This window comes from Gluconobacter kondonii (genome assembly GCF_002723995.1).
Classification (GTDB): Bacteria; Pseudomonadota; Alphaproteobacteria; order Acetobacterales; family Acetobacteraceae; genus Gluconobacter; species Gluconobacter kondonii.
Genome location: NZ_BEWP01000005.1, coordinates 57,672 through 114,823, shown reverse-complemented (window position 1 = coordinate 114,823; position 57,152 = coordinate 57,672). Strand labels below are relative to the sequence as shown.

The window sequence follows — 57,152 nt, the reverse complement described above, 5'->3', positions numbered from 1 at the left end:
AAAGATTCCTGAATCCAGAACGTGTGTCCATGCCGGATTTCGATATTGATTTCTGTCAGGACCGTCGCGATGAGGTGATCCGTTATGTGCGCGAGGAATACGGCGGAAGCCGGGTGGCGCAGATCATCACCTTCGGAAAACTCCAAGCCAAGGCAGCGGTGCGGGACGTGGGCCGTGTGTTGGGGCTGCCTTATGGCATGGTCAATCGTGTTGCCGAACTGATCCCGAACAACCCCGCCAAGCCTGTATCGCTTTCGGACGCGATTGATGGAGAACCCCGGCTTCAGGAAATGCGCGACAGTGATGAGTCGCTCAAACGCCTGATGGAAATCGCGTTGCAGCTCGAAGGGTTGTACCGTCATGCCTCCACCCATGCCGCGGGTGTGGTGATTGGTGATCGGGAACTGGTGGAGCTTGTCCCCCTGTACCGCGATCCGAAGAGCGACATGCTCGTGACGCAGTACAATATGAAGTACGTCGAGCAGGCCGGTCTGGTGAAGTTCGACTTCCTTGGCCTGACCACGCTTACGATCCTCAAGCGCGGTCTGGATTTCCTTAAAGAACAGGGCATTACAGTCGATCTCTCACGGATTCCTCTGGATGATGTCAAAACCTTCGAAATGCTGGCCAAGGGCGATACCGCCGGTGTGTTCCAGTTTGAAGGCGCCGGCATGCGGGACATGCTCAAGCAGATGGCGGCCAGCAGGCTCGAAGATCTGATTGCGGGCGTGTCGTTGTATCGTCCGGGACCAATGGCCAATATTCCAGATTACTGCCGGCGCAAACACGGCGAGCACTGGGAGCCTCCGCACGAGGAAATTCGCGATATTCTTGAAGAGACCTATGGGATCATGGTCTATCAGGAACAGGTCATGCAGATCGCCCAGAAGATGGCGGGCTACAGTCTGGGCGGCGCTGACCTGCTGCGGCGCGCGATGGGCAAAAAGATTGCCTCTGAAATGGAAAAGCAGCGCGCGATTTTCACTGAAGGTGCCACAGCCCGCGGTATTCCGCAGGATAAAGCAGTCGAAGTCTTTGATCTTATGGCTCGTTTTGCCGATTACGGCTTCAACAAGTCGCACGCCGCAGCCTATGCGCTGGTGTCCTATCAGACGGCCTGGATGAAAGCGAACCATCCTGTGGCGTTCCTTGCTGGCTGCATGTCTCTGGCTCGGGAAAAAACGGACAAGTTGGCAGCCTTGTGTCAGGAAGCGCGCCGGATGAAGATTCCCGTGTTACCCGTTGATATCAATAAATCTATGGCAGATTTTTCTATCGAGATGATGGAGGATGGGCAGCAGGGTATTCGCTATGCGCTTTCCGCGATCAAGCGTGTGGGAGCCGTGGCGATGGAAAGTGTCGTTGCTTCGCGCGGGGATCGTCCGTTTCAGGATCTGACGGATTTTTCAGAGCGCTGTGATCCGAAAAGCCTGAACAAGATTCAGATCGAAAGTCTTGCAAAGGCAGGGGCTTTCGACAGTCTTCTTAAAGAGAGGCACATTGTTTTTGCCAGCGCTGACATTCTCCTGCGACGGGCTCAGGCGCGGGCTCAGGAAGAAAAAGTAGGTCAGACGGGTCTGTTTGGTGGCGCTGGGCAGGAACGTGAAATCCTGCGCCTGAACGAGGGGCGCCCGTGGCCGGATTTCGAGCGTCTTTCGCTCGAAGCATCGGCTATCGGCTTTCACATGAGTGCCCATCCGCTCGATGCCTATCGCAGCGTGTTGCGCAGGCTTGGGGTTACACCATCGAACGCTCTGGAAAATGCTGCAAAAACAGGTACTACGCGCGTCAAGATCGCAGGCTGCGTCGTCGATCGTAAAGAGCGTCCGACCCGGACCGGCAAGAAAATGGCATGGGTCAATCTGTCCGATAGCGGCGGAGGATGCGAGGTTACGCTCTTCTCGGAAACGCTGATTTCCTGCCGAGATCTGCTGGTGGCCGGCCAGGCCATTCTGGTGAATGCCGAACTCAAGATTGACGGGGATGCGCTGCGGATTACGGCTCAGAGCGTCATTGATCTTGAGGCGGCGGCGGCGGCAGAGCGGTCGGAAATTCGGGTCTGGCTAAAGCAGGAAAGCGCCCTGTCCGAACTCACGGCTCTTCTCGAAGAAGTTCAGGGCGGCTTTGGTCGGGTGAAACTCCTGCCGTCCGTCGAGGAAACGCAGGACGTGGAAATCTCCATTCCGGGACTGTATCGCGTGACCCCCCGTCTGGCGGAGCGGCTGCGGACGATCCGCGGCGTGGAAAAGGCGCAGCAGGTCTGATCTTGCGTGTGGATATTGTGTGAAATCCTGCGGACAGACCTTGCGTCCGCAGGGATTTTCCGCCATATCGCGACCGTTCTTTGTCGGGATCTGTCCTGACGGGAGCAATCCGCACGCATGGCTCTCGGGTTTTCTGGTGTCCTCTAAAGGGACGTTGCCATGCGGAGGTTCAACCAGACGCAAGGAATTCTGAATCATGGCAATGCCTGATTTCACCATGCGCCAGCTGCTCGAAGCCGGCGTTCATTTCGGTCACCACACCCGTCGCTGGAACCCGGCCATGGCGCCGTACCTGTTCGGTGTGCGCAACCAGGTTCACATCATCGACCTGCAGCAGACGGTTCCGATGCTGGACCGCGCCCTGAAGGTTGTCCGTGACACCGTTGCCAACGGTGGCCGTGTTCTGTTCGTTGGCACCAAGCGTGCTGCGGCTGACCATGTTGCTGAAGCTGCACAGCGTTGCGGCCAGTACTACGTCAACCACCGCTGGCTCGGCGGCATGCTGACCAACTGGAAGACCATCACGGGCTCCATCAAGCGTCTGCGCCAGATCGACGAAATGCTGGCTGGCGGCACAGCCGGTCTGACGAAGAAGGAAGTTCTCGACATCACGCGCGACCGCGAGAAGCTCGAGCGTTCCCTCGGCGGTATCAAGGAAATGGGTGGCCTGCCCGACCTGCTGTTCGTGATCGACACGAACAAGGAAAAGCTGGCGATTGAAGAAGCCACGAAGCTTGGCATTCCGGTCATCGGCGTTCTGGACAGCAACTCCAACCCTGCTGGCGTGACCTACCCGATCCCGGGCAACGATGACGCCATCCGCGCCATCACCCTGTATTGCGATTTGGTTTCCGGTGCGGTTCTCGACGGTATTTCCGCCGAGCTGGCTGCTTCGGGTCAGGACATCGGTGCTGCCGAAGAACTGCCGGCTGAGACGGCTGTTCTGGAAGCCGCTGCTGCTGAAGGCGCAGAAGCTCCCGCTTCCGCAGGCTGAACAGACTGCCGGGGTCCGGTCATGGAAAACGGCAACTGAAACATGGCATGCGGCCGGGCGAGTTCGTCCGGCCGCATGATCTTTTTTGAGGGATGAGATAAATGGCAGAAATCACAGCAGCCCTGGTTCGCGAACTGCGCGAAGCCACTGGCGCAGGCATGATGGATTGCAAGAAGGCCCTGACGGAAGCTGCAGGCGACATGGACGCCGCCATCGACTGGCTGCGCACGAAGGGTCTGTCCCAGGCTGCGAAGAAGTCCGGCCGTACGACGGCTGAAGGTCTGGTCGGCGTTGTGTCCGGCAAGAACCGCGCTGCTATGGTCGAAGTCAACGCCGAGACGGACTTCGTGGGCCGTAACGAAGCCTTCCAGGCGTTCGTCGAACAGGTTGCTCATGTTGCTCTCGAAGTCGGTGACGATCTGGACACCATCAAGGCTGCCAAGGTTCCGTCCGGCCGTACGGTTGCTGACGAACTGACGCATCTGATCGCAACGATCGGCGAGAACATGGCCATCCGTCGCGCCAAGGTCCTGTCGGTCGAGTCCGGCGTTGTTGCCAGCTACGTTCACAGCGCCCTGCGTCCGGGTATCGGCAAGATCGGCGTTCTCGCCGCTCTCGAGGCTCCGTCCGAGTCCGACGCGCTGCTGACGCTGGGTCGCCAGATTGGCATGCATGTTGCAGCAACCCGTCCGGCTGCGCTGGATGTTGCCAGTGTCGATCCGGAGTCCCTGGAGCGTGAGCGCGCTGTTCTGATCGAGCAGGCTCGTGAGTCCGGCAAGCCGGAAGCCATTATTGAGAAGATGGTCGAAGGCCGTATCCGCAAGTTCTATGAAGAAGTCGTTCTTCTGGAGCAGGTGTGGGTTCTGGACGGCGAAAGCCGCGTCTCCAAGGTTGTCGAGAAGGCTGGCGCAAAGCTGGCTGGTTTCGAGCGCTTCCAGCTCGGTGAAGGCATTGAGAAGGAAGAGAGCGATTTCGCTGCTGAAGTCGCCGCTGCCGCTGGCACCAAGTAAGGTTTTTCCGTTTCCGATCTGAGCCGGATCTGTCTGGTTCAGATCGGACGTGAAAGTCTGTAAAAAGGCCCCTGTGCGCTCTGGCGCGCGGGGGCTTTTTTGTTTTTGGCCAGTGCGGAGGGATCAGGGATGGAATGGGAAGCGGCAGCACTGGTTCTGTCGGTCCGGCCTTATGGCGAGGGCAGTGCGCTGGTCCATCTGTTCAGCGAGGAACACGGCGTTTCGCACGGAATGGTGCGGGGCGGGACGTCACGTCGGCAGGCCTCCCTGTGGCAGACTGGCAATCTGGTTATGGCGCGCTGGAGGGCGCGGCTGGCGGACCAGCTTGGCACACTGACAGCCGAGCCCGTGCAGTGCGTAGCGGGGCGTATTCTGGATGCACCGCTCCAGCTTGAGATGGTGAGCAGTGCGTGCGCTCTGGTGGACGGAGCACTGCCGCAGGGTGAGGCGCATCCAGAATTGTTTATGCGGCTGGTGCGACTTCTGACGCTGATCAGTGTGGCCCCGGCTCCGGCCCCGATGGGCGCCTATCTGCGCTGGGAAAGCCAGCTTCTCGCCGGGCTCGGCTATGGGCTTGATCTTTCGGACTGCGCTGTGACGGGTGCGCGGGAAGATCTGGTGTATGTATCTCCCCGTTCCGGCCATGCCGTGAGTCAGAATGGCGCGGGAGAGTGGCGGGACCGGCTATTGCCCTTGCCCGCGTTGATGATGAATGAGGCGGAGGATGGGACGCCTGAGGACTGGAAAAACGGCCTTGCGCTGACAGGACATTTCCTGTCGCGCTGGGTCTTTGGTGTGCGACATCAGCCTTTGCCAGCAGCGCGGGAGAGGCTGGTCGATTATGTGCAGCGGCTGCAGGCCGCTCTCCCGGATAAGGCAGTGGATCCTACTCAGTAGAAAACGTGGCTGGGGCCGGGACGCAGGCCGCTGACGACATCCACGTCGGCCGTACTCGCCCAGACGGACCAGTCCCAGCCGGGATGCTGATTGATTTCGGCAGTCATGCGCTGTTCCTGCGCAAGATCGACCGGATGGCTGGCTTTGTAGGCGGCGTAGGCATTCTTGTCGCCCATATAGACGCAGCCACATGCGATGGGATCAGCGTAAAGCAGGATCGGTTGCCCGTTCTGCATGCGGTAGGCCAATGTGTCGGGGGGCAGGAGGTTCATCATGGCCCAGCGTGCCGTTGTGTCGGCCGGGTGTGCTGTAAAGCCTGCTAGCGCGAGAGACATCTCGGCTTTCTGGATCGGACGGTATGGTGAACAGGCGGCCGTGCCGACAAGGAGGACGCTGGACAGAAGGGCACGCCAGTGTCTAAGTCCTGCTCGAAAAAGGGGAGCGCTATGGGAACGGATCTGGCTGGTCATATCGAGGATACCAAGCTCGCTGAGGCTCTGAGCGAGCGATATATTGCGTATGCGATGTCGACAATCATGTCGCGTTCCCTTCCGGACGTGCGTGATGGCCTGAAGCCGGTCCACCGCCGCCTCCTTTATGCGATGCAGCAGTTACGCCTTGATCCCACATCAGGGTTTAAAAAGTGTGCACGTGTCGTCGGTGACGTGATCGGTAAATTCCATCCGCATGGCGACGCGTCCGTTTATGAGGCGCTGGTGCGTCTGGCGCAGGATTTTGCGGTCCGTTATCCGCTGGTCGAGGGGCAGGGCAATTTCGGCTCTATCGACGGCGATGGCGCGGCAGCCATGCGATATACCGAAAGCCGCCTGACGGAAGTGGCGCAGGCACTTTTGGACGGTATTCAGGACGATGCGGTCGATTTCCGCGCGACGTACGATAATGAAGATCATGAACCGATCGTACTTCCGGGAATGTTCCCGAACCTGCTGGCCAATGGCGCGGCAGGTATTGCCGTGGGTATGGCAACGAGCATTCCGCCCCATAATGCCGCTGAAATCTGCCGAGCCGCAAAACTTTTGATCGAAAACCCGGATGTGACGATCGCCGAACTGGTGGATCTGATGCCGGGGCCGGATTTCCCCACGGGCGGTATTCTGGTGGAGGAACGCGATTCCATCATTCGTTCTTACGAAACAGGACGCGGGAGTTTCCGGACCCGTGCGCGCTGGGAAGTCGAACAAGGTCGTTTCGGCACTTGGATGATTATCGTCACCGAGATTCCGTATCAGGTGCAGAAATCGCGCCTGATCGAGCAGATCGCGGACCTGATGGAGCAGCGCAAACTGCCGCTTCTTGGCGATGTGCGCGACGAGAGCACGACTGATATCCGCCTTGTACTGGAACCCAAGACCAAGGGCGTCGAGCCCGAAGTCCTGATGGAGACGCTGTTTCGCAATACGGCGCTTGAGAACCGTTTCAGTCTGAACATGAATGTTCTGGGCGGTGATCGCGTTCCGGGTGTGTTGTCTCTGAAAGAGGTTCTGCGGGCATGGCTGGACCATGTGCACGAAGTGCTGGTGCGGCGGTCGAATCATCGTCTGGCAGCGGTGCTGCGACGGCTGGAGATCCTTGAAGGTTTCCTCGCGGTTTATCTGAACCTCGACGAGGTCATCCGCATTATCCGCGAGGAAGACGAACCCAAAGCCAGCCTGATGGAGACGTTCAGCCTGACGGATATTCAGGCTGAAGCCGTGCTGAACATGCGCCTGCGCTCTCTGCGTCGGCTGGAGGAAATGGAAATCCGGCGCGAGCGGGACAAGCTTGCTGACGAGCAGAAGGCGCTTGAAACGCTGCTGGGTTCGGAGCGTCGGCGTTGGACGCGGATCTGTAAGGATCTGGATGGCACCATCAAGAAGTTCGGCTCCGGCCCGCTTGGGGACCGGCGGACGCTGATTGCGGCGGCACCGGAACCCATTGATATTTCCGCAGCATTGGAAATCGACCGTGAACCGCTCACGGTTCTGCTGTCTCGCGAAGGGTGGATCCGGGCGATGAAGGGCCATGGGCTTGATCCGCAGGGACATCGCTTCAAGGAAGGCGATGAAGGCTGGCTGTCGGTGGAATGCCAGAGCACGGACCGGCTGTGCCTGATCTCCAGCAGTGGCAAGGCCTATACCATCAAGGCGGCTGACCTGCCGCGCGGGCGCGGGTTCGGCCAGCCGTTCCGGACTGTGGTGGAGGTGCCGCAGGAAGACCGGGTTGTGACCCTTTTCCCGGTTTCAGACGAGGGACGTCGCCTGATCGCCTCTGCATCGGGGCGTGGGATGATCGTGTCCGAAGCCGGGCTTGTGGCGGAAAAGCGGACGGGCAAGCAGGTTTTCAACGTCAAGGACGGGGATGAGGTGTTTGCCTGTATTTCGGTGAGCGGCACGCATGTCCTGACGCTGGGGCAGAACAAGCGGGCACTGATTTTCCCGCTGGAACAGGTGCCGGAAATGACCCGTGGAGGTGGTGTCGCATTCCAGAAGCTCGGGGACAGCACATTGCGTGACATGCGGACCCTGACCCTGTCCGAGGGGCTGTTGTGGCAGGAAGGGCAGCGTGTTCGTGCAACAGCCGATCTGACCCCACTGGAAGGTCGCCGGGGAGCCGTGGGCCGCGCGGCCCCGCAATGGATGCTGCGTAAGGGCTAAGGGCAGTTAGGCCGGGAGTGTCCCGGCCAGCAGGCTCCAGTGCCCATCCCGAAAAACTTGGGCGGGCCCGAAGGCGGCTTTATACGCCATCTTTGGGCTTCCGGGGACGTAATAGCCCAGATATAGGTGCTCCAGCCCCATCCGGGCAGTCTGTTCGATCAGCCATAGGATCGAAAACGTCCCCCAAGATGCCGTCAAATCGTTGACATCATAGAACGTATAGACGGCGGACAGCCCATCCGATAGACGGTCAATCAGGCTGACGCAGACAAGCGGTCCATCGGGGCGACGGAATTCGGCCAGAAACGTCTCGACCGGCGTGTTGGCGATGAGTTCCACATAATCGCGCCAGCACATATGGGCCATGTCGCCATCGGGATGGCGGACAGCCTGATATATTTCAAACAAGCGGAACTGTTCGTCCGTGGGAACCGGAGGCACCATGTTGACGATAAGATCAGTATGGCGACTGCTGATTTTTTTCTGGGTCCGGGTCGGGGCGAACGTGGCAGCCGGAATGCGCATGGGCGTGCAGGCGCGGCAACCTACACAGACGGGCGCATAGGCGATGGCATGGCTGCGGCGGAACCCGGCCTGTGACAAGCGGTTATGTAAGGCAACGGCATCGGGGCCAGCCAGTTCGGTCAGAACCTTGCGCTCTGTCCGGTCGGGCAGGTAGGGGCACGGAGCCGGCGCCGTCGTGTAGAAGAGCTGTGGGCGGTGCTGCATGGGACGCTCTCCTTTTCAGATGACGGGCTGAAAGATGATCCTATCGCAAGGAGAGGGGATGGCGCATCCACGATCTTTGCGAAAGGATGGCGAAAGATGATCCGCGCGGATCGTCCATAACAGGGAAATTTATGCTGCACTGGACCATTTTCCATATTCTCGTGCAGATCCTGCGCTGGGTTCTTCCTCTTTTCGTGACGGTTCATGCCCTCGTTCACAAGCGGAACACGGCGTCCTGCACGGGATGGATCGGTATCTGCTGGATTGCGCCGTTTTTGGGTACGGTTCTGTATTTGATGTTCGGCATCAATCGCGTCCGGCGCCGGGCGCAGAAAATGGTGGACCGTCATTTGTGGGAGGGGCGCGATCCGCTGGCGCAGTACCGGCAGACCGTGGACGGGACTCTGGCGCCGCTTTCAAAAATGCTCGGCCGTCTGACGGAACGCCCCCTGATGCGCGGCAACTCCATCACCTGTCTGCATGACGGGGACAATGCCTATCCCGTGATGCTGGAGGCGATCGGGCAGGCAAAAACGTCGATCATCCTGTGCTCCTATATTTTCCGTGACGACAAGGTCGGCCAGCGTTTCGCAGAGGCGCTGGTGGCGGCCAAACAGCGGGGTGTAGAGGTCCGTGTTCTGGTGGACGGGATTGGGAGTGGTTATTTCCGCTGCGGTATCGAACGTCGCCTGCGACGTGAGGGTGTGGCCTGCGCGCGCTTTATGCACTCGGTCTGGCCGTGGCGCATGCCGTTCATCAACCTGCGCAACCATCGCAAGATTCTCGTAGTGGACGGCACTATTGGCTTCATGGGCGGCCTGAACATCGGCGAGGAGAACATGCTCCGCCTGCGGACGAAACTGCCGGTGGCGGATACGCATTTCCGTCTGCAAGGGCCGATCGTGCATCAGCTTGCAGTCGCGTTCGCGTGGGACTGGTCGTTCACGACGGGCGAAGAACTTCAGGGCGAGCGTTATCTGCCTGAGCCGCAGCCGGTGGGTGATGTGCCGATGCGGATCGTCACGTCAGGACCGGATACGGATCTGGAAAAGATCGAATATGGGATGTTGCAGGCTTTCTCACTGGCGCGGACCCATATCTGGGTGATGACGCCCTATTTCCTGACGGATGACCGCTTCTCGACAGAACTTGTTCTCGCGGCCCTTCGGGGGGTGGTGATTGACATTGTCGTGCCCAAAAGCAGCAATCACGCCCTGATAGATCATGCGCGGGACGCCAATCTGCGGCAGTTTCTGGATGCGGGCTGCCGCATCTGGATGGCGGACCCGCCGTTCAATCATTCCAAACTGATGGTCGTGGATGATGAATGGAGCTTTGTCGGGAGTGCGAATATCGATATGCGCTCTCTGCGACTGAATTTCGAGATCAATCTGGAAATCTATGATCGGGACGTGGCGAAAGAACTGGCCACATTCATGGAAACGCATCGCCGCAACCGGCTGACCCATCATGATCTTGACAGCAAGCCGTTCCTGATCCGGATGCGCAATAATGCTGTCAGGCTTTTACTGCCGTATCTCTGAGAGGTGTCAGGCGCCCAGCCTCAGGGTAACGCAGATGGGGCGATGATCTGAGCCGAAACGTGGCAGAGCGCGGGCTTCCATGCGCGCCAGTCCGCGCACGAGGCAGCGGTCCAACCGTAGGGGAAGATGGTTCAGCATCCGATGGGTCTTTTCCTGCGGACCGACATCGAGAAATCCGGGAAGCAGGACAGGGCCGACCAGATTGAAATCGCCCATGATGACGGCGCGGTGGCGCATATTGGTGCTGATGCTGCGAAGTTGCCGCCGGTTCAGCAACTGACCGTGAGACAGATGGACGTTGGCGAGCGAAAAGCTGCCGAAATCAATAAGCTGTGCTGTACGTTTGACCAGCAGACCTCGCGGCAGGCGGCAGAATGACGGCGGACGGGTGAAGGGCAGGCGGCTCCAGCAGGCCGTGCCATGCGGACGGCCGGGAAGCGGAATCCGGTCGTAATAGCCACCAAGGATTTCGGGGAGTTCGTCTACGGCCTCCTGTGCTTCCTGCATCACGACGATGTCCGGATTTTCCGCGCGGATGACGGTCAGAACGTCCTCAAGCGAGGCACCTTCCCAGCGATAGAGGTTCCAGCTCAGGATCTTGAAAGAGGCTCCGGATTGAGGAAATGCCGTCATTTCGGAGGCTCCGACAGATAGAGAGGGTTACGCCCGCGGTGATGGGGACCGGCGGCGAATTCGCTGGTCAGGGTATAGCCGACCGCCAGCAGGACGGGACCGAGGAAGATGCCGACGCCGCCGAAAGTCACGATGCCCCCCAGAACGCCGAGGACGGTCAGAAGATAGGGAAGCTGGGCGCCCCGGGCGATGAAGGCGGGACGGATGATGTGATCGGCACCGGAGATGATGAGAACGCCATAAGTCGCAAGAAACAGCCCATGCCCGACATGATGCGTCATGCCCAGCCAGATGGCGGCTGGCACCCAGACCAAAGGCGCACCGATCGGGAACACCGCGACGAAAGCGGTGATGCCCGCCAGCAGAACCGGCGACGGCACACCTGCTAGCATCAGGCCAATTCCTGTCAGCACGCCCTGGATCAGTGCCGTACCGAGGATGCCATAGACCGTTCCGCGCACGGTGCGGCCAATGATATTGATGAGCCGTGGCGTGGTCTGCGGGCCAGCGATACGGTCGATCAGGGCCGCAATGGTATTGCCCAGCGTATCGCCGTTCAGCCATAGAAAGAATGCGACGAACAACGCCATGACGAGTTCAGCGAGGCCGCTTGCGAGCCGCAGCAGAACTGTCAGGGTGAGATGCGCGATCTGCCCCGCATAAGGACGCAGAACTTCCGTCGCAAAAGCACCGACATCATGGCTGAAATGATGCCACGCATTCACGAGATGCGGGCCTGCCATGGGGATGCGGTTGATCCATTCGGGGGGCGGGTTCGCGCTGGTGACATGCAGGATCAGGGTGTCGATTTCCGAGATCGTGCCGGGAATGTCGTTGATGCCCGCGCTTGTCAGTACTGTCATCGGGACCAGAATGAACAATGCGCTCAGGGCCATCATGGCAAGGGCTGCCAGAACGGGGCGGACATGGCGGCGCATACGCCGATAGATCGGCCATGTCGTAAAGGCGAGAATTGCGGCCCACAGAATGGCCGAGAGAAACGGCCACAGGATAATGCCGCATCCATAGGCGATTCCCGCCAGTACCAAACCAAGGATAATCCGTTCGGTCGTCATGCGAGGATGCGCTCCTGTCTAAAAAGAGACGAACGACATGGATGGCATGACGGTGTGGGCTGCGTGCTCATTGAACGACACATTGGCACGCTCTGGCGCCGGGCGCATCCCTCGACCTATGGTGTGGTCATGACGATCTCGCCACTTGTTGATGCCGCGACCCTGATCTCCGAGGTCGGCCGGTTCATTCCCCTTGATGCCAGCGTGCTTTTGCCGGGGCAGAAGGGCGATCCCGATTCCGCATTTGTCGCGCAGCACCTTCCGGGTGCGCGACGATTCGATATCGACGTCTTTGCCGATCCGGAAAGTCCGCTCCCTCATACGGTGCCCGGCGCGGCCCAGTTCGCCCGGCTGATGGGTGCACTGGGCGTGAGCGAAGAGACGCCGGTCGTGTTCTATGACGGCCGCGGAAGCGTGGGCGCCTGTCGTGGACGGTGGCTTGCACGGCTCTTTGGGCATCGGAATGCGCGGATTCTGGATGGTGGTCTTGAGGAATGGCTGAAGGTGGGCGGTCCGGTTGAAATCGTTGCACCACCCGCAATCGAGCCGGCAATTTTTCGCTCCCGTCCTCGTTACGAGCTTCTGGCTGGCACGGGCGATGTGCGTCAGGCGCTGAAACGGCCCGATGCGCTGGTGTTGGACGCAAGAAGTTCGGGCCGCTTCGCCGCGACGGTACCAGAGCCCCGTCCGGGTGTAAGAGGCGGTCACATGCCGGGCGCGCAGAGCATGGACTGGACGCGCCTTGTGGACGGAAAAGGCCGTTTTCTGCCGCCGTCTGAACTTAAAGAGATTCTGGCGGCTGCCGACGGGCGCTCAGTCATTGCAAGCTGTGGGTCCGGCCTCACGGCTGCGACGATCGTCGCAGCACTGGCAATCGCAGGTTATGACGACGCGGCTTTGTATGATGGGTCCTGGGCGGAATGGGGGAGCGATCCCGACGCGCCGGTTGTGACGGGAGAGGCATGAGCATGAGTGATCTGGAACAGCAGGTGAGTGCGGGATGGAGCCGGATGGCGTCCATGCTGGTGCGGGAGGGACGCTCGCATGAGCTTCCCGAAACGGGGGAGTTCGTAAACGCGCCGGTCAGTCGGGGCTCGACGGTCCTGTTTCCGACGCTGGAGGCCATGAACAGGACGGACGGACGCAGCCACGCGCATAAGGCGGTGTATGGGGCGATGGGATCGCCGATCCAGCACCAGCTTGAAGAAATGCTCAGCCTGATCGAAGGCGGGACGCATACGCAGGTCGTCAATTCAGGTCTGGCGGCGTGTACGATGCCGCTTCTGGCGTTTCTCGGCTGTGGCGACCACCTGCTTCTGCCCGATTCGGTCTACGGTCCCACGCGACGTTTTGCAGAGACGATGCTTCAGCGGCTGGGCGTGGTGACGACCTATTATCCGCCCATGGCTTCACGCGCCGAAATCAAGGCGCTCATCCGCCCCGAGACGAAGGTTCTGTTTGCCGAAAGCCCGGGCAGTCATACGTTCGAGGTGCAGGACGTGCCGATGCTGGCCGAAGTGGCGCATGAGGCAGGGGCGTTGCTCATGCTGGACAACACCTGGGGAATCGGCGTGTTTCAGCCCTTCCTTCATGGTGTTGACGTCTCGGTTCAGGCTCTGACGAAATATCCCGCCGGGCATTCGGACGTCATCATGGGGTCGGTTACGGTCAATGACGAAGCACACTGGAAAACACTGCGGGATGCGGCAATCCAGATCGGCCAGTGTGCGGGTCCGGATGACTGCTGGCTGACGCTGCGCGGCTTGCGAACGATGGGCGTGCGGCTGGCGCATCAGGCGCGCTCGGCTCTGGACATCGCGCAATGGCTCAAAACGCGCCCAGAAGTCGCGCGGGTTTTGCATCCGGCGCTTGAAGACTGCCCGGGGCATGAGTTCTGGAAACGCGACTTTACGGGTGCCTGCGGGTTGTTCGGGGTGGAGCTTCAGCCGGGCATTTCCGTCGAGGCGACCGAACGGATGATCGATGGGCTGAGCCTGTTCGGGATCGGGGCGTCGTGGGGCGGTTATGAAAGCCTCGTCCTGCCGACGACCGGGCATATCCGGCGCGTCACGGGTGAGGGCGGCCCGACATCGGCAACGTTCCGCCTCCATATCGGGCTTGAAGACGTTGAGGACCTGAAAACCGATCTGGCGCGTGGACTAGATGGCCTTCAGTTCTGAACCTTAGCGGCGGCGGAACGTCAGGGCTTCAGCGACATGATGGCGCTGGATGCTCTGCGTTCCTTCCAGATCGGCAATGGTGCGCGACACGCGGATCAGGCGCGTGATGCCACGATTGGACAGGCGCAGCTTTTCGGCAGCCTGTTCGGCGAGAGAGCGGGCGTCATCGTCCATCTCCAGATCGTTCGGGGACGCCTGTGAGTTCGGAACGCCCTGACGGTCGATCTGACGTTTACGGGCGGTCTCAACCCGGGCGCGAACCGTGGCGCTGTTCTCGCCTTTCGGGGCTCGGCTGATCTCGATCGGAGAGAGCGGCTCGATCTGGACGCAGAGATCCATACGGTCGAGCATTGGGCCAGAAATCTTGGCCGTGTAATCCTCGCCACAACGCGGGGCCTTACGGCAGCTTCGCTCCAGATCGCCCAGATAGCCGCAGCGACAAGGGTTCATCGCAGCGATGAACTGGAAGCGCGCGGGATAAGTTGTGTGATGGGCCGCGCGGGCGATGGAAATGCTGCCAGTTTCGATGGGCTGACGCAGGGACTCCAGACAGGAGCGTGAAAACTCCGGAAGCTCGTCGAGAAACAGGACGCCGTTATTGGCAAGACTGACTTCGCCGGGCCGGGCTTTCGCGCCGCCTCCGACGATGGCGGGAAGACTCGCGCTGTGGTGCGGCGCACGATAGGGCGGTCGGACGATCAGTCTCCCATTCTGTAGGATGCCGGAGACACTGTGAATCCGGCTGGTTTCAAGCGCTTCTTCGCGTGTCAGATTGGGAAGAATACCGGGCAGACGGCTGGCGAGCATGGACTTTCCGGCACCGGGCGGTCCGCTCATGAGCATGGAATGCGCGCCTGCGGCGGCGATTTCCAGAGCACGCCGTCCAAGCGCCATCCCTTTGACGTCCGCCAGATCCGGCCCGTATTCGACCACCTGTACGGTGGGCAGCGGTGCCGGGGACAGGATCTGTTGTCCCTGAAAATGGGAGACGAGAGCGGCGAGCGTCGGTGCCCCGAGAACATCCGTACTACCATTCCCCCAGCGTGCTTCCAGAGCCTGCGCAGCCGGGCAGATCAGACCAAGTTCTTCCGCCACGGCACCAATTGCTGCCGAGAGAACACCTGCAACGGGGTTGATCCGCCCATCCAGCGAGAGTTCGCCAACGGCGGCATATGCCGAGACCGCCTCAAAAGACAGAACGCCCATAGCGCAAAGCAACCCAAGTGCGATGGGCAGATCGAAATGTGCGCCTTCCTTAAGAAGATCGGCGGGCACGAGATTGACGAGAATGCGTTTGGGCGGGAGCGCCAGTCCCATGGCTGTTAATGCAGCACGGACACGTTCGCGGGCTTCCCCGACAGATTTGTCCGCCAGTCCTACGACGAGAAACGCCGGAAGTCCGCTGGACACCTGAACCTCGACCTTAACCGGAACGGCTTCGATGCCCGAGAAGGCAAAGCTCTGAATACGGGCGAGGGCAGGTGTATGCGGGCTAGGACTCGTCATGCGCTAAATCCTAGCCCGAAATTATTTCCCGTTGGTTAACAGAAAATCTCAGGCGCGCTGGTACAGCAGACGGGCACGAAGTGTGCCATCCAGTGCCTTAAGGCCGTCCAGCAGCGTCGTGTCCATGTCAGAGCCTTCTGACTCGGCTTCGACGACGACATATCCCACTTCGCCATCCGTCTGGAGGTATTGGGCGGTCACGTTGCAGTTGTGTGCGGCGAACAGATCGTTGATCTGGCGCATGATGCCTGGTCGGTTGGCGTGGACATGCATGAAGCGCGTGCCGCGCGGGCGTTCGGGAAGCTGGACGCTGGGGAAGTTGACCGACCCGATCGTGGAGCCCACGTCGGAATAGTCGACCAGCTTACGCGCCACTTCAACGCCAATGCGCTCCTGCGCTTCCATGGTGGAACCGCCGATATGCGGCGTGAGAATGACATTCTCCAGACCCTGAAGGGGGGATTTGAACTCTTCGCCGGCCTTCTTGGGCTCGACGGGGAACACATCCACACCCGCGCCCATGAGATGGCCGTCCTTGAGGGCCGCGGCGAGGGCGTCGAGGTCCACGACATTTCCGCGCGCGTTGTTGAGCAGGATGGAATTGGGCTTCATGGCCCGGATTTCCGTCTCTCCGATCAGCAGATCGGTCTCCGGCGTCTGCGGGACGTGGAGGCTGACGATGTCGGACTCGGCCAGCAGGTCATGCAGGGTCGGAACGGCGATGGCATTGCCGTGCGGCAGACGGGGCATCACGTCGAAATACAGAACGCGCATCCCGAAAGCCTCGGCAAGGACGGAAAGCTGCGATCCGATGGAGCCGTAGCCGACGATACCGAGCGTCTTGCCGCGGACTTCCCAGGCATTGGTGGCGGATTTGTCCCAGCCGCCCTTGTGGCAGGCTTCCGAGCGCGACGGGATGCGGCGCAGCAGCATGACGATCTCGCCCATGACCAGTTCGGCCACGGAACGGGTGTTGCTGAAAGGCGCGTTGAAGACGGGAATACCGAGCATGCGGGCAGCATTCAGATCGACCTGATTGGTGCCGATGCAGAAGCAGCCGATGGCCATGAGGCGGTCTGCGGCTTCAAGGACGTCCTGTGTGAGCTGCGTCCGGCTGCGGATGCCGACCATATGCACGCCCTGAAGGGCCTCTTTCAGCGCATCGCCTTCAAGCGCGCCCTTGACCCGCGTGACCTCTGCGTAGCCCTCTGCGGCGAAATGGGAAGCGGCGCTTTCGTGAATGCCTTCCAGAAGAAGAATGCGGATCTTGTTCTTGGGGAGAGAGAACTGCGTTTCCATAAATCCGTCCCGGTCATGAACCGGAAGGCTCCGGTTTCAATTCAAACTGGTTCACCAGATCTGGCCGTGACCAGACCGGCCCCGGCTGCTGTCTGCCGCCACGTTCGCCGGGGCCCCCTCCCTAGCCGATCAGCAGGTTTCAGGAAAGATGGTGCACGAGTTCGGGAAGCAGGGTTGCGTCTCCGCAGGCGAGGACGGTGCCGTCACTTTCGAGCGTCAGCCTCCCGCCCTGCCAGTCCGTAATGCGGCCTCCAGCACCTTCCACAACCGGAACGAGCGCACCCCAGTCCCATGGATTCATGGTGCATTCCGCAATGACGTCGATCTGACCAAGCGCAAGGAGGCCGTAAGCGTAGCAGTCTCCGCCCCAGGACGTGCGGCGGGTGTGTTTCTGCAGGTTGGCAAAACGTGGCGCATGACTGGCGGTCATGATTTCCGGAGCGGTGCAGGACAGCTCTGCTTCGGCGGCTTTGGGGCAAGGACGGGTGCCGATCGTGCCAGGCAGGCGATCGGACAGAAACTGCGTAGGTCGTCCCGACACACCAATCCAGCGTTCCCCGGTTACGGGCTGGTCGATCAGCCCGAGCACAGGACGACCTTTATGGAAAAGGGAAATGAGCGTGCCGAAAGTAGGACGACCGGTTAGGAAGGCACGGGTGCCGTCAATGGGATCAAGAACCCAGAGCCAGTCGCCATTCGTGCCACTCATGCCGCTTTCTTCCCCGAGAATGGCATGTTCCGGCAGACGCTCTGTGAGAATGTCGCGCATGGCCTGTTCCGCCTGACGATCCGCGATGGTGACGGGGCTGTCATCGGATTTCGCATCGGCACGCAGAGACGTCCGGAAATAGGGCAGAACGGTCTTGCGGGCGATATCCGCGCAGGCCGTTGCGGCATCAATGGCACTTTGCAGCACGTTTTCAGTCATGATTTGTGTCTATTCCTGTCCTGTAAGCGCTGCATGCGATTGACGCCCGTGGTGGCGGGCGGCATCAGAGGAGCCATGCATCCGATCATCGTCATTCCCTCCAGACTTGCTTCCACCCGTCTGCCGCGCAAGCCCCTCGCTGACATTGGTGGCGTTCCCATGATCGTCCGGGTCGCCCGTCAGGCTCTGGCCGCACAGATCGGCCCTGTAGTTGTGGCGGCGGGAGACGAAGAAATTCTGGAGGCCGTCAAAGGGATAGCCGGCGTAAGGGGCGTGCTGACCGACTCGGATCTGGCAAGTGGGTCCGACCGTGTTCATGCCGCTTTGGCGGACGTGGACCCTGATGGCGTTCATGATGTGGTTATCAACCTTCAGGGCGATCTGCCTCTGATTGCGCCTTCCAGCCTGACCGCCGTTCTGAAACCGCTTGAAGATCCGGCGATCGATATCGGAACACTGGCCGCTCCTGTGACGAGCGATGCCGAGCGCGATGCTGCGCAGGTCGTCAAGATTGCGTGTGATTTTGACGGGGCGGATGTGACGCGGGCACTGTATTTTTCGCGTCTGCCCATTCCATGGGGTGACGGGCAGTATTGGCATCATGTGGGCGTCTATGCCTGGCGACGGGCCGCGCTGAGGCGCTTTGTGGCTCTTGCGCCCTCTACTCTGGAGCGTCGGGAAAGTCTTGAACAGCTTCGTGCGCTACAGGCTGGCATGACGATCGGCTGTGCAAGGATTGACCATGCCCCCCAAGGGGTGGATACGCCTGCTGATCTTGAGCATGTGAGAGGGTTGGTCTGATGCCGGTCATTGCATTTCAGGGCCGTCCGGGCGCCTATTCCGATCTGGCCTGCCGTCAGGCGCGCCCGGGCTGGACAACGCTGCCCTGTCCGACCTTCGCCGACGCGATTGACGCCGTGCATGATGGCCGTGCTGATGAGGCGCTATTGGCCTGCGAAAACACGCTCGCCGGGCGCGTGCCGGACATTCATTCGCTGCTGCCTGACGCCGGGCTTCATATTGTCGGGGAATATTTCCAGCGCGTGGAGCATTGCCTTCTCGGTGTGCCGGGAGCGACGATCGAAGATATCCGGCGCATTCACACGCATCCAGTCGCTCTGGGGCAGGTTCGCAAGTTGGTCAGCGAGCTTGGCGTAGAGCCAGTGGTGCAGTTCGACACGGCGGGCGCGGCTGAAATGGTCGCTCAGTGGGGACGGAAAGAAGACGCGGCCATTGCTTCTTCTCTCGCAGCAGATCTTAACGGACTGACGGTGCTGCGGAGCAATGTGGAAGATGCCCCTCACAACACGACGCGCTTTTATCGTGTCTCCCGCAAGCCTTGCATTCCTTCACCCGAACGCACAGATGTTCTGACGACGCTCCTGATGCGGGTCGGAAACTGTCCGGGGGCGCTCTATGCGGCGTTGGGTGGATTCTCCCGGCATGGTATCAACATGACGCGGATCGAAAGTTACATGCTGGACGGCTCGTTCACGGCCACGCAGTTCCTGATGGATGTCGAGGGGCATCCCGAGCAGGCGGCACTGGCCAGTGCGCTCGCAGAACTGGAGCAGGTCAGTGATGATCTCAGAATTCTGGGTGTTTACCCAAGCAGCCTCTCACGGCACGCCGCGTGACGGCAGGACAGGAACCCATGACAGAAGACGGAACAATGGCTGACACGAGCATGTATCAGGGATCGCTGACGGCTCTGGTGACCCCGATGCATACGGACGGGCGGATTGATTTCGACGTCTCGGCCAAGCTGATCGAGCGTCAGATCGACGCTGGTACAACGGCACTGATCCCCGCCGGAACGACGGGTGAAAGCCCCACACTTTCGCACGAAGAACATAGCCGTGTTGTCGCGCACTGTGTCGAGACGGCGAATGGTCGGGTCCGCGTCATGGCGGGCGCTGGCTCCAACAGCACGTCTGAAGCCGTCCTGATGGCGAAACATGCTCATTCCGTCGGCGCGGACAGTCTGCTGGTCGTGGTGCCGTATTATAACAAGCCGTCGCAGGAAGGGCTGTATCGCCACTTCATGACGATTGCGGATGCAACGCCCCTGCCGATTTTCCTGTATTGCATTCCTGGTCGATCGGTTGTCGACATTTCGGTGGCGACCATGGCGCGTCTGGGAGAACATCCCAATATCGTTGGAACAAAGGACGCCACGGCCAATATGGCCCGACCGATTGCTGTGCGCCGGGCGGTGGACAAGCCCTTCAACCAGCTTTCTGGTGACGACAATACCGTTCTATCGTTCCTCGCTGCGGGGGGCGACGGATGTATCGGCGTGACGTCGAATGTCGTGCCGCATCTGTGCGCGGACATGCACTTGGCTTGGCAGGAAGGGCGGATCGAAGATGCGATCGCCATTCAGGACCATCTGACCCCGCTCCATGACGCGATGTTCATGGAAAGCAATCCTGGGCCGGTCAAGTACGCGATGTCACGGCTTGGTCTGTGCGGTGCAACCCTGCGCTTGCCGCTGGTCGAGCCTCAGGAAGCGACTCGTCTGGCTATTGATGAAGCCTTGCGCGCTCTCGAACTTTTGGACTGAGCGCAGGTATGGCGGGAAAGAAAACCAAGAGCGGCATGATTTCTCACGGCATTGCCGCACAGAATCGCAAAGGTCGATTTGACTATACGATTCTGGAGACGACCGAAGCCGGGATTGTTTTAAAGGGGCCGGAAGTTAAAAGCCTTCGTCTTGGACGCGCGACGATCACGGAGGCTTATGCGGCTGAGCGTGACGGCGAGATCTGGCTCTTCAATTCCTATATTCCTGAATATCAGGGCGGTGTGCTCTCGCGTTTCGAGCCGCGAGCACCACGCAAACTCCTGATGCACCGCAAACAGATCGTGCATTTTCTGGATTCGGTTAGTCGTGCGGGTGCCAGTCTTGTCCCGTTAGATATTCACTTTAATGATCGTGGAATGGCGAAAGTGACCCTTGGTCTGGGTCAGGGACGTCGCAAGGAAGACAAACGGCACGCCATTGCCGAGCGGGACTGGAAGCGGGATAAAGCTAGGCTGGTCCGCAGTAGTGGTAAGGATTACGGGTAAGAACCTCGAAAAGGCCGGATCAGATCCGGCTTTTTTTATGGCCTGAGACAGCGCTCGTAATTCTGGGCACAAAAAAAACCGCTGCAGCAGAAGCTGGCAGCGGTTTTTTTTACTCAGACCGAAGTCCGGGTCATTCAGTCAGCGCTGATTTCAGCCGCTTCCGGACCCTTCTGGCCCTGAACAACCTTGACGTTGATCGTCTGGCCTTCGTCAAGCGTCGGCAGGCCGGAGCGCTCGAGAGCGGAAGCATGGACGAAAATGTCCTTGCCACCGGATTCCGGCGTGATGAAGCCGAAGCCCTTCGTGGCGTTGTACCACTTGACCGTGCCACGCATGTCTTCAGCGCGGGACAGGTCGGGAGCCGGACGGCCCGGACGAGCAGATGCGCCACCGAAGCGGGGCTGATCGCCGAAAGCAGCGCGCGGACGCGGTGCTTCTGCCGTGCTCTCGTCAACGGAGAGAACTTCAGCGACCTGACGACCCTTCGGGCCCTGACCGATGCGGACCACGACGGTCGCGCCCGGGTTCACGGCGCTGACACCAGCATTGGTGAGAGCGTTGGCGTGCAGGAAGATGTCGCCCGAGCCATCGGAGAGTTCAACGAAACCGAAACCCTTTTCGGTGTTGAACCACTTCACGCGGGAGCTGATTTCCGGGCCGGAAGCTGCGACGAAGCTGTTGCTGCGACGAGGTGCGCCGTAGCCGCCGCCACCATTTCCACCACCAAAGCCTCCACGGTCGCCATAGGACGGCTGGGACGAGTATGTGTCGTCAAACCCGCCGCGGCGAGGTGAGTTGAAGCTGCTGCGGTCGGTTCTGTTGTTTCTCAACGGTCTAATCCCGAGACTGGGGTGCCATGATAGGGCGGACCCTGTCGTGACGTAATTTCAAAAATTTGGAAAAAAACGATGCTGCTTTTCTCCTGAAATAAGCTGTAGCACGGTTTTTTCCTTCTCTGCCACAGGGAATATCAGGCTGAAACAGAACTCGCGCGAATTTTAAGATTGTGATGTGTCCTGCCGACACTTTGATTTCGGTCTTGGAAATGACATACACACGTTCTCCAGTACTTGGTGGTCCCGGATCCCGCGCGTAACAGAGGTGCCCATGCGAAGCAGACTGACTTTTTCTATTGGAGCCACTGCCGTGTTGGCGTTGTCGTCATCCGCTATGGCAACGCCGTTGCAGGATCCTTATGGAACCTGGACCGTTCAGGGTGAGAATGATGCGATTTCTACTCTGAAAGGCACGTCGGATCAGTACTATACGTCTGGTCTGCGCATCAACTGGACGTCCGGAACCGATAATCTGCCGCGCCCGATTGCAAAGCTGAACCGTATCCTGATGGGAGAGGGCGTTCAGCGCATCAGCATCGGTTTACAGCAGATCATTGATACGCCGCGCGATACGCAGGCTGACAACCCGCCGCAGGGTGACCGTCCTTATGCGGGCCTGCTGCTGGGAACGGTCAATCTCATCAACGACACTGATCTTTCCCGGACTGTTATGGGAATTCAGTTTGGTATGCTCGGCCCGGCAGGACTCGGGCGTCAGGTCCAGAACGGGTTTCACAAGGCCATCAGCGACACCCCGAGCACGGGCTGGGGACATCAGCTTGCGAATCAGCCGATCTTTCAGGTTCAGGCCGGGCGGATCTGGCGTCTGCCGGTTCTGGATGTCTATGGTATTCATGCAGACGTGCTGCCCGCGATCTCGGGCGCTGCGGGTGATTACCGGACCTATGCCGATGTGGCGACCACGTTCCGTATCGGTCAGGGGCTCGACAGCGATTTCGGCAATGCGACAATTGGACCGGGACTGGATGGAACGGATGCGTTCCGTGCGACTCGACCTTTTGCCTGGTATTTCTACGGTGGCGTGGAAGGTCAGGCCGTGGGATATGACGTGACCCTTCAGGGCAGTACGGTTCGTCCCAATGCGCCGCATGTGAACAAGATCTGGGATGTGGGCGAGGTTCATGCCGGTATTGCAGTGATGTGGCACGGTGTGCGCCTGTCTTACAGCCAGAATTGGCAGACAGCGCAGTTCCAAACTCAAAAAGCAGGTTTGTTCAACTATGGATCGCTCAAACTTTCTGTGAAATTCTAAGCTGCTGCGACACACGATCCAAAAAGGCCGCCTTCCAGAGAGAAGGCGGCTTTTTTTATGTCATGGCAGGGTGTGGAACGTGGCTATCGCGGATTGGTGCACCCAGAAGATAGCCCTGGACTTCCTCACAACCATTGGCATCCAGCAGGGCCATCTGGTGTTCGGTTTCCACGCCCTTTGCGCAACAGGTGATGTTCAATGATCGTGCCAGAGACAGGATAGCGTACATCACTTCGTCAGCGCGCATGTCTTCACCCAGATACTGGACAAAGCCGCGATCGAGCTTGATCTGATCCAATGGATAAATCCGCAGGCGCTCTAGGGAAGAATATCCAGCTCCAAAATCATCTATGGCAAGGCGCACGCCGAGCGCGCGAACTCGGGAAAGTTCACGAAAAGCGATATCGGACGGCCCGAATGGCCGGCATTCAGAAAGTTCGATCTGTAGTCGGCCAGGAGGAAGACCTGTCTCTGTCAGAACAGTATCGACAAGAAGAGCGAGCCGTTCGTTGACTAGCCAGACGGGTGAAACATTCACACAAACCCGCAATGGCGTAGGCCAGCGCAGAGCAGCCAGACAGGCATTGCGCAGACTCCAGCTATCGAGTGCTTCGATGATGCCGGCTTCTTCCGCATAGCGGATGAACAGGTTCGGGGCGACTTCGCCATGTCCGGGGCGGATCCAGCGCAATAACGCTTCATGACCAACGATTTTTTGGGATTCCGTATCAACGATAGGCATCCATTTGAGGAAAAGCGCACCGTCCTCGACGGCTTTGAGAAGATCCTGCTCGAGATTGGATGAGATGGCGTAGGTATTGGTGAGTTCTGCATTCGCGCGCCGCTCATGCCCGCCCCCGGTGCGGTTGGCTTCAGTCAGAGCAGCGCGTGCGGCGAGAATGAGCTGGTTTGCATCTTCGGCATCCTGCGGATAGACGCTCCAGCCTGCAGAGATTGAGAAGGCAACTGCCCCCATTTCCAGAGAGACGGGTGTACTGGAAATCTGCAGAATCGCATGGACCAGAGAGCGGGTGGTAACAGCCGTTGTCCCTGGTGGGGTAAGAACCATGAAGTGGCCGCCCCCGATCGAACTCAGGAAAGCGCCGTCCGGCAGGACGGACTTCAAGCGGCGGATCATTTCCGCAAGAATAAGGTCAGCCGTGTCCCACCCGTAACGCTCGTTGATCAATGAGAGATGATCGAGATTAAGGTGGATGAGGCTGAAAACCGCACGACGGGAAAGTTTTCCAGTTTTTTCGATAAACTGGTTCAGAATCAGAAGGCTTTCTTCGCGGTCGGGAAGGGACGATCTTCCTGCCTGTTCCAGAGCTTCACTGGAAAACTGGCTGGCAACGCCTTGCAGGGCGCTTTCAGCTGCAGATGAAAAATTATTGCCTTCCAGACGGAGGGCTATGAGAAACTGTTTGGGGCCATTGTCATGTGCCTGATTCGCAATGGGTATTCCGATAAGCGACCAGTCTTTAAAAAACGGGCACGCAAAAACGGTTTTGCCGTCCCATCTGCGTTCTGCGTCAAGGATGATATTGCCTGCGTCCACCTTGTGCAGAGCGACAGGGAGGCTTCCTGCGGACTGGAGAACGACTGGTGTCCCATTTGCAGAAATGTCGAGCAATGCGACTGCTGAGCCGCCCGTTGCGGGCAGAAGCAGGCGAAAGAGCAGGGATCGACGTTCTGAAGAGGCGCCAGAGTATTCGTGCTTTGTCTTCTCCTGAGCGTCTCTGGCAGGACTGCTCCCCATTCGTGGACTCCATGAAATTCGGTTGAACGCATTACTGATAAATTCACAGTATTATATCGGCACGAATTTTTCTGTCTAACCGGAAATCAGAAGTCTGTCGGGGTCGTTGCGGTCGAATATTTCGAGCAGAATTTTGAGTGCATGGCCTCGCGCACCAGTGAGTTGCGGGTTGCGGACGATTTCGCGTTCGCTGTCCTGCTGCATGGCCGTCAGCAGCAGCGCAAGACGGGCGCCCTGTGCCAGACGGAAACCGGGAAGACCGGACTGGCGGTCTCCCGCAATGTCTCCACCACCCCTGATCCGGTAGTCTTCGTCAGCGATCAGAAAACCGTCATTGGTGTCGCGTAGAAGGCTCAGACGCCTTACAGCAGTGGGCGTAGCAGTCCGGTCATGGAGCAAGAGGCAGAAAGACTGTTTCGAACCGCGCCCAACGCGACCGCGAAGCTGATGAAGCTGGGCAAGGCCGAAGCGTTCGGCCTGTTCGATCACCATGACGGACGCATTGGGGATGTCCACGCCGACTTCGATGACGGTTGTGGCGACAAGAAGCCGCGTTTTTCCGAGACGGAACGTATCTAGGGCTTCCTGACGAACGGTAATGTCCTGTTTGCCGTGTGCGAGACCCACAAGCCCCTCAAACCGTTGCTCCAGCGAAGCCCAGCGCTCCTCTGCAGCCGCCGCGGCCTGTGTTTCGCTGTTTTCGATGAGCGGGCAGACCCAGAAAACCTGCACGCCATCACGCAAAGCCCTGCTGATGCCTGCAAGGACGCTGTCGAGCGAGTCCATGCTGTGCAGAGTCGTGCGGATCGGCTGGCGGCCGGGGGGTTTTGAGTCCAGACGGCTGACGCTCATCTCGCCCCATTCCATGAGCTGGAGCGTGCGGGGGATGGGCGTTGCAGTCATGATAAGAATGTCCGTCGCGTCCCCCTTGGCGCTCAGGTTCATGCGCTGACGGACGCCGAATCGGTGTTGTTCGTCAATGACGGCGAGGCCGAGATCGTGGAAGGTCACGCCGTCCTGAAACAGGGCGTGCGTCCCGACGACGATCCTTGCCGTGCCATCCGCGATGGCCGCGAGTACCTTGCGCCGGGCTGCGCCTTTGATCGTACCGCTCAGATAGGTGCATTCCGTCGGGCAGAGGCGGGAGAGTGTTTCGAAATGCTGGCGGGCGAGGATTTCGGTCGGCGCCATGAGTGCAGCCTGAGCGCCGGATTCCACGACCTGAAGCATCGCGTTCATCGCGACGAAAGTCTTGCCCGCGCCGACATCGCCCTGAAGCAGACGCATCATGGGCGTCGACGCCGAGAGATCGGCGGCGATTTCGGCAATCGCCATCGTCTGGGCATGGGTGGGTTTGTGCCCAAAGCGCCGGAGCATTTCATCCTGAAGCGCGCCGGTGCCACGAAAGCTGCGCCCATGTCGTTCGCGGGCTTTGAGACGCGCGAGCCCGAAGCAGAGCTGATCGGCCAGCAGTTCGTCGGCGGCAAGGCGGGACAGCGCACGGTTGCGGACCGGCTCCCACGCAACGTCCGGCGGGATGATCTCCGGCGATTGCATCAAACGCAGAGCCTGCGTGAAGGACGGCCATTTCCGCTGGGTAACGAGGGCCGGGTCCAGCCATTCCGGCAGGTCGGGCAGGAGACCCAGCGCAGCGCGCATCGCCTTGCGGACCGTATAGGGGAAAAGCCCGGCGGTCAGCGGCCAGACGGGTTCGAGCGAGGGGAAGCTGTCGCGTTTGGCCCAGTTCACGACATGATCGGGCTGCGGCATCGTCAGCTCGCCCTGAAAGCTGCCGGTTTTGCCAGACACCAGTAGTTCGGCGCCCACGGTCAGGCTGGGCATGTTCCGCGTCTGGAAGAAGACCAGATCTAGTGCTCCGGTATCGTCTTCGGTACGGATAATGGAGGGCTGTCCCGGACGTCCGGCTTTGCGCAGGGCAACGACACGGACATGCGCCGTCAGGATTTCGCCGGGGGCGAGATTGTGTCCGTCCGCAACTGTGCGCAGAATGCGTCGGTCAACCACCCGTTCGGGCAGGGTGAAAAGCAGGTCCAGCACCTTTCGGCCGCCCGCGATCTTTTCCAGCAGGCTGGCATGCCTTGGCCCAATTCCGGGCAGGCTCGTCAGCGGCGCAAAAAGTGGAGCGAGCGCATGCTCTGTTTCGGAGCTGGGATCGGCAGGGGACGGGAACTGGTCGGACGGCATCGTGACAACGGGTGCTTCCCGTGCTCCTCGGGCTGACAGGCGATGGAACGGAAGGTATAGGGCATGAGCAGGATGGAACAAAACGAAACCATGACCCGTGAAATGTCCACAACGTCCTTCGACAGGTCTTTCGGACCGACTGTCTGGGGCGTGCCCGATGGCAGCGTGGCCTTTCTTCTTCGTCAGCGCCTTGCCGAGCATGACGGACCACTGCTTCACGTCGCGCGCGATGACGCCGCCGTGGCCGCGCTGGCGGATATGCTGGCGTGGCTCATGCCCGAAGTTGAAGTTCTGCGGCTGCCGGCCTGGGACTGTCTGCCCTATGACCGCGTTTCGCCCAATCCGGTTCTGATCGCCGAACGAGCCGGGACGCTGTGCCGGCTGCTGGAGCCCACGAAGGCGCAGCGCATTGTCCTGACGACCGTGCACAGCCTGATCCAGCGCGTTCCTCCGCGTTCGGCGTTCCGGGGACAGTCCATCAGCGTGAAGACGGGCGAGAGCCTCGATCAGGCCATGCTGATCGAACTGCTGGTGGCCAATGGTTACACCCGGACCGATACGGTCATGGAAGCGGGCGAGTTTGCGACACGGGGTGGCATTTTCGATCTGTTCCCGGCGGGTGAAAGTGATCCGATCCGGCTCGATCTGTTCGGAGACGAGGTCGAGAATATCCGCGCGTTCGACGTCGGAACGCAGCGCTCCACCGAAACGCTGAAACGCTTTGAACTGCGACCGGTGTCCGAGTTCTCGCTGGGCCCCGACAGCATCAGCCGCTTCCGTACTGGCTGGCGCGATTCGTTCGGCCCTGCGGCGACGTCCGATACGATTTACGAGAATGTTTCGGACGGTCGACGGTATCCGGGGCTGGAGCACTATCTACCGCTGTTCCATGACGGCGACGGCCATCAGATGGAGACGCTGCTGGATTATCTGCCGGGTGGTGCAGTCAGTTTTGACCAGCACGCACCGGAAATCCTCAAAGCGCGGCTGGATATGATCGCCGATCATTATCAGGCCCGGCGTGTTCCGACGCGCGAAGGCGAAATCCCGTACCGTCCGTTGCCGCCACATCGGCTCTACCTGGATACACACGGCTGGGAATCGATGCTGGCGGATGTGCCGTCCGTCATTCTCAATGCGTTCGCCATGCCGGATGCGGCACAGGGCGTGGATGCGGGATACCGGCCTGGCCCGTTGTTTGCGCGCGCAAAGGACGGAACCCGGGCAGGGATGTTTGAGGCTTTCGGACAGCAGGTGAAAAGCTGGGCCGAAGCCGGGCGGCGGACCTATGTTACGGCCTGGAGCCGGGGCTCGCGGGAGCGGATTTCGCATCTTCTGGCGGAGCATGGCGTCACCGTCACGTCCTATGACGACTGGCCGGATGCGGCGGGAATGCCGAAAGGCACGACCGGCCTGCTGACGCTGGGGCTGGAACGCGGGTTCGTTTCGGACCGTCTGTGCTTCGTCTCCGAGCAGGATCTGCTGGGCGAGCGGATTTCGCGTCCGCCGCGCCGCCGCAAGCGCGGAGAGCAGTTCATCTCGCAGGTTGGCGAGATTGCGGAAGGCGATCTGGTCGTTCATTCCGATTACGGGATCGGGCGGTATGTCGGGCTTGAAACGGTCGTCGAAGGCCGGGTCGCGCATGACTATCTGTCGATCCTGTACGACGGGGAGCAGCGGCTTCTTCTGCCCGTCGAGAATATCGAACTCCTCAGCCGTTTTGGTTCCGAGCAGGCGGGCGTTCAGCTCGACAAGCTGAGCGGAACGGCGTGGCAGGCCCGCAAGGCCAAGATGAAGTCCCGCATCCGCGTCATGGCGGGCGAGCTGATCAAGACGGCAGCGGCACGCGCCATGAAAGATGCGCCAACGCTCGCACCCGCCGAAGGGTTGTGGGACGAGTTCTGCGCCCGTTTCCCGTTTATTGAAACGGAAGATCAATCCCGCGCGATTGCGGATGTGCTCGAAGACATGAGCGCCGGGCGCCCGATGGATCGGCTGGTCTGCGGCGATGTGGGTTTCGGCAAGACGGAAGTCGCCCTGCGGGCCGCGTTTGTCGCCGCGCTTTCAGGGATGCAGGTCGCGGTCGTGGTGCCGACAACGCTGCTCGCCCGTCAGCATTTCCGCAGCTTCACGGCACGTTTCGAGGGCTTTCCGGTCAATGTGGTGCAGCTTTCGCGTCTCGTTACGCCTAAGGAGGCTACGAAGGTCCGCGAGGGCATGGCGAACGGCACGGTGGATATCGTCGTTGGCACCCATGCGCTGCTGGCCAAGACCGTGGCATTCGAGCGTCTGGGCCTGCTGATCATCGACGAAGAACAGCATTTCGGTGTCTCTCACAAGGAACGCCTCAAAGCGCTGCGCGAGGATGTGCATGTCCTGACGCTCTCCGCCACGCCGCTGCCCAGAACGCTTCAGCTTTCGCTGTCCGGTGTGCGCGAAATGAGCCTGATTGCGACGCCGCCGACGGACCGTCTGGCGGTCCGCACGTTCATTACGCCCTTCGACAGCGTCATGATCCGTGAAGCCATCCAGCGTGAGCGCTTCCGCGGTGGTCAGATTTTCTGTGTCGTGCCGCGTCTGGCAGATATGGACAGGATGGCCGAGCGTCTGGCCGAAATCGTACCGGACGCCAAAACCGTACAGGCGCATGGTCGCCTGACACCGACCGAACTCGAACGTGTCATGACGGAGTTCGCAGACGGGAAATACGATATCCTGCTCTCCACCAATATCGTGGAAAGCGGGCTGGACATGCCCAGCGTGAATACGATCATCATTCACCGTGCGGACATGTTTGGTCTGGGGCAGCTCTACCAGCTTCGCGGGCGCGTGGGGCGTGGCAAGCAGCGCGGTTATGCGTATCTGACCTGGCCGCAGACGCGCCCGCTCTCGGCATCCTCGGAAAAGCGGCTTGAGATCATGCAGACGCTGGATTCGCTCGGGGCCGGGTTCACGCTGGCGTCCCACGATCTGGATCTGCGAGGTGCTGGCAACCTTTTGGGGGACGAACAGTCCGGGCATATCAAGGAAGTCGGGATCGAACTCTATCAGCAGATGCTGGAAGATGCCGTGGTCGACATGCGTCGTGAGCGTGGCAAGCGTCTGGAGGAAGAGGATAGCTGGACCCCGACCATCATTCTGGGCCTGCCTGTCCTGATCCCAGAAACCTATGTGCCGGACCTGCCGGTGCGTCTGGGGCTGTATCGCCGGATTGCGTCTCTGACGAACGAGGCCGAAGTCGAGGCGATGCGCGCGGAACTGGTGGATCGCTTTGGGTCACTTCCGCCCGAAGTCGGCAATCTGTTGGATGTGGTTCTGATCAAGCGTCTGTGTCGCGAGGCTGGGGTAGAACGTCTGGAAACCGGGCCGAAGGGCATGGTGATCCAGTTCCGCCGCAACCGGTTCGGCAACCCTGCTGCGCTGATTGACTGGGTAACGCGCAAAAAGGAATCGGGCGTAAAAATCCGGCCCGATCACAAGCTTGCGGTCATCCGCGAAATGACGAACGCGACCCGCATTGGCTATGCCAAGAAGGTCACGACCGTTTTGTGCAAAATGATCCGCAAGCTTGAGGTCGAGACATCAGGGGACTGAGAACGGCAGCGGGATGCGGTTGACGGTTACGACGCCGCCGCTCAGCCCAACGTCCCACAGGGTCGTATCGCCGTTTTGACGACCCATCAGTCGGGCAATTGTGAGTGCGGCTACGACCTTCTTGGGGGCCGTATCACGGATCTCGCCAATGAGGGTATCGACGTTCGTCACGCCGATATGCAGGTCCGCCGCTGACGTGGATGCAGTGGGGCCGGGGTCGATGGTGCCCTTGCCGTCGATGGCGCTGCTACCCGTAACGGCATGTAGGGAGTTGATCGTGATCTGCTGGCGGGCTGTGTCGAGGCCCTGAACCGTCAGATCCGCCGAAAGCTGCGTGGGCATGAGTGGCTGCTTGGTGTCGTGGATGCCGCTGCCCTCAACCTTCAGGCGCAGATCCGGCGTCGTCTGGACCGCCTGGATCGACGCCTTGCGGATCGTCATGTCGTGACCGGGGCGAGCGAGCGTCACGTTCGCCCATGTGGCTTGCGGAGTGCCGTCACGGATGTCGCTGCTATTGATCATCAGGCTCTGGTCCTTGCAGGCAGGACTGATGCCGCCGCGAAAAGCGCTGAGTGCGGCATAGGCGGCAACTTCATTGAAACGCTCCAGAGTTGCGGTCTCGACATGGCCGGAAGGGTCGGAGAGCGTCACGCCATGAATGTCGAGCGTGATATCCGTTCCGGTCAGCGCGGCATGCAGGGTCTTTGCCGTCAGTCCATGTGCAGTGTTCTGGGTGCCGCCCAGTTCATAGGTCATACATGAGGCGGGAATGCTGGCGGGTGTGGACGCTCTGGCCATGATGGGGGTCAGGAGTGCGGCCGTCGCGGCGAGCAGGGTAAGACGCAGGGACATGAGGGGGTTCCGGACTGTGGAGAGAGAAAAGAAGCGTTAAGACCGTATTAGGGAATGAAGGGGTAAAATAATGGCACCTCCTCCTCTTTCGGAGAAATGCGCGTGTCGTTTTCCATTTCTGCCATGCCCGCCATTCCGCAGTATGTCTCCATCATCAAGGATGAAGAGTCTTCAGCGAACAAGTGGGAAAAAACAAGCGTTTCCACCCAGCAGGCGGTTACAGCGTTCCAGAACGATGCGTCTTCAATCAAGACCCCGCAGCAGCTTCTGAAAAACTACAAGGCCCTCAAGGTCGTGCTGGGCGCTTATGGCATGTCTTCGGCAATCGGCGAGACGGCCGTTTTGACGAAGCTGATGACGCAGGACCCGACATCAGCCAAATCCCTGGCCCAGACCAGTGGCAATTCGTCTTGGAAGGCATTTGCGAAAGCGTTTTCCGACTGGTCAACGTCTCCACTGGCCTCTGCCGATACCATTCAGAAAATCACCCAGAACTATCTGACCAATAGCTACGAAGACAGTCTGCAGACGGAAACGCCGGGTCTGGGGGATGCGCTCTATTTCACCCGGACCGCCAAGACGGACATGACGCTTGAAAACGTGATGGCCGATCCGAAGCTCCTGAAAGTGGCGGAAGTCGTGTCCGGCTTCGATACAACGCAGTTCGGTGCGTTGGACTACGATCAGCAGGTGCGTCTTCTTGGCTCCAAACTCGATCTGTCCAAACTCAGTACGACCAAAGGAATCCAGCAGTTCGCCCAGCAATATCTGGCGCTGTTACAGATTCACCCGACGAAGACCACGACCCCCGCAAGTATGCTGACTCTCTACGGAGGAAGCGGCTCCACGACCAGCATTCTCTCCCTTTTTACGGGTGATAGTTCAGATAGCAGTTCTTCCCTGTATTCGATGCTGTTCTGAACCTCTCTCTGACGTGACATCCTGTGTGCGGCCCTGTATCGCAGACACCTGACGGATTTCAGGTGAAGGGATATTTTCATGGCCGGACTGGACCCCATGGACTGGCACGGCATCCGTGAGATCGGGCATCGGATGCTGGATGAGGTCTTTGACCGGATGGAGCATGTGGGTGAAGGTCCGGTCTGGCGACCGATGCCACCTGCTGCCCGACAGAGCCTGAAAGAAGGTCTGCCGGAAAAGGGACATTCCCTCGACGATCTTTATGGCCGCTATCAGGAACTTGTCGTGCCTTATGGCGTGGGAAATACCCATCCCGGTTTCATGGGATGGGTGCATGGAGCAGGAACGCCGGTCGGTATGCTCGCTGAGATGCTGGCCGGAGGGCTGAACGCGAATTGTGGTGGACGCGATCACGCGCCGATCGAAGTCGAGCGTGAGGTGATCCGCTGGGCGTTGCAAATGGTCGGTATGCCTGAGGACGGATCGGGTTGTCTGGTGACGGGGTCATCCATGGCCAACTTCATCAGCGTCATTACGGCGAGCCGCGCACAGGATCTTGCGATCCGCAAGGATGGGATAGGAGGTCGTGGGCTTGTCGGCTATGCCGCAACGACAGCGCACGGATGCCTGCCGCGGGCGTTTGATCTGGCGGGGCTCGGCAGCGAGGCACTTCGGCGTGTGCCGGTTCTGGCTGATCATCGGATGGATGTCGGGGCATTGTCCGACATGATCGCAGCGGACCGGAAAGCGGGTTTTGTGCCGTTTATGGTTGCGGGTACGGCGGGTACGGTTGATTGCGGGGCGATTGATGATCTCGTTGCGATCGAGGCTGTCGCTCGTCAGGCCGGGCTCTGGTTTCATGTGGATGCGGCCTTTGGAGCACTGGCCTGTCTTTCGCCCCGATTCAAAAAACAGCTTTCCGGCATCGAAAAAGCAGACAGTCTGGCGTTCGACTTTCATAAATGGGCGCAGGTTCCTTACGACGCGGGCTGCGTGCTGGTGCGTGACAGCCGCAAGCATGCCGCGGCCTTCGCACAGTCCCTCGATTATCTCGTGCGTGAAGAGCGTGGGCTGGCCGCAGGAGCCCCGTGGTTTTGTGATTTCGGCCCGGATCTGTCGCGTGGGTTCAGAGCCCTGAAGGTCTGGATGACGCTGGGCCATTACGGGTCCGAGCGTATGGGAGACATGGTCGAGACGTGCTGTGATGTCGCAGCCAATCTGGCGCGGCGTGTAGAACAGACCGAAGGGTTGGCTCTACTGGCACCCGTGACGCTGAATATCGTCTGTTTCGGACTCGACGGTCTGGAAGATGCCGAAGTCTCGGAACTGGTGCAGGACCTGCATGAAAGCGGGATCGCCGCGCCGTCCACGACAAGGATCAACGGTCGGCTGGCGGTGCGGGCGGCGATCGTCAATCACCGAACCACAACCGCCCATACCGACCGGATGTTGGACGCCGTTATCGCGCTGCGCGACGACCGGTTGAAGGCGTGAACAGCGCGCTGAGTTGGGCCATCATGGTTCCGCCGAGGTCTTCGGCGGAGCTGATGGTGACGCTGTTGCGGTAATAGCGCGTCACGTCATGCCCGATGCCGATGGCCAGAAGCTCCGTGCCCCGGTCCGCTTCGATCCGGGCAATCACCTGACGCAGATGGTCTTCCAGATAGTTGTGCGGATTGGCCGAGAACGTACTGTCATCAACCGGCGCGCCATCTGAAATCACCATCAGGATATGGCGATGCTCCGACCGGCGGCGCAGGCGCTTCCAAGCCCAGAGCAGGGCCTCGCCGTCGATATTTTCCTTCAGCAATCCGTCACGCAGCATCAGGCCCAGGTTGCGCCGGGCCCGTCGCAGGGGCGTGTCTGCATCCTTGTAAATAATGTGGCGCAGATCGTTCAGGCGTCCCGGATGGGCCGTGCGACCGCTCTTGAGCCAGCGTTCACGGCTCTGTCCGCCCTTCCATTGCCGCGTGGTGAAGCCGAGAACCTCGACCTTCACGCCACAGCGTTCGAGTGTCCGGGCCAGAATATCGCCGCAAATGGCGGCCGTTCCGATGGGACGACCCCGCATGGAGCCTGAATTGTCGATCAGGAGGGTGACGACCGTATCGCGGAACTCGGTCTCACATTCGTGCTTGCAAGAGAGCGGCAGGGTGGGATTCGTGACGACGCGGGAGAGGCGTCCGGCATCAAGAATGCCTTCTTCCTGCTCAAACTCCCAGCGGCGCTGCTGTTGCGCCATGAGGCGGCGTTGCAGTCGGTGCGCGAGGCGAGAGACCAGACCATGAAGCTGGGACATCTGCTGATCGAGTTTCTGGCGCAGACGGTCCAGTTCGTCCGGATCGCACAGATCGGAGGCGTTCACTTCCTCGTCGAAATCCGTGGTGTAGGCTTTGTAGGTGTTGAGGGCTTCGGACGGACCTGTTTCCGCCTGCTGATCCGAAGGCCCAGCAGCTTCTTCCGTGCCATCTTCCGACATTTCAGCTGAGTCCGTGGCTTCGCTTTCGCCCGAAAGGCCGGTTTCGCCACTTTCGGGCTGATAGCCGTCTTCTTCTTCCGTTGCGGCCGGAGCCTGCTGATCCTGCCCTTCGGTTTCCGGAGCGTCGCTTTCGGTTGTCTCTTCCTCATCGGACGGCAGATCGGACGGCGCGGTTTGCTCTTCGTCTTCATCCGGAACGGTCGTGAGCTGGCACGCTCCGAGGAAGCGGGTGGTGGCGCGCGCAAAGGCCGTCTGATCGCTCTGGGTGCGGGCCATGTCGGCGAGGGCGGCCTTTGCTGCAGGTGTGAGGGCCGCGCGCCACTCATCGAGCGCAGGTCCGGCCTGAACCGGCATCGGATGGCCGCTCATGGCTTCACGCGCGAGCAGATCCAGCGCCACGGGAGCTGGCATGTCCTCCCGCGTTTTCATGCGGTTGCAGCCGATTTCGGCGCAATGTTGGGCGAGTTTCTGCTCCAGATTGGCGCGGACGCCCGCCATGTGGCGGGAGCCATAGACTTCGCAACGCGCCTGCTCCAGCGCATCGAAAGCCTGCCGGGCTACGGGTTCAGCCGGAGCGTTTGTATTCCGGTCCGCATGATACCGCATGCGCAGAGCGGTAGCGTCCGCGGCTCCCCGGATCTTGCGAATTTCCCAGTCGTGCATATGGCGCGACAGATAGGGAAGCTCCACATTTCCGGCTTCTGGCGCGGTTTTGCGGTTTCCGCTGACGGCACCCTGAAAATCCACGCCCTGTTCCGGCGCACCACCCATGGCGCGTAGGGTGGCGATGGTGGCCTGACGAAAGCGTTCCTGCCGGTCTTCGTCGGTGAGGGAAGTCTGGGGAGCGGACAAGGGATCAGGCCAGTGGCGAGGCGTTGAAGCAGCGCTGGTAGTATTCCGCCACGATTCCGCGCTCGGCTTCATCACATTTGTTGAGGAAGGTCAGGCGGAAAGAAAATGCCACATCATTGAAAATACGATTGTTTTCGGCCCAAGCGATCACTGCGCGCGGGGACATGACGGTTGAGATATCCCCGGCCATAAATCCGGCGCGCGTGAGGTTCGCCAGTGCGACCATGCGCTCAACAAGCGTCGTGGCCTCCTGATTGTCCGCCGGGATTTTCAGCTTGGACGTGACGATGCTGACTTCCTGTTCCAGAGGCAGATAGTTCAGGGTAGCGACGATGTTCCAACGGTCCATCTGGCCCTGATTGATCTGCTGCGTGCCATGATACAGGCCTGTCGTATCGCCCAGTCCGACCGTATTGGCGGTGGCGAACAGACGGAAAGCAGGGTTCGGCCGGATGACGCGGTTCTGATCCAGCAGCGTCAGATGGCCTTCCGCTTCCAGCACGCGCTGGATGACGAACATCACGTCGGGACGACCGGCATCATATTCGTCAAAGATCAGTGCGCACGGATGCTGGAGACACCAGGGCAGCAGACCTTCGCGGAACTCCGTGACCTGCTTACCGTCCTTGAGTACGATGGCGTCCTTGCCAATCAGGTCGATCCGCGAGACGTGACTATCGAGGTTGATGCGGACGCAGGGCCAGTTCAGGCGCGCTGCGATCTGCTCGATATGGGACGATTTGCCGGTGCCGTGGAAGCCCTGAACCATGACGCGGCGGTTGAAGGCGAATCCGGCCAGAACCGCGCGGGTCGTATCTTCGTCGAACTTGTAGGACGGGTCGATGTCGGGGACATGTTCCGTGCGGACGGAGTAGGCCGGAACCTGTATGTCCGTGCGGATGCCGAAGATTTCTGCCGAGGAGACCATGAGGTCGGGCGCGCCGAGAACGCTGGTCGGGACCGAGGAGTTTTCAGCGGTGGTCACGGCTTCCGGGGTATCAATCGTCGCGAAATCACTCATGGGACTCTGGGGCTTTCTCTGGCTCTTGGATCAGGGCGTTCTGGAGAAGATGGAGCCTTGGCGTCCTCTCTTCCAGTCTAAAAATATCAGGAAACGAAATCGTCCTGACGCGTGAAATGGACTTTGAGCGTGGCATAGGCCGAGCCGATGGCCTTGAAACGCTCCTCGGATGTCGCATCGCCGATATTGGCATCAGGATGATGCCGGCGGGCGAGGGCACGGTAGCGGCTTTTCACGTCCTCGAAAGAAACAGGCCATGTCAGGTCCAACGTGGCCAGTGGCTGCCGCAGGGGCTCGGGAATTCCGGCGGCCTGAGCGGACGCGCGCTGTCGTGCCGCATCCTTGGCCCGCTCCGCCCGGCTGTGACGGGTCGCACCAAGAATATCGAGCGGATCAATGACGTCGTCTTCGTTGAACTCCGCTTTGTTCGCCGTGCCGGTTCCCAGCTTCCACGAAGGGCGTTGCCAGGAAACATCGGCCCGCAGATGCGCCTCGATCTGGCCCGGTGTCATGCCGCGATAGAAGTCCCAGCGGGAATTATATTCGCGGACATGCTCAAGGCAGAACCAGAAATATGACCGTAAGGCATCACGCCCGCGCGGCGCACGATAGCCGGCAAGTTCGTTGCAGCCCGGATGGTCGCAGACCTGTTCCGGCGCGTCAGGATCGGGATCGAATGCCCGGTGTCTGGTGGATTTGCGCTGCATGGTGTCTGATATGGGCAATCACCGCCGCCCGATGCAAGCGGGCATTCCTCAAGCCGGACGATTTTCATCATGTCTGAAACAGCTTTACACCCTTCCGCACAGCCCTCCAGTCGACGCGAACGGATTGCAATCCTTCTTCAGCAGGGACTGGCCCCCACAAAGCTCGAAATCCAGGATGACAGCGCCCGCCATGCCCATCACGCCGGAGCCAAGGCCTTCGGTGGTGGAGGCGAGACGCATTTCAACATCGCCATTACGAGTGCGCGTTTTGACGGACTGAACCGGGTGGCGCGGCACCGGCTGGTCAATGACCTGCTGGCGGAGGAGTTCCGCTCCGGCCTGCATGCGCTGTCGCTGGTCCTGCATGGAGAACAGACCCCATGAGACGTGCTCTTTTCGCCCTGCTACTGCTTTCAAGCTGTGCGACCAGCGGATATGACCGCCTTCCCAAACCCGATCAGAATGACGTGCATCGTATCGAAGCGTATCTGAACGGTATTCAGGGATTGCAGGCGGCTTTTATCCAGCATGGACCGGACGCAGGCGAAAGCGGCGGCCGCTTTTCGTATATTCCGGGACATCTGAGGCTGGATTACGTCGTGCCGCATCCGATGGAACTCGTGGCCGGAGACGGTCATCTTGTGTTGGACGATCAGGGAACAGGCGCTGTTACGCATCTGTCGCTGCGACATAATCCGCTTGGGCTGCTGCTGAAACACCCGATCCGCTTTGATGGCGACATTCAGGTCACGGATGTGCGGCATGGGAACGGATCGCTTCAGATTTCCGTAGCCCAGGCCGATAATCCTTCACAGGGCCTGCTGACGCTCCAGTTTTCGGACGTGAACGGTCAGCTTAGCCTGATCGGGTTGCAGGGCGTTGATGCCCGGCAGCATCATTTCGGCGTTCTGCTGTCGGATGTGAAACAGGGCGTGGTGATCGTGCCCTCCGTGTTCACGCCTCCTGCGGGTTAGAGCCGAAGCGACCGGGCCAGGCGGCGGCAAGCGCGTCATCCAGATCCTTCATCGTCAGGCTGCTGTCGAATCGCTGAAGACTGGTGACGCCGAATTCGCGGATGCCGCAGGGGACGATCCCGTCAAAATCGTCCAGATCGGGGCTGACATTGATCGACACGCCATGCCAACTCACCCAGCGGCTGACGCGGATGCCCAAAGCGCCGATCTTTGCTTCAAGCCCGCTCAGCGGATCAACCGTCCAGACGCCAATCCGCCCTTCACGGGTGAAGGCTGTTACCCCCAGCCGGGCGAGGGCATCGATCATCCAGCCCTCCAGACCCGCCACGAAGGCCCGCAGATCGCGGGGAGGGACGGTGCCATTTGGTTTCGTCAGATCCATCATCACGTACCCGAGCCGCTGTCCTGGACCATGATAGGTCCATTGCCCTCCACGCCCCGCGTCATAAGTCGGATATCTGTGGGGGTTATAAAGATCGACATCCTTGGCCGATGTTCCGGCTGTAAAAACGGGCGGATGCTCGACGAGCCAGACCAGAGGCGCGGCGGTTCCCCGATGAATCGCTCGTGCGCGCTCCTCCATGAACGCCAGTGCGTCAGGGTAGGGCGTCAGTCCCGGAGAGGACGTCCACAAAATTTCTTCATAAATCGTATCTTGGGTCATTGCCCTCGTATCTGTCATCGGCTATAGCCCCTCCCACACCGGACGGTCATGCACCAAGCAGGATCGTTTGTCACGGGGCGGCCGTGGCGGAATGGTAGACGCGCAAGCTTGAGGTGCTTGTGGGGGCAACCCCGTGGAAGTTCGAGTCTTCTCGGCCGCACCACTGACATTCAGATGTCGGTGTATCCCAATAAAAAAATCGTTAATCCCTGAATTATTTTCTTCCCTCAAAGGGGAAGGTTTTACTAAGGTGTCGATAGTCTGTGCCATATTGTTGCCAGACTATTAAGACAGGGGTATTCCTCTTACGTCCTTGAAGAACGTCTAGGCTTCCGTTCGGCAGTCGGGCGTCATTTCGTCTGATGTGTGAGGTTTCGTGATCAAGCCACTGAAAAAAGCTGTTCTTCCTGTTGCCGGTCTCGGTACGCGGTTTCTGCCCGCGACGAAGGCTATGCCGAAGGAAATGCTTCCTGTTGTCGACAAGCCTCTGATCCAGTACGCGATCGACGAAGCGCGTGAGGCCGGGATTGAAGAATTCTGTCTGGTCACCGGGCGCGGTAAGGACAGCCTCATCGATTATTTCGATATTGCTTATGAGCTTGAAGCAACGCTCAAGGAGCGCGGCAAGAAGAGCGCGCTTGAAGCGCTGGCCCCCAGCAGTGTGCAGGCTGGCTCTCTGGTGGCTGTGCGTCAGCAGGAGCCGCTGGGCCTCGGACATGCGATCTGGTGCGCCCGTTCCTTCATCGGCGATGATCCGTTCGCGATCCTGTTGCCGGACGATATCGTCAAAGGACGCAGCTGCATTGGTCAGCTGGTCGAAGCCTACAACAAGACCGGTGGCAATGTTGTTGCTGTGACGGAAGTTCCGCGCGAGCACACGAACCGCTACGGCATTCTCGATGTTGGTCATGACGATGGAAAGCTGGTGGAAGTTGAAGGGCTGGTTGAAAAGCCTGCTCCGGAAGATGCCCCCTCGAATCTGTCCATTATCGGTCGCTATGTTCTGACGCCGGACGTCATGAAGTATCTGGCGAAGCTGGAGCGTGGTGCAGGCAACGAAGTTCAGCTCACGGACGCCATGGCCAAGACGATCGGTGAAGTGCCGTTCCATGGCCTGCGCTACGAAGGCACCCGTTATGACTGTGGCGACAAGGCTGGCTTCCTTGAGGCCCAGATTGCCTTCTCGATCGACCGCGAAGACCTCGGAGCGTCGGTGAAAGCGTTCCTCAAGAAGTACAAGCAGTACACAGACGCACCCTGATCCGGTCGGGTACGATTGATCCGGTTTGCCTGCAAGACGCTGCCTTCGCAGGCAAACCGAAAGGTCCCATCCGGTCAGGCTACATCCCGTGGCGAGGAGTACGGCAAGCATGTCAGTCAGCGGGCCGTTTCAGTCCTTTCTTGAGCCGGGGCAGATTGTCCTGCATCCTGACTACCCGGACTGGGGATGGGGACAGGTTCAGTCCGCAGTGGGTAAGCGTGTGACGGTCAATTTCCAGCATCAGGGTAAAGTCCTGATCGACGCATCCCGCGTTACGCTCCGACTTCTGCCGAAATCCCGGTGATGCGGGTAGGCCGTCGTATAGCCCGCACACTCCTCAATACACTTTTGCCTCCCGTCTGTGCGGCCTGTGGCACCGAAGTCATGACAGAGGGAGCTTTTTGCAGCACCTGCTTCCAAACGGCACACCGGATCGTCTCTCCGCGATGTGGTCGTTGTGGTGTTCCACTGGAAAATGAGGGGCTTGGGGGGACGCAGAACTGCTGTGCTGCCTGTCACGCCCATCCGCCGGTCTGGCGTTCCGCCCGAGCCGCATTCGTTTATGACGCATGGTCCCGGCGCCTGATCCTGCCATTGAAATATTCCGATCACACCGAAAATGCTGCGGTTCTGGCGCGGCATATGGCTGTTGCGGCTGAAGACTTGCTCGGGAAGGCAACGCTTGTCGTTCCGGTGCCGCTGTATCGCACCCGGTTATGGAAACGGCGTTACAATCAGGCCGGTTTGATGGCGCAGGGTGTGGCGCGGCTCGCAGGGGTGCCCTGTGCGGTGGACGTCCTTCAGCGTGTCCGCTCCACAAAGGCGTTGGCCCGCCTGTCCGCCGAAGAGCGTGAGCAGGAGGTGGCGCAGGCAATCCGGGTCAGAGTGGGGCGGGACGAACAGATACGCGGACAGGCTGTTTTACTGGTGGATGACGTGCTGACGACAGGCTCCACGGCAACGGTCTGTACGCTGGCTCTGATGCAGGCCGGGGCGGCAAGCGTGGATATTTTGGTTGCAGCCCGGACCGGGAGAGTGGATGAACAGAACCCGCGCTTTGTCCAGGAATGAGAATCCTATGCCGAAAATCGAGATTTTTACCCAGCCTGGATGCCCGTATTGTGTGCATGCTGTCAGTCTTCTTCGCTCCAAGGGCGTGACATTTCAGGAAATCAATGCCCCGCACGGATCCCCCGAGCGTGAAGAGTCCATTCGCCGTTCGGGGCGTCGCACGGTTCCCCAGACGTTTGTGGGCGAAGAATCCCTGGGGGGCTGTGATGACCTGATAGCGCTTGATCGCGCCGGGCGGCTCGATGCCCTGCTGGGCAACGTCTGAATGCGCGCAGCGGGTCTTTTTGCGGCTTTTCTTCTGGCAGTATTGTCACTTTCACATGCCGGTGCCCAGTCTCCCGGCCCGACAGACGCCCTTCCAGCGGATATTCCTGAACGGGGCCTTTGGCTGTCAGAAGGGCATGACGGGCTGTTTTCGATTCAGCCCTGTGGCCATGCTCTGTGCGGTCAATTGATTGGCATGACCTATGAAGGGGAAATGCCAAAGGACGTCTGGGGGCGTTCGCAATGCGGTATCCGCATGCTGACAGACTTTGTCCCAATCGAGGATCGTAAATGGCAGGGCCATATTCTTGATCCAAGAACCGGACGGGTCTATCAGGCGCGGATATGGGTTTCCCAGCCCAATGTTCTGAAGCTACGCGGATTCGTTCTGGGAATGCCCCTTCTGGGTGAAACCCAGACATGGAGCCGCTACGCTGGTCCGCCTGTCGGGCCACAATGCAAGCTGCCGAAAGACGTACACTAGGCCGGATGTCGGGAAACCTGCATCATGGCCCGGACGTTATCTTTGCCCCATCGAAAGGAATGCAGACCCATCATGTCCCACCCTGTTTCCCGCCGCAGTTTTGCGGTCGGACTGGTTGCCGGTGTTGCGGCTGCCGGTACTGGTATTGCTGGTGCCGCCGATCCTGAGAAGACGCTTCCCACGCCACCTCCGCCACCGAAGCAGGTTTCGAAAACGATCTGCTTTGTCGGCGGATATACGAAACACGGCCCCCCGGGCGGCGGAACCGGAAACGGGCAGGGCATTGCCGTTTTTGACATGGACCGCGAAACGGGCGTTTTGACGCCGATCACGACGTTCACCGATATCGCCAGCCCATCTTTCCTGACGATCTCGAAAGACCAGCGCTTCCTCTATGCGCTGAGCGAAATCGACGATTTCAACAAGAATGGTGACGGGTCCGTCACGGCGTTTGCCATCGACCCCAAAACCGGTTCGCTGCGCAAGCTGAATGTCGTTAGCTCAATGGGCGCTGTTCCGGCTTATGTGAGCATTCACCATTCGGGCCGCTATGTGCTGGTGGCCAATTATGTCGGTGGAAATGTGGCGGTTCTGCCCATCCGTTCGGACGGGTCTCTGGGCGAAGCATCGGACGTGGTTCACAACACAGGCCCGCGCCAGCCGGAGCGCGCTGCGGACAATCCGCAGGGTAATTTTGCCGTTTCCGATCATTCGGGCTCGCATCCCCACATGATCCATTCCGATCCAAGCGGAAAATTCGTGCTGGCCGATGATGCAGGTTTGGACCGGGTGTATGTCTGGACGCTGAACCTCGATACGGGCAAGCTGATCCCGGCCAAGACGCCGTATTACGACATGGAACCGGGCTCAGCGCCGCGCCACTTCCAGTTCAATCATTCCGGTCGGATTCTGTACAATCTGTGCGAACAGGATTCGAAGGTCGTTGTTTCCAACTTCGATCCGGTCACCGGCGCGATCAGCAATATCCAGACGGTCAGTACGGTCACGTCGCATTTCCGTGGCTCGACGCTTGCGGCGGAAATCCTGATCTCGGCCAGCGGAAAGTTCGTTTACGTCTCCAACCGGCTCGGTGATTCGCTGGCCGTGTTTGCCATCGGTACCGACGGAACACTCACGCTTCAGGACGAAGTCTGGATGCACGCGGATTATGGCCGTGCCCTGATGTTCGATCCGTCCGGAACGTTCCTGTTCTGCGCCAACCAGCGTTCAGATGCCGTGACTTCGTTCCGGGTAGACAAAAAGACGGGCGAAATTGCGTTTACGAATAATTTCACGCCAGTCGGAAGCCCGACGACCTTCGCGTTCATGAACACGCAGGCCTGATCGGCTGTTTCTCCGGCTAAGGCGCTTGCGGCGGATGATCCCGCTGCAAGCGCCTTTTTTGTTCAGTCCTTGCGGAAAATCGCGATGTAGTTGATGCCAGTGTCTCGGCTCTCGCGCCATTTGAACGGCACATAGCTCATACCCGCGATGTCCAGCATCCGCAGACCGGCCTGTCGGGCCATGGCGGCCAGTTCGTCCGGCTTGATGAACTTCTTCCAGTCATGCGTGCCCACGGGGAGCATCCGCAGCAGATATTCCGCACCGAGTTTGGCGATAGCGAAAGAGCGCGGCGTGCGGTTGAGCGTGGACACGGCGACCATTCCGCCCGGCTTCGTCAGCGTAGCCAGCATGAGCAGAAACTCCTGCGGATCATTGACGTGTTCGATGACTTCAAGCGCATTGACGACGTCGAACCGCGTCCCTTCTGCAACAAGGTCTTCCGCGCTGCCATTGCGATAAGACAGGGGCGCGGCTTCAGGCGGCAGGGGATGTTGGGCCAGATGCGCTTCGGCTGCCCGGATACCGGCGGCGCTGGCATCGATTCCAAGCGTTTCAAACCCGAGTTTGGCATAGGCCTCGCTGGCCAGACCCGCGCCGCAGCCGATATCGAGCAGGCTCAGAGGTCCGGCGGACGCGGCGCGCAGCGGGGCAACGTGACGGCTGACCCATTCGGTTCGTAAGGGGTTCATGGCATGGAGCGGGGCCATGGGGCCGCGCGGATTCCACCAGTCTTCTGCCAGGGCGCTGAAATGGGCAATTTCGGATTCCGAAACGGATGAACGTCTGAAATCCTGTCCCGGAGATGTTTCTGTGGGCATCAGAACTGTCCTTCTGTGTGCCTGTCTGCCGTGCGTCATCTGGACGTGGCGGAGCGAGACGAGTATGTGGACCGGCAGAGTCTGTTCAGGCGCCGGGTGTTTTGCGGTACCCGATGCCAGACCCGAGCGCGCAACGCCAGACACGTACTGGAGCCTTATCCGCGATGTCCATGCCCGATACTCCCGTCCACGACCAGCTTTCCGGTCGTGCCGATCCTCATGCCGCCATGACTGGCGAAATTGAGAAACGGAAGACGGTTGTCATGAAATTTGGCGGCACATCCGTCGGAAATATCGAGCGTATCCGGAACGTTGCGAAACGGGTGAAGGCGGAGCATGACCGCGGACGCCGCGTGGCGGTTGTTGTATCGGCGATGGCGGGTGTGACGAACCGGATGGTCGGATATTGTGCGGAACTCGATCCGCTGGCCGATCCGAAGGAATATGATGCCGTGGTGGCCGCAGGCGAGCAGGTGACGAGCGGACTTGTCTCCATCGCCCTTCAGGCGCTCGGCGTGAAAGCGCGGTCGTTTCAGGGCTGGCAGATCCCGCTTGTGACGGACGACGCCCACGGCAAAGCTGCTATCGAAAGCGTGGACGGCACGGCGCTGCTGGCCTGTCTGGATGACGATGTCGTGCCGGTTGTCGCAGGTTTTCAGGGCGTAGGGCCTGATGGACGGATCGCAACGCTGGGGCGCGGTGGATCAGATACCTCCGCCGTGGCCGTCGCGGCTGCCATCCATGCCGATCAATGTGATATTTATACCGACGTGGACGGGATCTACACGACCGATCCGCGCATCGTGAAACGCGCAAAGAAGCTGGATCGCATCACTTACGAAGAGATGCTTGAACTGGCTTCCGTAGGCGCCAAGGTACTTCAGACCCGCAGTGTCGGTCTCGCCATGCGCGAGAATGTCCGGGTGCGGGTGCTGTCATCGTTCGCCGAGACGGATGATGACAGTGGTTCGATTGTTGTTGATGAGGACGAGATCATGGAGAAGGAACTGGTTGCGGGGATTGCCAACTCGCATGACGAAGCGAAAATCTCCGTACGGAACATTCCGGACCGTCCGGGCATCGCTGCCGCGATTTTCGATCCGCTGGCCGCTGCGAACATCAATGTCGACATGATCGTCCAGAGCGTTGGCGTGGACAATCTGACGAACATGACCTTCACGGTTAGCAAGGCTGACGAGGCCGCTGCCCGCTCCGTGCTGGAGAAGGCCCGCGAATACGTCCAGTATGGCGAACTGATCACGTCCCATAACGTGGTGAAGATCAGTGTCGTGGGCATCGGGATGCGCTCGAATGCCGGTCTGGCCGCGCGGATGTTCCGCACACTGGCCGATCGCGGCATCAACGTGCAGGTCATTTCCACGAGCGAGATCAAGATCTCGGTTCTGATCGATTCCGAATATACTGAACTGGCCATGCGCGCACTGCACACGGCTTATGGGCTGGATGCCAAAGAGGAAGCCGACGCGTGAGCGAAACCCTGATCGAGACCCCGAACGAGACCCGGGGCGAGGCTCTGGACGCCCGCGCGACGCTGGACCGGCTATGGAAGCCGGGCTGTGACTTCCTTGGAAGCGACGTTGCGATCCTCGGCGGCGCTATGTCCTGGGTTAGTGAGCGGCATCTCGTCTCGGCCATTTCCAACGCTGGCGGGTTTGGTGTCATCGCCTGTGGCGCGATGTCTCCCGAGCGTCTGGAAGAGGAAATCGTTGCCACGCAGGCAATGACGAAGCGCCCGTTCGGGGTGAACCTCATCACCATGCATCCCGAACTGGACCGACTGGTGGATGTGTGTCTGGCGCATAACGTCTCTCACATCGTGCTCGCAGGCGGGGTGCCGAACAGTGCCACGATCCGCAAGGTGCGCGATGGCGGGGCACGGGCGATCGGTTTTGCGCCTGCTCTGGCTCTGGGCAAGCGTTTGGTGCGGATGGGCATCGAGGCTCTCGTGATTGAAGGCTCGGAAGCGGGCGGCCATGTCGGGCCCGTGTCTCTGACGGTTCTGGCGCAGGAAATCCTGCCCCATATCCGCGATGTGCCGGTGTTTGTGGCTGGTGGTCTTGGACGTGGTGATGCCGTCCTGTCCTATCTGGAGCAGGGAGCCGCTGGGGCGCAGCTCGGAACGCTGTTTGCAGCATCCGAGGAAAGCATCGCGCATGAGAACTTCAAAAAAGCCTTCCTGCGCGCCAATGCCCGTGATGCCGTGACGACCGTCCAGCTTGATGAACTGTTCCCGGTCATTCCGGTTCGGGGCCTGTCGAATGAGGGTGGTCGTCGTTACGCCCGTCTTCAGGGCGAAGCGCTTCAGAAGTTCCAGAGCGGCGAACTGACCAAGGAAGAAGCGCAGCTCTCGATCGAGCACTACTGGGCCGGTGCGCTGCGTCGTGCCGTTATCGAAGGGGACGTGGAAACGGGTTCCGTCATGGCCGGTCAGTCCGTCGGCATGGTCAAGGAAATCCGTCCGGTCGCCGATATTCTTGCGACGCTGGTGCAGCAGGCCGTTGATGCCATAAAGCAGCGCGAAACCCGTATTCACGCTGCCAGCTAACGGATCATCCGGTTATGTCCTCTCCGTCCTCCAGCCGCCCGTTATCGCAGTCTTCTGACCAGCCCAGTGTTGGAAAGGTGCTGCGCGAGCGTCGCGAGGAACTGGGATGGCGGCTGGAAGACGTGGCGGAGTGGCTGCGAATCCGCCCGAAACTTCTGGCAGCGCTTGAAGCGGACGATCTTTCGGGGCTGCCGGGTGTGGCTTATGCCGTCGGCTTCCTGCGGACTTATGCACACGCCATGCAGCTTGATGCGGACGCGCTGGTCGAGCGTTTTCGGCGCGATACGCGTGGTGCCGTGACACGCAAGACGGAGCTGGTTTTCCCGCAACCCGAAGGGGATCGGGGGCTGCCGGTTGGCGTGCTGGTCGGTGCCGGGTTGGTGGTCGTGGCTGTGGCCTATGTTGGTTGGTACCGTTTTACGGCACACGACACACCGGCGCAGCGTCAGGTTCCAGCCGTGGCAGAACTGATGCCGGGTGCGGCAACTCCTGCCACGACCTCCCCCCAGGTCGCCTCCGTCATGCCTGGACGCGCACCCACGCCCGAACCTCATACTCCGGTCGTCGCGTCGCCCACTCCTGCTGGGCCGCCAACAGTTTCCAGCCCTGTGCAGACGGTTGCGGTTCCGCAAAACCTGCCTGCGTCTGCACCGGAACAGGCTGTACCACCGGCTCCGTCGCCTGATGAAGATGATGCAACTGTCCCAACGCCTCCGGCTGAGACCGTTGCGCCTGAAAAAGCTCCGACACCCGGACAGCCGGCTACGGATCTGCCTCCGGCTGTTCCAGAGGGAGCTGTTGTCGTGCGGGCACTGTCGCACGTCTGGACGCAGGTCCGGGACAAGGACGGGCACGTCCTGATCTCTCGCGTGATGCAGCCGGGCGAAAGTTGGCAGGGCGATCCGGCAGGTGCGCCTTTCCGTATGTCGTTCGGCAATGCGGGTGGTGTGGTGCTGACCACGGCGGGGGCGACCAGCGCGCCTCTGGGTCGGGAAGGGCAGGTCCGGCGCAATGTCGAGGTGACGGCCGATGCCATCCGTTCCGGCTCATTCGGATCGGGTGTGGCCCTACCGGTTCAGCCCAGTGCCCCCCAATCACCAGCCGCCACGGACGCACCGGCTCTCGTGCCGTCTGTGGCTGCAAAACCGGCTCCGGCACCTGTTCCGCACAAAACCCCATCGCCAGAGCGTGACGTTTCGGCCGATGATCTGAATGCCCGGCAGCTTGAACATCAGCCGCTGGAACAATCGTCGCCACCGCATTAAACCCTTATATCCGTCAGGGGGGCTCAGTGCCCCGAAAATACAGCCCCCTGCGTTAGAGCTTCCGGTTTCCACCGGGCACGAAGAGGTAAATCATGAGCAGCTACCGTCCGTATCAGCACATCGAACGTCGCAAGTCGCGCCAGATCCATGTCGGCAAGGTCGCGGTCGGTGGTGATGCCCCGATTTCCGTGCAGACCATGACCAATACCCTGACGTCGGACGCACAGGCCACGATCGACCAGATCCGCCTGTCCGAACTGGCTGGCGTGGACATCGTCCGCGTCTCCTGTCCGGACGAGGCCAGCACCGAGGCTCTTGCGGAAATCGTCCGTGAAGTGAACGTCCCCATCGTTGCGGACATCCACTTCCACTACAAGCGCGCCATCGAGGCCGCCAAGGCCGGTGCTGCGTGCCTGCGAATCAATCCGGGCAATATCGGCAGCGCCGAGCGCGTGCGGGAAGTCGTGAACGCCGCCAAGGATTATGGCTGCTCCATCCGCATCGGCGTGAATGCCGGTTCGCTGGAAAAGCACCTGCTTGAAAAATACGGCGAACCCAACCCCGAAGCTCTGGTCGAGAGCGCTCTGGAGCATGCGAAGATCCTTCAAGACCACGATTTTCACGAGTTCAAGATCAGCGTGAAGGCGTCCGACGTGTTCATGGCGGTTGCGGCCTATCAGCAGCTTGCGGATTGCTGTGACCACCCGCTTCATATCGGCATTACCGAGGCAGGCTCCAAGCGTGCGGGTACCGTGAAGTCCTCCATCGGTCTGGGCAATCTGCTTTGGGCTGGCGTGGGCGATACAATGCGTGTGTCGCTCTCGGCCGCACCGGAAGAGGAAGTTCTGGTTGGCTGGGATATCCTGAAGTCCCTTGGCCTGCGTCATCGCGGTGTGAAGATCATTTCCTGCCCGTCCTGTGCCCGTCAGGGCTTCAATGTTGTCGAGACGGTCCAGACGTTGGAAGATCGCCTCCAGCACATCAAGACGCCGCTGACGCTGTCCATCATCGGCTGCGTTGTGAACGGCCCCGGTGAGGCACTGATGACCGATCTCGGCGTGACCGGTGGTGGCAATGGTCGTCACATGGTGTATGCGGCCGGTCGTCAGGATCACACGATGCCGGGTGGCGACATGATCGAGCATATTGTGGACCTCGTGGAAAAGAAGGTCGCAGACATCGAAGCGGGCAAGGTCGAGGCCTCCACGGCCAAGCAGATGGACCCGGCAGCGCACTGATGTCCGGACTTCAGCCCCCTCGCGGGACGCACGACCTCATCGGCGAGACGATGCGCCGCCATCACCATGTCGTGGAGACGGCACGCCGGGTTCTGCGGACCTATGGGTTCGAGGAATGGAGCACGCCCATCTTCGAGGACACGCGCGTCTTTTCGCGCACGCTCGGCGAGACGTCCGATGTCGTGTCCAAGGAGATGTATACGTTCGAGGATCGCGGCGGTGAGAGCATCACCCTGCGTCCCGAGGGCACGGCGGCGATCTGCCGCGCGCTTGTTACGAACGGTCTGACGCAGTCCCTGCCGCAGAAGGTGTTCTATCACGGGCCGATGTTCCGCTACGAACGCCCGCAGAAGGGACGCTACCGCCAGTTCCATCAGATCGGTGCGGAATTGATCGGTGCGGAAAGTCCGCTGCGCGATGCCGAGACGATCGCCATGGCGCAGGATATCCTGCGTGAGCTTGGTCTGGGCGATCACGTCACGCTGGAACTCAACACGCTTGGTGATCTGGCCAGCCGTCAGGCCTGGCGTGAAGCACTGGTCGCCTATTTCCGCGATCATGCGGATGCGCTGTCGGAAGAAAGTCGGGTCCGGCTCGAAGCCAATCCGCTGCGGATTCTGGACAGCAAGTCCGAGCAGGACCGCAAACTGCTCGACGATGCCCCGGCCTTTGCGGACTATCTGAACGATGAGTCCCGCAAGTTCTGGGACACATTGCGCGACAGCCTTCAGGCATTCGGCGTGGACTTCGTTGAAAACCCGCGTATCGTCCGTGGTCTTGATTACTACAGCCACACGGCTTTCGAGTTCGTGACGTCCAAGCTGGGGGCTCAGGGCACCGTGCTGGCCGGTGGCCGGTATGAAGGGCTGGTCGAGCAGATGGGTGGTCCGGCCATCCCGGCAATCGGTTGGGCTGGCGGAATCGAGCGTCTTGCAATGCTGCTGGACAGCGCACCGGAGCTTCCGGCGGGAATTACGCTGGTGCCCATGGGCGATCCGGCTGTTCTGAAAGCTGCGTCGCTTGCGCGCGCGCTGCGTTCTGCCGGATTACGGGCGGAGATCGAAACGCGCGGCAATCTGAAAAAGCGGATGGAGCGCGTGGTGAAGTCCGGCGCATCCCACGCGATTGTTCTGGGCGATGAGGAAATCGCCAAGGACGTCGTTCAGCTTCGGGATCTGTCCAGCCGCGAGCAGCAGGAAGTTCCGGTTACGGACCTTGTGCGGCTCCTGAGCGCAGGACGCGCCTGAGCGTATGGCATTTGACGACAGGCTTGAGCGGATTGTCGCACGCTCAGAGGAAGTTCAGGCCCTGATGTCTTCCGGCGATCTGACGGGTGAGGATTTCACCCGTCTGTCGCAGGAGTATGCCGAACTGGAGCCGGTGGTGGCGTCCATTCAGGCCTGGAAAAGCGCGGAAGAGCAGAAAGCCGGAGCGCAGGCCCTGCTGGACGACCCGGAAATGCGTGAACTGGCGCAGATGGAGCTGGCAGAGATCGAGGCGACCCTGCCCGATCTTCAGCATGCCCTGCGTCTGGCGCTTCTGCCGAAGGATGCGGCGGATGAGCGCAGCGCCATTCTTGAAATTCGACCTGCCGCTGGCGGCGACGAGGCTGGTTTGTTCGCCGCGGAACTGTTCGATGCTTATCGCCGCTTTTCCGAGCAAAATGGCTGGCGTTTCGAAGTCATGGAATATTCCGAAAACGAAGTTGCGGGTCTTAAAGAAGGCATGGCGACCATTTCAGGCCGCTCGGTCTTCGCGCGTCTGAAATACGAATCCGGCGTGCACCGCGTGCAGCGCGTTCCGGCCACGGAAAGCCAAGGCCGCATCCATACCTCGACTGTGACCGTTGCTGTGTTGCCGGAAGCCGAAGAGGTTGATGTCACGATCAATGACGATGACCTGCGGATTGACGTTTATCGGGCGTCAGGTGCGGGTGGTCAGCACGTCAACAAGACCGAAAGTGCAGTCCGCATTACGCATATGCCCAGCGGCATTGTGGTGGCGATGCAGGAAGAGAAAAGCCAGCACAAGAACAAGGCCAAGGCTTTGAAGATCCTGCGCGCGCGGCTTTACGAACGCGAGCGTGCACAGCTTCATGCCACGCGGGCCGCAGATCGGAAATCACAGGTCGGGACGGGGGATCGTTCGGAGCGCATCCGGACCTATAATTTTCCGCAAGGTCGCGTGACGGACCACAGGATCAATCTAACGCTCTACAAGATCGACCGGATCATGAGCGGTGAATTCGACGAAATCATCGACGCCCTGACCCGGGAAGAACAGACGGAACTGCTCGCCGCCGCAGGGTTCTGAACCTCAGGTGTTGGGTGTCGCGCAGACGGCAGCACGCCCATGCCGGTGGGTTGCAACAGCGGCATCGTCGTAATCTACCAGAAAGAAGTCCGTGAAATTATTGCTGCCCACAGCGTCGAGCGAATGGCCTTCAGGATGGTGGAGCTGGCCTTCGCTGCTCACCTGATGGGTTTCCTGATGGCCATTCCGGACAATGGTGATTTCGCCGCACAGGGCGTAATCCACGTCGGAACGGCCAACCGGCAGCGCGATGGTCTGCGTCTCATGGGCCTTGGACAGCCCAAGTCTGAATGTTGCAACCAGATTGCCATCCAGATAGAGGCGCGAGACTTCCGAAATTTCTTCGGGCGCACGCTCGTCCGTTACCGTAAAGGACGGGGGCAGTTCTCTGGACAGGTCTGACTGTGCCTGAACAGGCGTGAGTGTGCAGCCAAGCAGCAGGGCGGAAAAGAGGAATGCACGTTTGGACGTCATGACACCAACTATAGCAGGTTCGCTTTGAAGATGATGGCCAAAGATGATCTTTTGCGCGAGGCCTCACAGGCGCTGGAGCAGGCCGGGATTGAGGATGCGCGTCGCGAAGCGCGGCTTCTGCTGTGCTGGGCAACAGGACGGGATCTGGGTGGATTGCTGTCTCTGGATGGCGTGGATGACGTCCAGCAGATACGATTCGCCGATGCCCTGACACGCAGACTGAATCGGGAGCCCCTGGCGTTCATCACGGGCGAGACGGGCTTTTGGACACTGGAGCTGGAGACGGCGCGCGACACGCTGATCCCCCGTGCCGACAGCGAGGCCCTGATCGAAGCGTTGCTGGATATCCACCCTGATCGGGATGCACCGTTGTCTATTCTGGATCTGGGCACGGGAACGGGTTGTCTGCTGCTCGCCGCCCTATCGGAATACCCTCAGGCAACAGGCGTGGGCGTTGATCTGTCTCCTCGGGCTGCGGCTCTGGCGCGACGCAATTCCCTTCGTACGGGGCTTGGGCCACGGAGTGTTTTTTTCGCCGGAAGCTGGGCGGAAGCCCTGAATGCCCGGTTCGATATCGTGCTCTCCAACCCACCTTATATCGAGACCGGTGATCTGTCGGATCTGATGCCCGAAGTTGTGCGTTATGAACCCGCGCGGGCTCTTGATGGTGGACCAGACGGGCTTGAAGCGTATCGTATTCTGTGTGCAGCCCTGCCGGATCTGCTGGTGCCGGGAGGGCATGCCATCTTTGAGATGGGGATCGGACAGATCGATGATGTGTCTGCGCTTGGAGTGCAAAACGGACTGCGGGACGTAGGGCGTCGGAAAGATCTGGGGGGGGTGGAAAGAGCGCTGGTTCTGCATTTGCCTGCATAAGAAGGCAGACAGTGGCGTGAGATAACGAAAAACCGTTGGCTTGACTGACGGAACTTGGTATGGCTAAAGCCAATGCATACGAATTTGAAGGTGTTTTACAGACACTCTCAGGCGTATCTTTGCCCATCGTTCATGTCATCCTGCACTGACGATGGAAGACTGGCTGAGCCGGGTTCAGCCATAGCGGAACAGACAGACGTCTTTTTCGATAGCGGCGGTCGGAACTTTCTGTGCTTGCAGAACGGTCCACGTCATCATGAAAGTGCATCACGGGTCGATGAATATGAAGCGCATAAGAGGCCGGCATCATCGTGCGGGCAGTGGGCCGTCACGTAGCAGCAGTAATGCCCAGACACCTCTGAACCGCAACCATGTGTTTGACAGTAACGGGCCTGATCTCAGGGTCCGCGGTACGGCGCAGCAGCTGTTCGAGAAGTATCTCCAGCTTGGCCGCGACGCAACCGGAACTGGCGACCGCATTCTTGCAGAAGCCTATTTCCAGCATGCGGAGCATTATTTCCGTATTCTCAACGCCATGAATCAGGCCGCTGAGAAAAGCCAGCAGGAACGTAACGAGCGCCAGCAGCAGCGGCAGCGGGCTTACGAAGACCGTCGTGAATCGCGCGGCGAGCGCGGTGAAGACGAGGCCCCGTCATCCGAGCAGGAAGGGGACTATGCTTCGGAGCGTTCCTCCGATGAAGATCATGATCGTCGTGCGGCGGAAGTCGAAGCAGAATAAGACGTTCTGTCTTCAGCGCCTCAAAAAGACCGGCCCGTAAGGAGCCGGTTTTTTTGTGCCTCAGACGCGCCCTACGAAGCGGTCTGGCAGGCGCCAGAGTTCTGTTCCGCTCAGATGCAGATCAAGGCGGTACAGGTCGTTCAGGCGCGTCTGGGTGCTGTCCTCGACCTGCTGGCGCCACTGCATGAGGCGCTCGTCTCGATGGTCGAGCGTGCTTTCCGTTCTGGGCAGTCCTGCCATTCCAAGCAGCATATTTTCCCAGTCCGTATTGTCGAGGCGCTGATGACGTCCGACGTCTTCCGATACCCAGGGCTGCCTGCGGGTCCGTTCCAGCCGCGCCAGACCCGATCCCAGATCGGCATAGCGCAGATGGAATAGGAAAAGGGGGGCGGAGAGGCTTGGGACGGCTTCTTCGCAACAGTGGAAACCCGGAGCCCAGGTGATGGGAATGCGGGTGAGGACCGGTTTGCACATCGCGCTCGAAAAGCGGAGATGGCGGCGCTGTAAAGAGACGGGACGGCTGTAGTCGAATGGGCCTTCCTCATCCGGACGGTGGATGACGTCAAAGCCTGTCGCCGTGACCACGGGGCTTCGGTTCAGCAGCGCGAATTCAGTCAGGGAAGGGACGAAAGCGGGGTCCGCGAGGAGGATTTCGTCCACATCCGTATAGATGACGCTGTCATACCATTCGAGCAGACTGTCACAGAATTTTCCGATCGCCCGGGTGCGGCGTTCGTCGTCCTGTGGAGAGCGGGGAATTCGAACGACATTCACCTGTCCGAGATGGGCTGTACACCCGTCATCTGAACCGTGATCGATGACATAACAGGCGCTTTCCCCGGCCTGTGCGCCATAATGACGTCGCCAGACCTGAAGATGCTCAGGCTCATTATAAATCATGGTCACGACGGCGAGGGGTTTTTTGATCATGTCCCGTAGATTACAGGAAATGACCTCACGCAGCAGCGTATGGGTCAGAAAAAACGAATTTTTAGGGAAAAGAATGGTAGCGGTGGACGGATTTGAACCGCCGACCAAGGGATTATGATTCCCCTGCTCTACCACTGAGCTACACCGCCATCCTGCCGGTCGAACCGGCGTTGTGGCGGGGTTTTAAGGGGGATCTTTCCGGGTGTCAACACGTTAGGTTCAGGAAAATGCGGCATAAAATAAGATGTTTTTTACGGGTCGCATTCCTGCGGCTGCCCGTGGCATTTGAGGTGTCACGGTTTTCCAATCAATCCGGCCTTCAGGGCTTTTTCAGTTTCTCTCGATACAAGGAGTCTTTCATCTGGTGATGCAGCACTTTGTCAGCACCCTGTTTGCCATAAGATCCTATTTCACCTGGCTTCCAGCGTCCGTCGTTTCGGTGTTGATGCTTGTGGTAGTGGGGGTGCTGGCGTTCTATTGCGGCAATCTTGTCACGAAACAGCTTCTGAAAATCCCGGGATCGCGCAAGGCCGCGTTGATCCGGCGTATCGTTTCGTCCCTGCGCAGGCCGACGCGGCTGATGGTCGCCCTGCTGGCCATGCTTTCAGCGCTCCCGGCTGCAACAGGTTTTACGGCGGCGCAGGAAGATAACTTTCAGCTCTCTTTGCTCTTTTTGCTGATCCTGACCTTCGGTTTCTCGGCGATCATGGTCTTCCGGATCATGACGGAGGTCTATCTCAACCGCCTCGCATCGCGGGAGCAGACTGACGACATCATGATCCGTTCACACCAGACGCAGATCCGCGTCCTGCGGCGGCTGACAGAGATTCTGGTGGGGATTGTGACGGTAGCATCGGCCCTGATGCTGTTCCCGTCCGTCAAGCAGTACGGACTGTCACTGTTCGCCTCAGCGGGTGCGGCGTCCCTGATCGTCGGCCTGTCAGCACGGGGGCTTCTGACGAACCTGATCGCAGGCGTACAGATTGCACTCACGCAGCCGATCCGCATGGAAGATCTGATCATCATCAATGGCGACTGGTGCTGGGTGGAAGAAATCAACGCGACTTATGTGGTGCTGCGTGTCTGGGACTGGAGGCGGCATATCGTGCCGATCTCGTATTTTTTGGAGAACCAGTTCGAGAACTGGACGCATAATTCAGCAGCCATTATCGGTGTGGTGTTTCTGTGGGTCGATTATCAGGCGCCGATGGATAAAATCCGTGAGATGCTGAATGAGATCGTGCGGGGCTGCCCGTTGTGGGACGGGCGCGTGTTCGACGTGCAGGTGGCCGACTGCAACGCGCATGTTATGTCTATCCGCATCATCGCCAGCGCACGCACGGCGCTTCAGAGCTGGGATCTGCGGTGTGATATCCGTGAGAAGATCATCGCCCGGATCCGTGATGAATGCCCCGAAGCACTGCCACGTTCGCGTTTTTCCATGATGCCGCCCGGTCCGGGCGGGCAGGACCCGTGGGAGCAGATGGCGCCCCCGATCGGACGGCCGCCGCCGGGAAGCTATATGGGCCCCGGAATGGGCAGCACGTCGATGTCGTCAGACTAAAGGCAGTTCGGGGCGCATTTTGGAGTGTCTGCGACCGTAGAAGACGTATGTTGCGATGCCCAGAACCAGATAGGTCACCAGAAGGATCAACGGCACTGGATTGCCGCTTCTGACGGCGCTGACCATGTCTGAAACCAGCGGGATGGTCATCACCAGACAGAACAGAATGCCCAGCGCAGGTGTCGTACCGATCCAGAACCCGCGGATACGGATACCGCCCAGCGGGACACTGAAGGGGCGAACAATGTCCGGGCGTGTGTTGCGCTGCCAGATCACGGTAAAGCAGACAATTCCGAACGCAGCTGCTGTTCCGATGGATACGAGGTCGCTGATGATGTCGATCGGCAGTGTCGCGGTGATGAGGGCAACGGCAAGGCCAAGTACGATCGTGCCGATCCACGGTGTGCGGAGCTGAGGATGGATGACGGAAAAGATCTGCGGGATCAGGCCGTCGCGGCTGATGGTCAGCAGAACGCGGGACTGGGCATACATCAGGCCCATCAGCACCGAGCACAGACCGATCGTGGCCCCGATATTGACCAGCAGGGCCAGCCAGGGCGTATGCATGATCTTCACGGCAATCGCGAGCGGATCGGGCACGTCCAGCTCACGATAGGGTACGATCCCGAGCAGGACCGTGGCGACGATCATATAGACGACCGTGCAGATCAGCAGACTGCCGATAATGCCGATCGGCACGTCGCGCGTGGGATTGCGGGCCTCGGCAGAAGCGGTGGAAACAGCTTCAAACCCGACATAGGCAAAGAAAATGACTGAGGCCGCACGAAAGATACCGCGCACGCCATAATGAAACCCACCTTCGCTGGGGGGGATGAACGGATGCCAGTTCGCCGGATTGATGGCACCGATCCCAAACGCTACGAAGACGAACAGAACGCCGACCTTGAGCGCCACGATCATGGTGTTGACGCGGGCTGATTCCTCGATGCCGCGCACGAGCAGGGCCGTGACGAGAAGCGTTGCTACGAAGCCGATCAGGTCGAAGCGCCATCCTGCGCTGA

General features: G+C 59.9%; 52 protein-coding genes and 2 tRNA genes (2 of these 54 cut by a window edge). 34 read left to right on the top strand and 20 right to left on the bottom strand.

What is annotated here, in order from left to right; translation table 11 throughout:
- From dnaE to recO, 4 genes are all read left to right on the top strand, one after another.
- Window positions 1–2,264: the 3' portion of a DNA polymerase III subunit alpha gene (dnaE, locus tag GKO01_RS07110; RefSeq protein WP_099286444.1), read on the top strand. Its footprint begins 1,159 nt before the window's first position; only the last 2,264 of its 3,423 coding nucleotides appear in the window; its start codon lies off the left edge, out of view; the stop codon is at window positions 2,262–2,264.
- Between the two features lie 196 nt (window positions 2,265–2,460).
- On the top strand, window positions 2,461–3,258 hold the full coding sequence (gene rpsB / locus GKO01_RS07105) for a 30S ribosomal protein S2 (RefSeq protein ID WP_099286443.1): 798 nt from the start codon (window positions 2,461–2,463) through the stop codon (window positions 3,256–3,258).
- 101 nt (window positions 3,259–3,359) lie between these two features.
- Window positions 3,360–4,268 (top strand): translation elongation factor Ts, encoded by a 909-nt coding sequence (gene tsf, locus GKO01_RS07100; protein ID WP_099286442.1) that lies wholly within the window; start codon window positions 3,360–3,362, stop codon window positions 4,266–4,268.
- A gap of 129 nt (window positions 4,269–4,397) precedes the next feature.
- The gene (recO, locus tag GKO01_RS07095) at window positions 4,398–5,165 is read left to right on the top strand and encodes a DNA repair protein RecO (protein WP_099286441.1); all 768 of its coding nucleotides are present in this window, start codon (window positions 4,398–4,400) and stop codon (window positions 5,163–5,165) included.
- Here recO and GKO01_RS07090 read toward each other — a convergent pair.
- A complete protein-coding gene (locus tag GKO01_RS07090) occupies window positions 5,159–5,635 on the bottom strand; it encodes a hypothetical protein (RefSeq protein ID WP_099286440.1) in 477 nt (158 codons plus the stop codon). The two genes, recO and GKO01_RS07090, sit on opposite strands and share 7 nt — an antisense overlap.
- Between GKO01_RS07090 and parC the strand changes: the two genes are divergently transcribed.
- Window positions 5,612–7,819, top strand: a complete 2,208-nt coding sequence (gene parC, locus GKO01_RS07085) for a DNA topoisomerase IV subunit A (RefSeq protein WP_099286439.1) — start codon at window positions 5,612–5,614, stop codon at window positions 7,817–7,819. The genes GKO01_RS07090 and parC overlap by 24 nt on opposite strands.
- Before the next feature lie 6 nt (window positions 7,820–7,825).
- Here parC and GKO01_RS07080 read toward each other — a convergent pair whose 3' ends face one another.
- Entirely contained in the window at window positions 7,826–8,548 is a 723-nt protein-coding gene (locus GKO01_RS07080; protein ID WP_099286438.1) for an arginyltransferase, read from the bottom strand.
- A gap of 131 nt (window positions 8,549–8,679) precedes the next feature.
- On the opposite strand from GKO01_RS07080, the gene cls reads away from it, so the two are divergent.
- Entirely contained in the window at window positions 8,680–10,092 is a 1,413-nt protein-coding gene (gene cls, locus GKO01_RS07075) for a cardiolipin synthase (RefSeq protein ID WP_099286561.1), read from the top strand.
- A gap of 6 nt (window positions 10,093–10,098) precedes the next feature.
- Here cls and GKO01_RS07070 read toward each other — a convergent pair whose 3' ends face one another.
- The gene (locus GKO01_RS07070; RefSeq protein WP_062029707.1) at window positions 10,099–10,725 is read right to left on the bottom strand and encodes an endonuclease/exonuclease/phosphatase family protein; all 627 of its coding nucleotides are present in this window, start codon (window positions 10,723–10,725) and stop codon (window positions 10,099–10,101) included.
- Window positions 10,722–11,801, bottom strand: coding sequence for an AI-2E family transporter (locus GKO01_RS07065; protein WP_099286437.1), 1,080 nt, complete (start codon window positions 11,799–11,801; stop codon window positions 10,722–10,724). Before GKO01_RS07065 ends, GKO01_RS07070 begins: the two co-directional genes overlap by 4 nt.
- Before the next feature lie 63 nt (window positions 11,802–11,864).
- Between GKO01_RS07065 and GKO01_RS07060 the strand changes: the two genes are divergently transcribed.
- Window positions 11,865–12,767 carry a sulfurtransferase gene (locus GKO01_RS07060; RefSeq protein ID WP_244901367.1) on the top strand — a complete coding sequence of 301 codons (903 nt, stop codon included), beginning with the start codon at window positions 11,865–11,867 and terminating at the stop codon, window positions 12,765–12,767.
- A 2-nt stretch (window positions 12,768–12,769) separates the two neighbouring features.
- Window positions 12,770–13,981: a cystathionine beta-lyase gene (metC, locus tag GKO01_RS07055; protein ID WP_099286436.1), complete on the top strand. Its 1,212-nt coding sequence runs from the start codon at window positions 12,770–12,772 to the stop codon at window positions 13,979–13,981.
- A 3-nt stretch (window positions 13,982–13,984) separates the two neighbouring features.
- Here metC and GKO01_RS07050 read toward each other — a convergent pair whose 3' ends face one another.
- The 3 genes from GKO01_RS07050 to GKO01_RS07040 all read right to left on the bottom strand — a co-directional run bounded on the left by GKO01_RS07050 (window position 13,985) and on the right by GKO01_RS07040 (window position 17,714).
- Window positions 13,985–15,487 (bottom strand): YifB family Mg chelatase-like AAA ATPase, encoded by a 1,503-nt coding sequence (locus GKO01_RS07050; RefSeq protein ID WP_099286435.1) that lies wholly within the window; start codon window positions 15,485–15,487, stop codon window positions 13,985–13,987.
- A 48-nt stretch (window positions 15,488–15,535) separates the two neighbouring features.
- Entirely contained in the window at window positions 15,536–16,786 is a 1,251-nt protein-coding gene (serA, locus tag GKO01_RS07045) for a phosphoglycerate dehydrogenase (protein ID WP_099286434.1), read from the bottom strand.
- A 139-nt stretch (window positions 16,787–16,925) separates the two neighbouring features.
- Window positions 16,926–17,714, bottom strand: coding sequence for an inositol monophosphatase family protein (locus GKO01_RS07040; RefSeq protein WP_099286433.1), 789 nt, complete (start codon window positions 17,712–17,714; stop codon window positions 16,926–16,928).
- A gap of 75 nt (window positions 17,715–17,789) precedes the next feature.
- On the opposite strand from GKO01_RS07040, the gene GKO01_RS07035 reads away from it, so the two are divergent.
- From GKO01_RS07035 to smpB, 4 genes are read left to right on the top strand one after another with little or no spacing between them, the layout of a single operon-like run.
- Window positions 17,790–18,515, top strand: a complete 726-nt coding sequence (locus GKO01_RS07035; RefSeq protein WP_167383444.1) for a 3-deoxy-manno-octulosonate cytidylyltransferase — start codon at window positions 17,790–17,792, stop codon at window positions 18,513–18,515.
- Window positions 18,515–19,351 (top strand): prephenate dehydratase, encoded by an 837-nt coding sequence (locus GKO01_RS07030; protein WP_099286432.1) that lies wholly within the window; start codon window positions 18,515–18,517, stop codon window positions 19,349–19,351. Before GKO01_RS07035 ends, GKO01_RS07030 begins: the two co-directional genes overlap by 1 nt.
- Before the next feature lie 17 nt (window positions 19,352–19,368).
- Window positions 19,369–20,280 carry a 4-hydroxy-tetrahydrodipicolinate synthase gene (gene dapA / locus GKO01_RS07025; protein ID WP_099286431.1) on the top strand — a complete coding sequence of 304 codons (912 nt, stop codon included), beginning with the start codon at window positions 19,369–19,371 and terminating at the stop codon, window positions 20,278–20,280.
- An 8-nt stretch (window positions 20,281–20,288) separates the two neighbouring features.
- Window positions 20,289–20,786 (top strand): SsrA-binding protein SmpB, encoded by a 498-nt coding sequence (gene smpB, locus GKO01_RS07020; RefSeq protein WP_062031523.1) that lies wholly within the window; start codon window positions 20,289–20,291, stop codon window positions 20,784–20,786.
- Window positions 20,787–20,920: 134 nt separating this feature from the next.
- On the opposite strand, the gene GKO01_RS16470 is transcribed toward smpB, so the two are convergent.
- A complete protein-coding gene (locus tag GKO01_RS16470) occupies window positions 20,921–21,616 on the bottom strand; it encodes a cold-shock protein (protein ID WP_099286430.1) in 696 nt (231 codons plus the stop codon).
- A gap of 277 nt (window positions 21,617–21,893) precedes the next feature.
- Between GKO01_RS16470 and GKO01_RS07010 the strand changes: the two genes are divergently transcribed.
- On the top strand, window positions 21,894–22,895 hold the full coding sequence (locus tag GKO01_RS07010; RefSeq protein WP_099286429.1) for a lipid A deacylase LpxR family protein: 1,002 nt from the start codon (window positions 21,894–21,896) through the stop codon (window positions 22,893–22,895).
- A gap of 55 nt (window positions 22,896–22,950) precedes the next feature.
- On the opposite strand, the gene GKO01_RS07005 is transcribed toward GKO01_RS07010, so the two are convergent.
- Window positions 22,951–24,654, bottom strand: coding sequence for a putative bifunctional diguanylate cyclase/phosphodiesterase (locus GKO01_RS07005; protein ID WP_099286428.1), 1,704 nt, complete (start codon window positions 24,652–24,654; stop codon window positions 22,951–22,953).
- A gap of 75 nt (window positions 24,655–24,729) precedes the next feature.
- A complete protein-coding gene (gene recG, locus GKO01_RS07000; protein ID WP_099286427.1) occupies window positions 24,730–26,859 on the bottom strand; it encodes an ATP-dependent DNA helicase RecG in 2,130 nt (709 codons plus the stop codon).
- Between the two features lie 72 nt (window positions 26,860–26,931).
- Between recG and mfd the strand changes: the two genes are divergently transcribed.
- Window positions 26,932–30,453: a transcription-repair coupling factor gene (mfd, locus tag GKO01_RS06995; RefSeq protein ID WP_099286426.1), complete on the top strand. Its 3,522-nt coding sequence runs from the start codon at window positions 26,932–26,934 to the stop codon at window positions 30,451–30,453.
- Here mfd and GKO01_RS06990 read toward each other — a convergent pair.
- A complete protein-coding gene (locus GKO01_RS06990; RefSeq protein ID WP_099286425.1) occupies window positions 30,442–31,305 on the bottom strand; it encodes a DUF2125 domain-containing protein in 864 nt (287 codons plus the stop codon). The two genes, mfd and GKO01_RS06990, sit on opposite strands and share 12 nt — an antisense overlap.
- Before the next feature lie 102 nt (window positions 31,306–31,407).
- Here GKO01_RS06990 and GKO01_RS06985 point away from each other — a divergent pair, with 102 nt between their 5' ends.
- Both GKO01_RS06985 and GKO01_RS06980 read left to right on the top strand, forming a co-directional pair.
- Entirely contained in the window at window positions 31,408–32,226 is an 819-nt protein-coding gene (locus GKO01_RS06985; protein ID WP_099286558.1) for a DUF1217 domain-containing protein, read from the top strand.
- Window positions 32,227–32,304: 78 nt separating this feature from the next.
- Entirely contained in the window at window positions 32,305–33,720 is a 1,416-nt protein-coding gene (locus tag GKO01_RS06980; protein WP_099286424.1) for a pyridoxal phosphate-dependent decarboxylase family protein, read from the top strand.
- On the opposite strand, the gene GKO01_RS06975 is transcribed toward GKO01_RS06980, so the two are convergent.
- The 3 genes from GKO01_RS06975 to GKO01_RS06965 all read right to left on the bottom strand — a co-directional run bounded on the left by GKO01_RS06975 (window position 33,686) and on the right by GKO01_RS06965 (window position 37,285).
- A complete protein-coding gene (locus GKO01_RS06975) occupies window positions 33,686–35,557 on the bottom strand; it encodes a cobaltochelatase CobT-related protein (RefSeq protein WP_099286423.1) in 1,872 nt (623 codons plus the stop codon). The genes GKO01_RS06980 and GKO01_RS06975 overlap by 35 nt on opposite strands.
- A 4-nt stretch (window positions 35,558–35,561) precedes the next feature.
- Window positions 35,562–36,578, bottom strand: a complete 1,017-nt coding sequence (locus GKO01_RS06970) for an AAA family ATPase (RefSeq protein WP_099286422.1) — start codon at window positions 36,576–36,578, stop codon at window positions 35,562–35,564.
- An 86-nt stretch (window positions 36,579–36,664) separates the two neighbouring features.
- Window positions 36,665–37,285, bottom strand: a complete 621-nt coding sequence (locus GKO01_RS06965) for a J domain-containing protein (RefSeq protein ID WP_099286421.1) — start codon at window positions 37,283–37,285, stop codon at window positions 36,665–36,667.
- A gap of 69 nt (window positions 37,286–37,354) precedes the next feature.
- On the opposite strand from GKO01_RS06965, the gene GKO01_RS06960 reads away from it, so the two are divergent.
- On the top strand, window positions 37,355–37,669 hold the full coding sequence (locus tag GKO01_RS06960; protein ID WP_099286420.1) for a BolA family protein: 315 nt from the start codon (window positions 37,355–37,357) through the stop codon (window positions 37,667–37,669).
- Complete coding sequence (locus GKO01_RS06955; protein ID WP_099286419.1) at window positions 37,666–38,259, top strand: LolA family protein; 594 nt, start codon at window positions 37,666–37,668, stop codon at window positions 38,257–38,259. Before GKO01_RS06960 ends, GKO01_RS06955 begins: the two co-directional genes overlap by 4 nt.
- Here the strand turns inward: GKO01_RS06955 and lipB are convergent.
- Window positions 38,240–38,941, bottom strand: coding sequence for a lipoyl(octanoyl) transferase LipB (gene lipB, locus GKO01_RS06950; protein WP_167383442.1), 702 nt, complete (start codon window positions 38,939–38,941; stop codon window positions 38,240–38,242). The two genes, GKO01_RS06955 and lipB, sit on opposite strands and share 20 nt — an antisense overlap.
- A 59-nt stretch (window positions 38,942–39,000) precedes the next feature.
- Here lipB and GKO01_RS06945 point away from each other — a divergent pair.
- From GKO01_RS06945 to GKO01_RS06915, 7 genes are all read left to right on the top strand, one after another.
- Window positions 39,001–39,086, top strand: a tRNA-Leu gene (locus GKO01_RS06945).
- A 213-nt stretch (window positions 39,087–39,299) separates the two neighbouring features.
- Complete coding sequence (gene galU, locus GKO01_RS06940) at window positions 39,300–40,184, top strand: UTP--glucose-1-phosphate uridylyltransferase GalU (RefSeq protein WP_099286417.1); 885 nt, start codon at window positions 39,300–39,302, stop codon at window positions 40,182–40,184.
- Between the two features lie 109 nt (window positions 40,185–40,293).
- On the top strand, window positions 40,294–40,488 hold the full coding sequence (locus GKO01_RS06935; protein ID WP_099286416.1) for a DUF3553 domain-containing protein: 195 nt from the start codon (window positions 40,294–40,296) through the stop codon (window positions 40,486–40,488).
- Window positions 40,488–41,255, top strand: coding sequence for a ComF family protein (locus GKO01_RS06930; RefSeq protein ID WP_264815838.1), 768 nt, complete (start codon window positions 40,488–40,490; stop codon window positions 41,253–41,255). Before GKO01_RS06935 ends, GKO01_RS06930 begins: the two co-directional genes overlap by 1 nt.
- Before the next feature lie 7 nt (window positions 41,256–41,262).
- Entirely contained in the window at window positions 41,263–41,520 is a 258-nt protein-coding gene (gene grxC / locus GKO01_RS06925) for a glutaredoxin 3 (RefSeq protein WP_099286414.1), read from the top strand.
- Window positions 41,521–42,003 (top strand): DUF2147 domain-containing protein, encoded by a 483-nt coding sequence (locus GKO01_RS06920; RefSeq protein ID WP_099286413.1) that lies wholly within the window; start codon window positions 41,521–41,523, stop codon window positions 42,001–42,003.
- A 72-nt stretch (window positions 42,004–42,075) separates the two neighbouring features.
- Window positions 42,076–43,347, top strand: a complete 1,272-nt coding sequence (locus GKO01_RS06915; RefSeq protein WP_099286412.1) for a lactonase family protein — start codon at window positions 42,076–42,078, stop codon at window positions 43,345–43,347.
- A gap of 62 nt (window positions 43,348–43,409) precedes the next feature.
- Here GKO01_RS06915 and ubiG read toward each other — a convergent pair whose 3' ends face one another.
- Window positions 43,410–44,165 carry a bifunctional 2-polyprenyl-6-hydroxyphenol methylase/3-demethylubiquinol 3-O-methyltransferase UbiG gene (gene ubiG, locus GKO01_RS06910; protein WP_099286411.1) on the bottom strand — a complete coding sequence of 252 codons (756 nt, stop codon included), beginning with the start codon at window positions 44,163–44,165 and terminating at the stop codon, window positions 43,410–43,412.
- A gap of 164 nt (window positions 44,166–44,329) precedes the next feature.
- On the opposite strand from ubiG, the gene GKO01_RS06905 reads away from it, so the two are divergent.
- The 6 genes from GKO01_RS06905 to prfA all read left to right on the top strand — a co-directional run bounded on the left by GKO01_RS06905 (window position 44,330) and on the right by prfA (window position 51,547).
- Window positions 44,330–45,655, top strand: coding sequence for an aspartate kinase (locus GKO01_RS06905; protein ID WP_099286410.1), 1,326 nt, complete (start codon window positions 44,330–44,332; stop codon window positions 45,653–45,655).
- Entirely contained in the window at window positions 45,652–46,731 is a 1,080-nt protein-coding gene (locus GKO01_RS06900) for an NAD(P)H-dependent flavin oxidoreductase (protein WP_244901366.1), read from the top strand. The genes GKO01_RS06905 and GKO01_RS06900 overlap by 4 nt, the downstream gene beginning before the upstream one ends.
- Before the next feature lie 14 nt (window positions 46,732–46,745).
- Window positions 46,746–47,996: a helix-turn-helix domain-containing protein gene (locus GKO01_RS06895; protein WP_099286409.1), complete on the top strand. Its 1,251-nt coding sequence runs from the start codon at window positions 46,746–46,748 to the stop codon at window positions 47,994–47,996.
- Window positions 47,997–48,088: 92 nt separating this feature from the next.
- Complete coding sequence (gene ispG, locus GKO01_RS06890) at window positions 48,089–49,234, top strand: flavodoxin-dependent (E)-4-hydroxy-3-methylbut-2-enyl-diphosphate synthase (RefSeq protein WP_062031453.1); 1,146 nt, start codon at window positions 48,089–48,091, stop codon at window positions 49,232–49,234.
- The gene (hisS, locus tag GKO01_RS06885) at window positions 49,234–50,481 is read left to right on the top strand and encodes a histidine--tRNA ligase (protein WP_099286408.1); all 1,248 of its coding nucleotides are present in this window, start codon (window positions 49,234–49,236) and stop codon (window positions 50,479–50,481) included. Before ispG ends, hisS begins: the two co-directional genes overlap by 1 nt.
- A gap of 4 nt (window positions 50,482–50,485) precedes the next feature.
- Window positions 50,486–51,547, top strand: coding sequence for a peptide chain release factor 1 (gene prfA / locus GKO01_RS06880; protein WP_099286407.1), 1,062 nt, complete (start codon window positions 50,486–50,488; stop codon window positions 51,545–51,547).
- Window positions 51,548–51,550: 3 nt separating this feature from the next.
- On the opposite strand, the gene GKO01_RS06875 is transcribed toward prfA, so the two are convergent.
- Window positions 51,551–52,021: a hypothetical protein gene (locus GKO01_RS06875; protein WP_099286406.1), complete on the bottom strand. Its 471-nt coding sequence runs from the start codon at window positions 52,019–52,021 to the stop codon at window positions 51,551–51,553.
- A 30-nt stretch (window positions 52,022–52,051) separates the two neighbouring features.
- Here GKO01_RS06875 and prmC point away from each other — a divergent pair, with 30 nt between their 5' ends.
- Window positions 52,052–52,897 carry a peptide chain release factor N(5)-glutamine methyltransferase gene (prmC, locus tag GKO01_RS06870; RefSeq protein ID WP_099286405.1) on the top strand — a complete coding sequence of 282 codons (846 nt, stop codon included), beginning with the start codon at window positions 52,052–52,054 and terminating at the stop codon, window positions 52,895–52,897.
- Window positions 52,898–53,174: 277 nt separating this feature from the next.
- Complete coding sequence (locus GKO01_RS06865; protein ID WP_244901375.1) at window positions 53,175–53,636, top strand: DUF4167 domain-containing protein; 462 nt, start codon at window positions 53,175–53,177, stop codon at window positions 53,634–53,636.
- Window positions 53,637–53,696: 60 nt separating this feature from the next.
- Here the strand turns inward: GKO01_RS06865 and GKO01_RS06860 are convergent, their stop codons facing one another.
- A complete protein-coding gene (locus GKO01_RS06860; protein WP_099286555.1) occupies window positions 53,697–54,566 on the bottom strand; it encodes a glycosyltransferase family 2 protein in 870 nt (289 codons plus the stop codon).
- Window positions 54,567–54,640: 74 nt separating this feature from the next.
- Window positions 54,641–54,715: transfer RNA gene (locus tag GKO01_RS06855), tRNA-Met, on the bottom strand.
- Between the two features lie 215 nt (window positions 54,716–54,930).
- Between GKO01_RS06855 and GKO01_RS06850 the strand changes: the two genes are divergently transcribed.
- Complete coding sequence (locus GKO01_RS06850) at window positions 54,931–56,130, top strand: mechanosensitive ion channel family protein (RefSeq protein WP_099286404.1); 1,200 nt, start codon at window positions 54,931–54,933, stop codon at window positions 56,128–56,130.
- On the opposite strand, the gene GKO01_RS06845 is transcribed toward GKO01_RS06850, so the two are convergent.
- Window positions 56,122–57,152: the 3' portion of an APC family permease gene (locus GKO01_RS06845; protein WP_099286403.1), read on the bottom strand. The gene runs 511 nt beyond the window's last position; 1,031 of the gene's 1,542 nt are visible here — the last part of the coding sequence; its start codon lies off the right edge, out of view; it ends in the stop codon at window positions 56,122–56,124. The genes GKO01_RS06850 and GKO01_RS06845 overlap by 9 nt on opposite strands.

Bases quoted from the DNA above. Each gene is read 5' to 3' on its own strand.
- GKO01_RS06990 (WP_099286425.1), bottom strand. From the start codon at position 31,305: ATGTCCCTGCGTCTTACCCTGCTCGCCGCGACGGCCGCACTCCTGACC.
- GKO01_RS07010 (WP_099286429.1), top strand. From the start codon at position 21,894: ATGCGAAGCAGACTGACTTTTTCTATTGGAGCCACTGCCGTGTTGGCG.
- GKO01_RS06895 (WP_099286409.1), top strand. From the start codon at position 46,746: ATGTCCTCTCCGTCCTCCAGCCGCCCGTTATCGCAGTCTTCTGACCAG.
- tsf (WP_099286442.1), top strand. From the start codon at position 3,360: ATGGCAGAAATCACAGCAGCCCTGGTTCGCGAACTGCGCGAAGCCACT.
- GKO01_RS07035 (WP_167383444.1), top strand. From the start codon at position 17,790: ATGCATCCGATCATCGTCATTCCCTCCAGACTTGCTTCCACCCGTCTG.
- prfA (WP_099286407.1), top strand. From the start codon at position 50,486: ATGGCATTTGACGACAGGCTTGAGCGGATTGTCGCACGCTCAGAGGAA.
- ubiG (WP_099286411.1), bottom strand. From the start codon at position 44,165: ATGCCCACAGAAACATCTCCGGGACAGGATTTCAGACGTTCATCCGTT.
- GKO01_RS06960 (WP_099286420.1), top strand. From the start codon at position 37,355: ATGTCTGAAACAGCTTTACACCCTTCCGCACAGCCCTCCAGTCGACGC.
- GKO01_RS06875 (WP_099286406.1), bottom strand. From the start codon at position 52,021: ATGACGTCCAAACGTGCATTCCTCTTTTCCGCCCTGCTGCTTGGCTGC.
- prmC (WP_099286405.1), top strand. From the start codon at position 52,052: ATGATGGCCAAAGATGATCTTTTGCGCGAGGCCTCACAGGCGCTGGAG.
- smpB (WP_062031523.1), top strand. From the start codon at position 20,289: ATGGCGGGAAAGAAAACCAAGAGCGGCATGATTTCTCACGGCATTGCC.
- ispG (WP_062031453.1), top strand. From the start codon at position 48,089: ATGAGCAGCTACCGTCCGTATCAGCACATCGAACGTCGCAAGTCGCGC.
- GKO01_RS06920 (WP_099286413.1), top strand. From the start codon at position 41,521: ATGCGCGCAGCGGGTCTTTTTGCGGCTTTTCTTCTGGCAGTATTGTCA.
- GKO01_RS07090 (WP_099286440.1), bottom strand. From the start codon at position 5,635: ATGACCAGCCAGATCCGTTCCCATAGCGCTCCCCTTTTTCGAGCAGGA.
- recG (WP_099286427.1), bottom strand. From the start codon at position 26,859: ATGCCGTCCGACCAGTTCCCGTCCCCTGCCGATCCCAGCTCCGAAACA.
- GKO01_RS07080 (WP_099286438.1), bottom strand. From the start codon at position 8,548: ATGCAGCACCGCCCACAGCTCTTCTACACGACGGCGCCGGCTCCGTGC.
- GKO01_RS06955 (WP_099286419.1), top strand. From the start codon at position 37,666: ATGAGACGTGCTCTTTTCGCCCTGCTACTGCTTTCAAGCTGTGCGACC.
- GKO01_RS07040 (WP_099286433.1), bottom strand. From the start codon at position 17,714: ATGACTGAAAACGTGCTGCAAAGTGCCATTGATGCCGCAACGGCCTGC.
- GKO01_RS06930 (WP_264815838.1), top strand. From the start codon at position 40,488: ATGCGGGTAGGCCGTCGTATAGCCCGCACACTCCTCAATACACTTTTG.
- parC (WP_099286439.1), top strand. From the start codon at position 5,612: ATGGGAACGGATCTGGCTGGTCATATCGAGGATACCAAGCTCGCTGAG.
- rpsB (WP_099286443.1), top strand. From the start codon at position 2,461: ATGGCAATGCCTGATTTCACCATGCGCCAGCTGCTCGAAGCCGGCGTT.
- dapA (WP_099286431.1), top strand. From the start codon at position 19,369: ATGACAGAAGACGGAACAATGGCTGACACGAGCATGTATCAGGGATCG.
- serA (WP_099286434.1), bottom strand. From the start codon at position 16,786: ATGGAAACGCAGTTCTCTCTCCCCAAGAACAAGATCCGCATTCTTCTT.
- GKO01_RS06935 (WP_099286416.1), top strand. From the start codon at position 40,294: ATGTCAGTCAGCGGGCCGTTTCAGTCCTTTCTTGAGCCGGGGCAGATT.
- GKO01_RS06980 (WP_099286424.1), top strand. From the start codon at position 32,305: ATGGCCGGACTGGACCCCATGGACTGGCACGGCATCCGTGAGATCGGG.
- GKO01_RS06970 (WP_099286422.1), bottom strand. From the start codon at position 36,578: ATGAGTGATTTCGCGACGATTGATACCCCGGAAGCCGTGACCACCGCT.
- grxC (WP_099286414.1), top strand. From the start codon at position 41,263: ATGCCGAAAATCGAGATTTTTACCCAGCCTGGATGCCCGTATTGTGTG.
- cls (WP_099286561.1), top strand. From the start codon at position 8,680: ATGCTGCACTGGACCATTTTCCATATTCTCGTGCAGATCCTGCGCTGG.
- GKO01_RS07030 (WP_099286432.1), top strand. From the start codon at position 18,515: ATGCCGGTCATTGCATTTCAGGGCCGTCCGGGCGCCTATTCCGATCTG.
- recO (WP_099286441.1), top strand. From the start codon at position 4,398: ATGGAATGGGAAGCGGCAGCACTGGTTCTGTCGGTCCGGCCTTATGGC.
- GKO01_RS07050 (WP_099286435.1), bottom strand. From the start codon at position 15,487: ATGACGAGTCCTAGCCCGCATACACCTGCCCTCGCCCGTATTCAGAGC.
- GKO01_RS07065 (WP_099286437.1), bottom strand. From the start codon at position 11,801: ATGACGACCGAACGGATTATCCTTGGTTTGGTACTGGCGGGAATCGCC.
- hisS (WP_099286408.1), top strand. From the start codon at position 49,234: ATGTCCGGACTTCAGCCCCCTCGCGGGACGCACGACCTCATCGGCGAG.
- metC (WP_099286436.1), top strand. From the start codon at position 12,770: ATGAGTGATCTGGAACAGCAGGTGAGTGCGGGATGGAGCCGGATGGCG.
- lipB (WP_167383442.1), bottom strand. From the start codon at position 38,941: ATGACAGATACGAGGGCAATGACCCAAGATACGATTTATGAAGAAATT.
- GKO01_RS06915 (WP_099286412.1), top strand. From the start codon at position 42,076: ATGTCCCACCCTGTTTCCCGCCGCAGTTTTGCGGTCGGACTGGTTGCC.
- mfd (WP_099286426.1), top strand. From the start codon at position 26,932: ATGGAACAAAACGAAACCATGACCCGTGAAATGTCCACAACGTCCTTC.
- GKO01_RS07005 (WP_099286428.1), bottom strand. From the start codon at position 24,654: ATGGGGAGCAGTCCTGCCAGAGACGCTCAGGAGAAGACAAAGCACGAA.
- GKO01_RS06865 (WP_244901375.1), top strand. From the start codon at position 53,175: ATGAATATGAAGCGCATAAGAGGCCGGCATCATCGTGCGGGCAGTGGG.
- GKO01_RS06860 (WP_099286555.1), bottom strand. From the start codon at position 54,566: ATGATCAAAAAACCCCTCGCCGTCGTGACCATGATTTATAATGAGCCT.
- GKO01_RS07070 (WP_062029707.1), bottom strand. From the start codon at position 10,725: ATGACGGCATTTCCTCAATCCGGAGCCTCTTTCAAGATCCTGAGCTGG.
- GKO01_RS06965 (WP_099286421.1), bottom strand. From the start codon at position 37,285: ATGCAGCGCAAATCCACCAGACACCGGGCATTCGATCCCGATCCTGAC.
- GKO01_RS06905 (WP_099286410.1), top strand. From the start codon at position 44,330: ATGTCCATGCCCGATACTCCCGTCCACGACCAGCTTTCCGGTCGTGCC.